62 protein-coding genes and 1 tRNA gene (2 of these 63 only partly in view) are annotated in these 53,315 nt (G+C 63.0%); 36 read left to right on the forward strand and 27 right to left on the reverse strand.

Translation table 11 applies throughout. The features are described from left to right. The 3 genes from ACQ66M_RS09605 to ACQ66M_RS09615 form a co-directional block, all read right to left on the reverse strand. On the reverse strand, positions 1-476 hold the 5' portion of the coding sequence (locus tag ACQ66M_RS09605; RefSeq protein WP_350174034.1) for a hypothetical protein. Its footprint begins 172 nt before the window's first position; 476 of the gene's 648 nt are visible here — the first part of the coding sequence; its start codon is at positions 474-476; its stop codon lies off the left edge, out of view. Between the two features lie 73 nt (positions 477-549). Beyond that, entirely contained in the window at positions 550-1,008 is a 459-nt protein-coding gene (locus tag ACQ66M_RS09610; protein ID WP_430403484.1) for a hypothetical protein, read from the reverse strand. Positions 1,009-1,136: 128 nt separating this feature from the next. Further along, positions 1,137-1,862, reverse strand: a complete 726-nt coding sequence (locus tag ACQ66M_RS09615; protein ID WP_430403486.1) for a glutathione S-transferase family protein — start codon at positions 1,860-1,862, stop codon at positions 1,137-1,139. A 92-nt stretch (positions 1,863-1,954) separates the two neighbouring features. Between ACQ66M_RS09615 and ACQ66M_RS09620 the strand changes: the two genes are divergently transcribed. Next, positions 1,955-2,647 carry a helix-turn-helix transcriptional regulator gene (locus ACQ66M_RS09620; protein ID WP_350174040.1) on the forward strand — a complete coding sequence of 231 codons (693 nt, stop codon included), beginning with the start codon at positions 1,955-1,957 and terminating at the stop codon, positions 2,645-2,647. A gap of 2 nt (positions 2,648-2,649) precedes the next feature. Here the strand turns inward: ACQ66M_RS09620 and ACQ66M_RS09625 are convergent, their stop codons facing one another. Beyond that, positions 2,650-3,228: a methylated-DNA--[protein]-cysteine S-methyltransferase gene (locus ACQ66M_RS09625; RefSeq protein WP_430403488.1), complete on the reverse strand. Its 579-nt coding sequence runs from the start codon at positions 3,226-3,228 to the stop codon at positions 2,650-2,652. A 131-nt stretch (positions 3,229-3,359) separates the two neighbouring features. Between ACQ66M_RS09625 and ACQ66M_RS09630 the strand changes: the two genes are divergently transcribed. Next, positions 3,360-4,130, forward strand: coding sequence for an SDR family oxidoreductase (locus tag ACQ66M_RS09630; protein WP_350174044.1), 771 nt, complete (start codon positions 3,360-3,362; stop codon positions 4,128-4,130). Between the two features lie 30 nt (positions 4,131-4,160). On the opposite strand, the gene ACQ66M_RS09635 is transcribed toward ACQ66M_RS09630, so the two are convergent. Next, positions 4,161-4,400 (reverse strand): hypothetical protein, encoded by a 240-nt coding sequence (locus tag ACQ66M_RS09635; protein WP_430403490.1) that lies wholly within the window; start codon positions 4,398-4,400, stop codon positions 4,161-4,163. Between the two features lie 148 nt (positions 4,401-4,548). On the opposite strand from ACQ66M_RS09635, the gene ACQ66M_RS09640 reads away from it, so the two are divergent. After that, positions 4,549-4,920, forward strand: coding sequence for a VOC family protein (locus ACQ66M_RS09640; RefSeq protein ID WP_430403492.1), 372 nt, complete (start codon positions 4,549-4,551; stop codon positions 4,918-4,920). Here the strand turns inward: ACQ66M_RS09640 and ACQ66M_RS09645 are convergent. Continuing rightward, complete coding sequence (locus ACQ66M_RS09645; RefSeq protein ID WP_350174050.1) at positions 4,910-6,151, reverse strand: MFS transporter; 1,242 nt, start codon at positions 6,149-6,151, stop codon at positions 4,910-4,912. The two genes, ACQ66M_RS09640 and ACQ66M_RS09645, sit on opposite strands and share 11 nt — an antisense overlap. Positions 6,152-6,307: 156 nt before the next feature. On the opposite strand from ACQ66M_RS09645, the gene ACQ66M_RS09650 reads away from it, so the two are divergent. The 4 genes from ACQ66M_RS09650 to ACQ66M_RS09665 are packed head-to-tail and all read left to right on the forward strand — an operon-like array spanning position 6,308 to position 8,015. Further along, entirely contained in the window at positions 6,308-6,601 is a 294-nt protein-coding gene (locus tag ACQ66M_RS09650; RefSeq protein WP_350174052.1) for a YggT family protein, read from the forward strand. Between the two features lie 3 nt (positions 6,602-6,604). Next, entirely contained in the window at positions 6,605-6,886 is a 282-nt protein-coding gene (locus tag ACQ66M_RS09655) for a DUF167 family protein (RefSeq protein ID WP_430403494.1), read from the forward strand. Beyond that, entirely contained in the window at positions 6,883-7,770 is an 888-nt protein-coding gene (gene folD, locus ACQ66M_RS09660; RefSeq protein WP_430403496.1) for a bifunctional methylenetetrahydrofolate dehydrogenase/methenyltetrahydrofolate cyclohydrolase FolD, read from the forward strand. Before ACQ66M_RS09655 ends, folD begins: the two co-directional genes overlap by 4 nt. Further along, positions 7,767-8,015: an HNH endonuclease gene (locus tag ACQ66M_RS09665; protein ID WP_350174058.1), complete on the forward strand. Its 249-nt coding sequence runs from the start codon at positions 7,767-7,769 to the stop codon at positions 8,013-8,015. The genes folD and ACQ66M_RS09665 overlap by 4 nt, the downstream gene beginning before the upstream one ends. Here ACQ66M_RS09665 and soxR read toward each other — a convergent pair. Continuing rightward, positions 8,012-8,482 (reverse strand): redox-sensitive transcriptional activator SoxR, encoded by a 471-nt coding sequence (gene soxR / locus ACQ66M_RS09670; RefSeq protein WP_350174060.1) that lies wholly within the window; start codon positions 8,480-8,482, stop codon positions 8,012-8,014. The genes ACQ66M_RS09665 and soxR overlap by 4 nt on opposite strands. 112 nt (positions 8,483-8,594) lie before the next feature. On the opposite strand from soxR, the gene ACQ66M_RS09675 reads away from it, so the two are divergent. After that, positions 8,595-8,978, forward strand: coding sequence for a VOC family protein (locus ACQ66M_RS09675; RefSeq protein WP_350174062.1), 384 nt, complete (start codon positions 8,595-8,597; stop codon positions 8,976-8,978). Positions 8,979-9,125: 147 nt separating this feature from the next. On the opposite strand, the gene ACQ66M_RS09680 is transcribed toward ACQ66M_RS09675, so the two are convergent. Next, a complete protein-coding gene (locus tag ACQ66M_RS09680; RefSeq protein ID WP_430403497.1) occupies positions 9,126-9,353 on the reverse strand; it encodes a hypothetical protein in 228 nt (75 codons plus the stop codon). 72 nt (positions 9,354-9,425) lie between these two features. Then, complete coding sequence (locus tag ACQ66M_RS09685; RefSeq protein ID WP_430403499.1) at positions 9,426-10,574, reverse strand: citrate/2-methylcitrate synthase; 1,149 nt, start codon at positions 10,572-10,574, stop codon at positions 9,426-9,428. 91 nt (positions 10,575-10,665) lie between these two features. Between ACQ66M_RS09685 and ACQ66M_RS09690 the strand changes: the two genes are divergently transcribed. Further along, positions 10,666-11,757, forward strand: a complete 1,092-nt coding sequence (locus ACQ66M_RS09690; RefSeq protein WP_430403501.1) for a citrate synthase/methylcitrate synthase — start codon at positions 10,666-10,668, stop codon at positions 11,755-11,757. A gap of 4 nt (positions 11,758-11,761) precedes the next feature. Here ACQ66M_RS09690 and secA read toward each other — a convergent pair whose 3' ends face one another. Then, positions 11,762-14,494, reverse strand: coding sequence for a preprotein translocase subunit SecA (gene secA / locus ACQ66M_RS09695; RefSeq protein WP_430403503.1), 2,733 nt, complete (start codon positions 14,492-14,494; stop codon positions 11,762-11,764). Positions 14,495-14,682: 188 nt separating this feature from the next. Between secA and ACQ66M_RS09700 the strand changes: the two genes are divergently transcribed. The 4 genes from ACQ66M_RS09700 to ACQ66M_RS09715 are packed head-to-tail and all read left to right on the forward strand — an operon-like array spanning position 14,683 to position 17,466. Next, on the forward strand, positions 14,683-15,633 hold the full coding sequence (locus ACQ66M_RS09700) for a peptidylprolyl isomerase (protein ID WP_350174072.1): 951 nt from the start codon (positions 14,683-14,685) through the stop codon (positions 15,631-15,633). After that, positions 15,630-16,880 carry a bifunctional glutamate N-acetyltransferase/amino-acid acetyltransferase ArgJ gene (argJ, locus tag ACQ66M_RS09705; RefSeq protein ID WP_430403505.1) on the forward strand — a complete coding sequence of 417 codons (1,251 nt, stop codon included), beginning with the start codon at positions 15,630-15,632 and terminating at the stop codon, positions 16,878-16,880. Before ACQ66M_RS09700 ends, argJ begins: the two co-directional genes overlap by 4 nt. After that, a complete protein-coding gene (gene mutT / locus ACQ66M_RS09710) occupies positions 16,877-17,278 on the forward strand; it encodes an 8-oxo-dGTP diphosphatase MutT (RefSeq protein ID WP_350174076.1) in 402 nt (133 codons plus the stop codon). Before argJ ends, mutT begins: the two co-directional genes overlap by 4 nt. Before the next feature lie 14 nt (positions 17,279-17,292). Next, entirely contained in the window at positions 17,293-17,466 is a 174-nt protein-coding gene (locus tag ACQ66M_RS09715; RefSeq protein WP_350174078.1) for a Flp family type IVb pilin, read from the forward strand. Positions 17,467-17,481: 15 nt separating this feature from the next. Here the strand turns inward: ACQ66M_RS09715 and ACQ66M_RS09720 are convergent, their stop codons facing one another. Then, on the reverse strand, positions 17,482-18,408 hold the full coding sequence (locus ACQ66M_RS09720; protein WP_430403507.1) for a methyltransferase domain-containing protein: 927 nt from the start codon (positions 18,406-18,408) through the stop codon (positions 17,482-17,484). Positions 18,409-18,574: 166 nt separating this feature from the next. Between ACQ66M_RS09720 and ACQ66M_RS09725 the strand changes: the two genes are divergently transcribed. The 4 genes from ACQ66M_RS09725 (at position 18,575) to ACQ66M_RS09740 (ending at position 20,184) form a co-directional block, all read left to right on the forward strand. Next, positions 18,575-19,045 carry a ComF family protein gene (locus ACQ66M_RS09725; protein ID WP_430403509.1) on the forward strand — a complete coding sequence of 157 codons (471 nt, stop codon included), beginning with the start codon at positions 18,575-18,577 and terminating at the stop codon, positions 19,043-19,045. Between the two features lie 35 nt (positions 19,046-19,080). Then, a complete protein-coding gene (gene grxC / locus ACQ66M_RS09730; RefSeq protein ID WP_350174084.1) occupies positions 19,081-19,338 on the forward strand; it encodes a glutaredoxin 3 in 258 nt (85 codons plus the stop codon). A 10-nt stretch (positions 19,339-19,348) separates the two neighbouring features. Then, positions 19,349-19,798, forward strand: a complete 450-nt coding sequence (locus tag ACQ66M_RS09735; protein WP_350174086.1) for a DUF1178 family protein — start codon at positions 19,349-19,351, stop codon at positions 19,796-19,798. An 83-nt stretch (positions 19,799-19,881) separates the two neighbouring features. Next, the gene (locus tag ACQ66M_RS09740; RefSeq protein WP_350174088.1) at positions 19,882-20,184 is read left to right on the forward strand and encodes an aa3-type cytochrome c oxidase subunit IV; all 303 of its coding nucleotides are present in this window, start codon (positions 19,882-19,884) and stop codon (positions 20,182-20,184) included. 13 nt (positions 20,185-20,197) lie between these two features. On the opposite strand, the gene ACQ66M_RS09745 is transcribed toward ACQ66M_RS09740, so the two are convergent. Then, on the reverse strand, positions 20,198-20,443 hold the full coding sequence (locus tag ACQ66M_RS09745; protein ID WP_350174090.1) for a TraR/DksA family transcriptional regulator: 246 nt from the start codon (positions 20,441-20,443) through the stop codon (positions 20,198-20,200). A 113-nt stretch (positions 20,444-20,556) separates the two neighbouring features. Between ACQ66M_RS09745 and ACQ66M_RS09750 the strand changes: the two genes are divergently transcribed. Together ACQ66M_RS09750 and ACQ66M_RS09755 are read left to right on the forward strand one after the other, a co-directional pair. Next, positions 20,557-21,519 carry an ABC transporter ATP-binding protein gene (locus tag ACQ66M_RS09750; protein ID WP_350174092.1) on the forward strand — a complete coding sequence of 321 codons (963 nt, stop codon included), beginning with the start codon at positions 20,557-20,559 and terminating at the stop codon, positions 21,517-21,519. Beyond that, the gene (locus ACQ66M_RS09755; protein WP_430403511.1) at positions 21,519-22,907 is read left to right on the forward strand and encodes an ABC transporter permease; all 1,389 of its coding nucleotides are present in this window, start codon (positions 21,519-21,521) and stop codon (positions 22,905-22,907) included. Before ACQ66M_RS09750 ends, ACQ66M_RS09755 begins: the two co-directional genes overlap by 1 nt. 33 nt (positions 22,908-22,940) lie before the next feature. On the opposite strand, the gene ACQ66M_RS09760 is transcribed toward ACQ66M_RS09755, so the two are convergent. Further along, on the reverse strand, positions 22,941-23,243 hold the full coding sequence (locus ACQ66M_RS09760; RefSeq protein ID WP_430403513.1) for a DUF6958 family protein: 303 nt from the start codon (positions 23,241-23,243) through the stop codon (positions 22,941-22,943). Next, positions 23,240-23,776 (reverse strand): GFA family protein, encoded by a 537-nt coding sequence (locus ACQ66M_RS09765; protein WP_430403515.1) that lies wholly within the window; start codon positions 23,774-23,776, stop codon positions 23,240-23,242. The genes ACQ66M_RS09760 and ACQ66M_RS09765 overlap by 4 nt, the downstream gene beginning before the upstream one ends. Positions 23,777-23,854: 78 nt before the next feature. On the opposite strand from ACQ66M_RS09765, the gene ACQ66M_RS09770 reads away from it, so the two are divergent. Together ACQ66M_RS09770 and ACQ66M_RS09775 are read left to right on the forward strand one after the other, a co-directional pair. Then, positions 23,855-24,169, forward strand: a complete 315-nt coding sequence (locus tag ACQ66M_RS09770; protein WP_430403517.1) for an ArsR/SmtB family transcription factor — start codon at positions 23,855-23,857, stop codon at positions 24,167-24,169. Next, on the forward strand, positions 24,166-24,648 hold the full coding sequence (locus ACQ66M_RS09775) for an SRPBCC family protein (RefSeq protein ID WP_430403519.1): 483 nt from the start codon (positions 24,166-24,168) through the stop codon (positions 24,646-24,648). Before ACQ66M_RS09770 ends, ACQ66M_RS09775 begins: the two co-directional genes overlap by 4 nt. A gap of 74 nt (positions 24,649-24,722) precedes the next feature. Here ACQ66M_RS09775 and rpsU read toward each other — a convergent pair whose 3' ends face one another. After that, positions 24,723-24,989 carry a 30S ribosomal protein S21 gene (gene rpsU, locus ACQ66M_RS09780; RefSeq protein ID WP_350174148.1) on the reverse strand — a complete coding sequence of 89 codons (267 nt, stop codon included), beginning with the start codon at positions 24,987-24,989 and terminating at the stop codon, positions 24,723-24,725. 70 nt (positions 24,990-25,059) lie between these two features. On the opposite strand from rpsU, the gene ACQ66M_RS09785 reads away from it, so the two are divergent. The 3 genes from ACQ66M_RS09785 to ACQ66M_RS09795 all read left to right on the forward strand — a co-directional run bounded on the left by ACQ66M_RS09785 (position 25,060) and on the right by ACQ66M_RS09795 (position 26,716). Next, positions 25,060-25,710 (forward strand): COQ9 family protein, encoded by a 651-nt coding sequence (locus tag ACQ66M_RS09785; RefSeq protein ID WP_430403521.1) that lies wholly within the window; start codon positions 25,060-25,062, stop codon positions 25,708-25,710. Positions 25,711-25,940: 230 nt separating this feature from the next. After that, a complete protein-coding gene (locus ACQ66M_RS09790; RefSeq protein WP_350174100.1) occupies positions 25,941-26,276 on the forward strand; it encodes a DUF2794 domain-containing protein in 336 nt (111 codons plus the stop codon). 104 nt (positions 26,277-26,380) lie between these two features. Beyond that, entirely contained in the window at positions 26,381-26,716 is a 336-nt protein-coding gene (locus ACQ66M_RS09795) for a hypothetical protein (RefSeq protein WP_045694662.1), read from the forward strand. Between the two features lie 3 nt (positions 26,717-26,719). Here ACQ66M_RS09795 and ACQ66M_RS09800 read toward each other — a convergent pair whose 3' ends face one another. Further along, positions 26,720-28,411, reverse strand: coding sequence for a vWA domain-containing protein (locus tag ACQ66M_RS09800; protein ID WP_430403523.1), 1,692 nt, complete (start codon positions 28,409-28,411; stop codon positions 26,720-26,722). Between the two features lie 95 nt (positions 28,412-28,506). Then, positions 28,507-30,393: a DUF885 domain-containing protein gene (locus ACQ66M_RS09805; RefSeq protein ID WP_430403525.1), complete on the reverse strand. Its 1,887-nt coding sequence runs from the start codon at positions 30,391-30,393 to the stop codon at positions 28,507-28,509. 104 nt (positions 30,394-30,497) lie between these two features. Between ACQ66M_RS09805 and ACQ66M_RS09810 the strand changes: the two genes are divergently transcribed. From ACQ66M_RS09810 to ACQ66M_RS09825, 4 genes are all read left to right on the forward strand, one after another. Beyond that, positions 30,498-31,292 (forward strand): SapC family protein, encoded by a 795-nt coding sequence (locus tag ACQ66M_RS09810; RefSeq protein WP_350174106.1) that lies wholly within the window; start codon positions 30,498-30,500, stop codon positions 31,290-31,292. 87 nt (positions 31,293-31,379) lie between these two features. Beyond that, positions 31,380-33,551 (forward strand): protein-disulfide reductase DsbD family protein, encoded by a 2,172-nt coding sequence (locus ACQ66M_RS09815; protein ID WP_430403527.1) that lies wholly within the window; start codon positions 31,380-31,382, stop codon positions 33,549-33,551. Between the two features lie 45 nt (positions 33,552-33,596). Beyond that, positions 33,597-34,241 carry a redoxin domain-containing protein gene (locus tag ACQ66M_RS09820; protein WP_350174110.1) on the forward strand — a complete coding sequence of 215 codons (645 nt, stop codon included), beginning with the start codon at positions 33,597-33,599 and terminating at the stop codon, positions 34,239-34,241. A gap of 75 nt (positions 34,242-34,316) precedes the next feature. Then, positions 34,317-35,297 carry an alpha/beta fold hydrolase gene (locus ACQ66M_RS09825; RefSeq protein ID WP_430403529.1) on the forward strand — a complete coding sequence of 327 codons (981 nt, stop codon included), beginning with the start codon at positions 34,317-34,319 and terminating at the stop codon, positions 35,295-35,297. A gap of 55 nt (positions 35,298-35,352) precedes the next feature. Here the strand turns inward: ACQ66M_RS09825 and ACQ66M_RS09830 are convergent, their stop codons facing one another. The 7 genes from ACQ66M_RS09830 to ACQ66M_RS09860 all read right to left on the reverse strand — a co-directional run bounded on the left by ACQ66M_RS09830 (position 35,353) and on the right by ACQ66M_RS09860 (position 42,074). Further along, positions 35,353-35,835: a hypothetical protein gene (locus ACQ66M_RS09830; protein WP_350170504.1), complete on the reverse strand. Its 483-nt coding sequence runs from the start codon at positions 35,833-35,835 to the stop codon at positions 35,353-35,355. Positions 35,836-36,061: 226 nt separating this feature from the next. Beyond that, entirely contained in the window at positions 36,062-36,778 is a 717-nt protein-coding gene (locus ACQ66M_RS09835; RefSeq protein WP_430403531.1) for a hypothetical protein, read from the reverse strand. A gap of 378 nt (positions 36,779-37,156) precedes the next feature. Continuing rightward, a complete protein-coding gene (locus ACQ66M_RS09840; protein WP_430403533.1) occupies positions 37,157-37,630 on the reverse strand; it encodes a hypothetical protein in 474 nt (157 codons plus the stop codon). A gap of 161 nt (positions 37,631-37,791) precedes the next feature. Beyond that, the gene (locus tag ACQ66M_RS09845; protein WP_350170501.1) at positions 37,792-39,072 is read right to left on the reverse strand and encodes an alanine racemase; all 1,281 of its coding nucleotides are present in this window, start codon (positions 39,070-39,072) and stop codon (positions 37,792-37,794) included. After that, on the reverse strand, positions 39,065-40,495 hold the full coding sequence (locus ACQ66M_RS09850; RefSeq protein ID WP_430403535.1) for a D-arabinono-1,4-lactone oxidase: 1,431 nt from the start codon (positions 40,493-40,495) through the stop codon (positions 39,065-39,067). The genes ACQ66M_RS09845 and ACQ66M_RS09850 overlap by 8 nt, the downstream gene beginning before the upstream one ends. A 105-nt stretch (positions 40,496-40,600) precedes the next feature. Continuing rightward, positions 40,601-41,425: a ferredoxin--NADP reductase gene (locus ACQ66M_RS09855; protein ID WP_350170499.1), complete on the reverse strand. Its 825-nt coding sequence runs from the start codon at positions 41,423-41,425 to the stop codon at positions 40,601-40,603. Between the two features lie 88 nt (positions 41,426-41,513). Next, a complete protein-coding gene (locus tag ACQ66M_RS09860; protein ID WP_430403537.1) occupies positions 41,514-42,074 on the reverse strand; it encodes a rhodanese-like domain-containing protein in 561 nt (186 codons plus the stop codon). A 307-nt stretch (positions 42,075-42,381) separates the two neighbouring features. Between ACQ66M_RS09860 and ACQ66M_RS09865 the strand changes: the two genes are divergently transcribed. Together ACQ66M_RS09865 and ACQ66M_RS09870 are read left to right on the forward strand one after the other, a co-directional pair. Further along, the gene (locus ACQ66M_RS09865; RefSeq protein WP_350170496.1) at positions 42,382-42,891 is read left to right on the forward strand and encodes an MgtC/SapB family protein; all 510 of its coding nucleotides are present in this window, start codon (positions 42,382-42,384) and stop codon (positions 42,889-42,891) included. After that, entirely contained in the window at positions 42,881-43,483 is a 603-nt protein-coding gene (locus tag ACQ66M_RS09870; protein WP_350170495.1) for a hypothetical protein, read from the forward strand. Before ACQ66M_RS09865 ends, ACQ66M_RS09870 begins: the two co-directional genes overlap by 11 nt. On the opposite strand, the gene ACQ66M_RS09875 is transcribed toward ACQ66M_RS09870, so the two are convergent. Then, positions 43,442-44,488 (reverse strand): phytase, encoded by a 1,047-nt coding sequence (locus ACQ66M_RS09875; RefSeq protein ID WP_430403539.1) that lies wholly within the window; start codon positions 44,486-44,488, stop codon positions 43,442-43,444. The genes ACQ66M_RS09870 and ACQ66M_RS09875 overlap by 42 nt on opposite strands. 179 nt (positions 44,489-44,667) lie before the next feature. On the opposite strand from ACQ66M_RS09875, the gene ACQ66M_RS09880 reads away from it, so the two are divergent. Next, the gene (locus tag ACQ66M_RS09880) at positions 44,668-47,118 is read left to right on the forward strand and encodes a TonB-dependent receptor plug domain-containing protein (RefSeq protein WP_430403541.1); all 2,451 of its coding nucleotides are present in this window, start codon (positions 44,668-44,670) and stop codon (positions 47,116-47,118) included. 60 nt (positions 47,119-47,178) lie between these two features. On the opposite strand, the gene ACQ66M_RS09885 is transcribed toward ACQ66M_RS09880, so the two are convergent. Next, complete coding sequence (locus ACQ66M_RS09885; protein WP_430403543.1) at positions 47,179-47,766, reverse strand: thymidine kinase; 588 nt, start codon at positions 47,764-47,766, stop codon at positions 47,179-47,181. A gap of 82 nt (positions 47,767-47,848) precedes the next feature. Next, entirely contained in the window at positions 47,849-49,678 is a 1,830-nt protein-coding gene (gene ggt, locus ACQ66M_RS09890; protein WP_430403545.1) for a gamma-glutamyltransferase, read from the reverse strand. A 78-nt stretch (positions 49,679-49,756) separates the two neighbouring features. On the opposite strand from ggt, the gene ACQ66M_RS09895 reads away from it, so the two are divergent. The 5 genes from ACQ66M_RS09895 to ACQ66M_RS09915 form a co-directional block, all read left to right on the forward strand. Next, positions 49,757-50,755 (forward strand): P1 family peptidase, encoded by a 999-nt coding sequence (locus tag ACQ66M_RS09895; protein WP_430405148.1) that lies wholly within the window; start codon positions 49,757-49,759, stop codon positions 50,753-50,755. Further along, positions 50,752-51,687: a S1 family peptidase gene (locus tag ACQ66M_RS09900; protein WP_430403547.1), complete on the forward strand. Its 936-nt coding sequence runs from the start codon at positions 50,752-50,754 to the stop codon at positions 51,685-51,687. The genes ACQ66M_RS09895 and ACQ66M_RS09900 overlap by 4 nt, the downstream gene beginning before the upstream one ends. A 68-nt stretch (positions 51,688-51,755) precedes the next feature. Next, the gene (locus tag ACQ66M_RS09905) at positions 51,756-52,724 is read left to right on the forward strand and encodes a S1 family peptidase (protein WP_430403549.1); all 969 of its coding nucleotides are present in this window, start codon (positions 51,756-51,758) and stop codon (positions 52,722-52,724) included. An 82-nt stretch (positions 52,725-52,806) separates the two neighbouring features. Continuing rightward, positions 52,807-52,883 (forward strand) — tRNA-Arg (locus tag ACQ66M_RS09910). Between the two features lie 208 nt (positions 52,884-53,091). Next, a protein-coding gene (locus tag ACQ66M_RS09915) for an AMP-binding protein (protein ID WP_430403551.1) crosses the window boundary here: on the forward strand, positions 53,092-53,315 show its 5' portion. The gene runs 1,246 nt beyond the window's last position; only the first 224 of its 1,470 coding nucleotides appear in the window; the start codon lies at positions 53,092-53,094; the stop codon falls past the right edge of the window.

Consider the following 53,315-nt stretch of genomic DNA (forward strand, 5'->3'; position numbering starts at 1 on the left):
GGGGTGGCAGCAGCGGGCTCGGGCTGGGCCATGTCTGCCACGGCCTCGACACGCACAGGCGGGCGCCGGCGCAGTTCATAGACGGCGCTCAGCAGCAACAGCCCGCCAATCGCGGCCCCTGCGACGGCACCTTCGGCGGCGCTCGGATCGTGCCACCAGCCATGTTCGAAGCTGACAAGGTACACGGTCGGAAATCCGGCACACAGGCCCATCACGTACCAGAGCACGCCGCCGGGACGGCGGCCTGAAATCATCGCGGCAGAGCAATAGAAACAGAGCGCCGCCAGGAGGTAGGGTGCGCCATAGGCAATTCCGAGTGCGCGCCAGTCGACCGCATCAAGACCGCCGGCCACATCGTCCTGCACCATCCAGCCGACGGCCATCATGATCGAGGGCCAGCGCACGGCGGTCAGCGCGCCAAACGCAAAGGCGATGGCGTAGATCGTGATCAGTGAGGCGATAAGCTTTCGGAGCATCCAGAATGCCTACCACGCGCACGGTATATGCTGGCTGAACGCGCTGTTGCAAATTTGATCAATTCCGCCGGGATCAGCCCTGCGAACTGATGATCAGCGCGGGCAGGGACATCACCGCCGACTGCAGCAGCCCGGTCATGATGAATGCGTCCATATCCGATTTCAGCTGCCAGGCCAGAAATGTCAGTGAATACAGGAAATAGGGCCAGACAAAGATCAGGCCGGTCTGCACGCCCGCGCCGAATGTGAACAGGGCGAAGAAGACCAGCGCCGACGCCCCGGCCGCGTGCCAGTAGGTGGGCGTCATGCGCTTCACCCCCGCCAGGACGGCCCAGATCACGACGGTCGACACGATTGGCCAGATCACGAGCAGGCCGGTGAGTGAAGGGGTTGCCGCGTCGTCTGCGGTCCCTTGCGACGTGTCGCGCGGCAGGATCAGGCTGACCAGCGTCGCAATCAGGATTGTGCCCAGCAGCGCCGCGCCGAATGCCCGGGCGAGATAAGCGATTCGCGGCCCGTCTGTTCGCGTCATGAATTGCAGGTATTTCAACGCGCTGCGCCCCTTTGCCACGATGCGCAGCAGCCTGCGCATTCCATCGAACACGCAGGCTACATTTGATCCGGCGCGACACAATCGGAAACTGCGCCGCGCCGGATGTATCAGGCCATTTCGGACACGGGCCACAGGTTCTTTGCAAAAAAGCGGGCCTTCATGCGGTCCATATAGCCCACGAGATTAGTATGCCCGCGCACCAGGGCGCTAAGCGGCGTGTCAAAATACTCGGTGGCGCAGCTGATCAGCACGGCGGACACGGCGGCATCAGCGACGGTCGGCGTATCGCCGAACAAATAGTCCTGCCCTGCGAGCTGGATGGCGATCGCCTGCAGGTCCCATTCGGCAAGTTGCATGCGCTCGGCGTCGGAATGCCGGCCCATGCCACGGGCCTGCTCGCTGGCGGCGATACCTGCGCGGACCTCCTGCATCACGCCTTCGCGCGCCGCGTCCGGCACGTTGCTGAAGAACAGGGCGGGCCCCTTGAAGAAATTACCGTCCTTCAGCCAGCGTTCCATCATCATGATCGTGGTGAGGTGATCCTCGGCCATGCGTTCCAGCGCCCAGCTTGTCACACTGTCTTCATCGCTGAGGCCGGCCGCCAGGTTCCGCCTGAGTTTCTTCTCGAAATGCGCCCGGATGAAGTTACTGTCCTCAATCAGCACGCCGCCATCAATGACATAGGGTGCCTTGCCCTTGGGCACCGCGTCGAGGTCGGCGATGGCGCGGTTATACTCAAGCCCCAGCATCTGCAGCTGGATGTCGGTCTTCATCACATAGGGGCTGGGCGAGGGACAGTCGAACAAGGGCCCCCATCCGTAAAGCGTGATCATACTCTGTCTCCGTATCAGGGTTGCGATAGGGACCTGATAAGGTACGGCTGCTGACAGCATGGTGTCAGCAGCATGGCAGCAGGATCAGAAAAATGAGACGCACCGAACGCCTGTTCCAGATCATCCAGGTCCTGCGCCGCCACCGTGCGCCGGTCACCGGGCAGGCATTGGCCGAAGAACTGGAAGTCTCCCTGCGCACGCTCTACCGTGACATGGCAGAGCTGATCGCACAGCGCGTGCCGATCCGTGGCGAGGCGGGAACAGGCTACGTTCTGGAGGATGGCTATGACATGCCGCCGCTGATGCTGACAGCAGACGAACTGGAGGCGGCCGTGCTCGGCGCGCAATGGGTGGCCGCGCGGGGTGACGATGCCCTTGCCCGGGGCGCGCGCGACCTGATCGCCAAGCTGACCGTCGCCGTGCCACGCGAATTGCAGCCGGTGATCGTCGATTCCGGCCTTGTGCCTGTCAGTTACCGCCATCGCCCGAAAGACAGGTTCGATGTCGCGCTGGTTCGCAGCGCGATCCGTGGGCAGACGAAAATTGCCATCGATTACGCTGATGAGGCGGGTAACGTGACGCGGCGCATCATCTGGCCATTCCTGCTGGCCTATTGGGACGAGGTGCGTCTCATCGGCGCCTGGTGCGAACTGCGCCAGGATTTCCGCCACTTCCGGACAGACAGGGTGCGCAGGGCCGAAACGCTCGGTCGTTTCCCGGATCGTGTCGCCACGCTGCGCCGCCGCTGGGAAGCGCAGCGGAAGGAACAGCGCGACAAGGCGTGAGCTCAGTCAAACAGGCCCGGCAGCATGGGCGCGGCACCATCGGCATCGGCCCGTTCCAGCTGCAGCATGTGCCGCTTGGTCGCCCGTCCGCCATAGGCTGAGAATCCGCCGATCTTTCCGGACGCCGCCAGCACGCGGTGGCACGGCACGATCAGTGGCCAGGGGTTCTTTCCCATGGCCGCGCCAACCGCCCGCGCGGCGCCGGGCTCGCCCAGCTTTTTCGCCAGCGCACCATAGGAAGTGGTCTGGCCCCAGCCCACTTTGCGAAGTTCCGCATAGACGCGCTTCGTAAATTCATTTGCCCGGCTCAGGTCGAGCGTGATGTCGGAAAAATCGGTTTCCACGCCGTCGAAATAGGCCCGCATGCGCGCTTCGCAATCGGAAATGTCCGGCGGCAGGGCATCGCTCCAGGATGCCGCAGCAATCCGGCCGAGGCGGGATTCGGTTGCCGCCTCGCTCGCCTCGGGCAGCTGCACCTGGACAAGACCCGCAGCGCTCCATGCCAGGCCGCACGGGCCGATGGCCGTATCGAACAGGTGGAAGCGGGCTTCTGCCCGGTCAGGATCAGCGCCCTGTGCCATGCCCGAAGGATCACTCCGAATGGCGCCCGCATCAAGCGGATTCCGGGCGGATTTCAAAAAGAATGCGATTGGCCGCCATCACGTTCGCCTGCTAGGGAGAAGGCCGCACAGAAAATCAGGAGAAAACAGGCATGGGCAGGGTTCAGGGAAAAATGGCATTCATCACCGGCGGCGCGCAGGGCCTCGGCGAGGCCATCGGCAAGATGCTCGCCAAAGAAGGTGCCAGGGTCACACTGACGGATGTGAATGGCGCAGGCGCAGAAAAGGTGGCCGCCGAAATCAACGCAGCCCACGGCGAGGGCACGGCCTTTGCGTTCCAGCATGATGTCACCGATGAAGCACGCTGGCAGGAAGTGCTCACCGCCGCGCATGACGCGATGGGTGGTCTCAACGTGCTGGTCAACAATGCAGGCATCGGATCGCTCGGCTCGGTCGAGGACGAGAATTACGATATGTTCAAGAAGGTCCAGACGGTGGATGTCGATTCCATCTTCCTCGGCTGCAAGTATGCGATCCCGCTGATGCGCGCCCATGGCCTCGGCTCGATCATCAATATCTCGTCCATCGCCGGCATCATCGCGAGCGCCAATTACGTGTCCTACAACACGGCCAAGGCGGCCGTGCGGCACATCTCGAAATCCATCGCGCTGCATTGTGCGAAAGGCGGCCAGATTCGCTGCAACTCGGTCCACCCTGTCTTCATCAACACGCCGATCCTTGACCGCACCAAGGAAATGTTCGGCGAGGAAGAGGCACTCGCCAAGCTTGGCCGCCAGATTCCCCTCGGCAAGGTGGGTGAGCCGGACGATATCGCCTATGCGGTGCTCTATCTCGCCTCGGACGAGAGCAAGCTGGTGACCGGCATCGAACTGAAGGTCGATGGCGGTATTTCCGCGATGTGATTTCCTGGGTCGCCGGGCGGCGTCTTCAGGTCAGGCATGGTTGAGGTCGTTCCGGCGTGCCATGCGGCGCTGGTGGGCGGCGCGCATGCGCGGCGCGATCTTCCACGCGAACGGAATGGCGAGTCCGGCACTGACAACGACGACAAGCGGCAGCAGGATGGCGGCCTGATCCTTCAGCGGCGTTGCCAGTACGGCAAGCGCCCCGGCACCGAACAGCACGGCCTGGACCATGCCATAGATGAGAAGTGTGATTGCCAAACGGTTGGACATGGGAGGGTTCCTTTTTATCTGCAGCCTCCCCGAAACAAGTCCCATGCCCGGGAGAAGTTCCGGTCCCGGGCCAGGCAGGGAAGGGAGGTGTCTTGCAATAGACAAATGTTCATGTAATGTTCCGGTATCTGGCAACTGGGAGGACGACATGATCGGATATGTGACTTTTGGGACTTCTGACCTCGCCCGCGCGGCGAATTTCTATGACGCCATCGCTAAGGAGATGGGCACCGGGCGGATGATGGAGTTTGAGACATTCATCGCCTGGGGCACGCCCGGCGGCGCGGCAGGCGTTGCGGCCACGCTGCCTTTCGACGGCAAACCGGCCAGCGTGGGCAATGGCACGATGGTGGCCCTGCAGGCGAAGGACAAGGACCAGGTCCACCGCCTGCATGAAATTGCCCTGGCCAATGGCGGTACGGATGAAGGCGCGCCCGGCCCGCGCGGTGACGACGGCTTCTACGCTGCCTATTTCCGCGATCCGGATGGCAACAAGCTGAATGCCTTCATCATGGGCTGAGCGGGTTGCGGGCCGTCACCGTGAAGGCGTAGATGGCCAGTATGCCGATAATGACTGCTGAGGCGACAAGCGGCAGGCTCGGCATGGCGGAATACAGCGTCGCGCCGATCAGCGGGCCGAAGATGAAACCTGCGGGCGGGGCCGCGGCCAGAAGGGCGGCGGCCGACCCCTGTTCCTCGCGCGATACCGACAGGCTGCCGAGCGCATTGGCTGCCGGCACGGCGAGGGCTGCGCCGACACCGACGACAAGGAAGCTCAGGCACATCGCCCAGAACGGGTGGAACGCGTCAGCGCAGATATAGCCAATGGTCACCAGGGTGAGCCCGATCGGCAGGATCCGGCGCGGGTCCGGCTTGCGCGGCTGGATATAGCCGAACTGGACGATGATCATGGAAAAGGCGAGGCATGAGAAAATGATGCCCGTGTAAAGGACTGCCAATTCGCCTGCGGTCCGTCTGGCCGTGTCGACGAAAGCGTAGCGGTCTTCGATGAACCAGCCCAGCGTCTGCTGGATCATGCCGATGGCGATGAAATAAATCAGCAGGAACAGCAGGTGCGGGCGCACGCGCGCGTCCGTGAAGGCCAGCGGCGAGGGGCGGCGGCTCTCGCGCACCCTGTCGCGGCTGCGGGGCAGGACGACGCCGAGGATGACCCCGACGATCAGGTTGAGGACGATCGAACCCCAGAGCGGCACCAGGGCGCCGAACGGTGCCAGTACGGCGGCCCCGGCCGGGCCGAGAATGGACCCGACGCTCATCGCTGCGCCCAGCATGCCGAGGCCGCCGGCGCGGGTCAGCGGGGTTGTGGCGTCCGTCATTGCGGCCATGGAGGCCGGTTGCAGGCCAGGTGACAGGAGGCCGAACCAGAGCCGGGTAAAGACCAGCAGCAGGAAGGTTGTCAGGCCGGTGACCACGCCAGCCAGTGCGGCGCTCAGCGCAAACAGGAAGGCCATATTGGTCAGGCCCATGGCGAACAGCGAGAACACCATCACGCGCTTTCGGCCCACCCGGTCGGCAATCCGGCCCCAGACCGGGATCATGATCGTGTAGATCACGGTCGACAGTGTCAGGATGCCGGCAACTTCGATTTCGGTGAGCCCTGCCTTGCGGGCGAGCGGCGCCACCACGACGAAATTGATGGTCATGCCCGCGCCCATCGCCGTCATGGCAAGGGCGATCATGGCCTGCTGCAGACCGGTCAAGGGACGCAGGGGCTTTTCCAACTCCGTCATGGCCGCTCATCCCCTGATTCCGATCCCCGGAGCTTATCCCGCCTGCGGCCCTTGCAAACCATGTCGCAGGGTAAACCGGCAGCGCCGACCTTGCACTGGGGCGCCAACACACCCTAAGTGACACTCTGAACTCACGCTGTTTCCGGAGTATTTTCAATGCGCGCGATCCTGGACGTCATCCTGTTCCTCCTGAACATCGCCACATGGATCATTATCATCCAGGCGGTGATGTCCTGGCTGGTGGCCTTCAACGTCCTGTCCATCACAAATCCCACCGTGCGCAGCATCTGGGGCGGGCTCGAGCGGATTACAGAGCCGGTCTACGCGCCGATCCGCCGGATCATCCCGCCGCTCGGCGGGCTGGATCTTACGCCCATGGCCGTGCTTCTGATCATCTTCTTCCTGCAGCGCCTGATCGTGCGCTACGGCTACACGGTTGCGCCCTTCTAGCGCATGCACCGGCTCACAGTTCGCGTGCAGCCAAACGCATCAGCCGACCGCATCGAAGGCCCTGAAACGGATGGCGCCGGGCGGCACTACCTCAAAGTACGCGTCCGCGCCGTGCCTGAAGATGGCAAGGCCAATGCCGCCGTGGAAAAGCTCATCGCGAAACACCTTGGCCTGCCGAAGTCTGCCGTCAGGGTGGTGACGGGCGGCAAGAACAGGTTAAAAGGCCTCGAGATTGACGGGCCGCCAGACCTGGCGGACGCGCTGGCAGGGATGATGCGGGAATGAGTGCAAAACGGATCGATGGCACCGCAGTTGCGGCCAGTGTGCGCGAGAGGGTGGCGGCTGCAGTGTCACAGCTGCCCGGCCAGCCAGCCCTTGCGGTTGTCCTCGTCGGCGAGGATCCAGCCAGCCAGGTCTATGTCCGCTCCAAGGTGCGTCTCACCGAAGAGGCCGGCATGGTCTCGGTTCACCACCAGTTGCCCGCCTCCGCGACACAGGCTGAGGTCGAAGGCCTGATTGCCCGTCTGAATGCCGATGCCGCGATTGACGGTATCCTGCTGCAGCTGCCTTTGCCCAAGGGCCTCGACGAGCACAGCGCCATTGAGTGTATCGACCCCGGCAAGGATGTTGACGGCCTGACGGAAGTGTCCGCCGGTCGCCTCACCCTCGGCAAGCCGGGCCTGCGCCCGTGCACGCCGGCAGGCTGCGTCATCCTCGCCAGGAGCGCGCTGGGCGAGGACCTTTCGGGCAAGCATGTTGTCGTGATCGGGCGCTCCATCCTAGTGGGCAAGCCCGCCGCGCTGCTTTTCCTTGCCGAGAACTGCACGGTCACCATTGCCCACAGCCGCACGGCTGACCTGCCCGCCATCTGCCGCACCGCCGACATTCTCGTTCCCGCCGTCGGCCGGCCGAACATGGTCAAGGCTGAATGGGTCAGGCCCGGTGCCACGATCGTGGATGTCGGTATCAACCGCGTTCCCGCGCCGGAAAAGGGTGAGGGCAAGACGCGCCTCGTTGGCGATGCAGACTTTGCCGATTGCGAAACTGTTGCCGGCCACATCACGCCCGTCCCCGGCGGTGTTGGCCCGATGACCATTGCCTGCCTGCTGCGCAACACGGTGCTGGCCGCCTGTGCCCGCCGCGGCTGGGCCGTGCCGGAGGGCCTGTGAGCCAGGAGTTCGCGCCCCCGACGACGAAGCTTTTCCAGCGCCTATGGCAGGCGCAGGGGGGCAAGTGCGCCCTCTGCGGCAAGCCCATGCCGTCAACCCGCTTCTCCGTCGGCCATGCCACGGTGTGGAAGAAACAACGCCCGACCTTTGACCATATCCATGCCCTCGCGCGCGGCGGGCCTGATAATGAGTCAAACCTCCAGCTCGCCCACGCGGTCTGCAACAAGCGCAAGGGGCGGGGCTAGGCGTCTGCCGCTTTCGCTGCGCCGTTGCGTTCCATCAGGTAGCGTGGGCCCGGGCCGAGGCGCGCCGCGCGGTCGTCCGGATTGTAGAGCGCGCAATTTGACAGAGACAGGCACCCGCAGCCGATGCAGACATCCAGCCGGTCGCGGGTCAGTTCCAGCGTCTCGATCTGCTGGTCCAGGCGCTTGCGGAACTGGGCGCTGATTTTCGACCAGTCCGCCTTGGTCGGCGTACGCTCCTGCGGCAGGCCGGACAAGAGGTCGACAATCTCCGAAATCGAGAACCCCAGCTGCTGCGCAATCATCACGAAGGACAGGCGCCGCACATCCGACCGCAGGAAGCGGCGCTGGCCGCCGGCGTTCCGCATCGCGCGGATCAGGCCCTTGTCCTCGTAAAAGCGGATGGCGGAGACCGACACGCCGGTGCGCGCCGAAAGCTGTCCGATGGCAATGAGATCGGTTGTCTTCATGGGTCGGCGTATAGCAAAAAAATAGCTTGATCTCAAGTTAGGTTGAGGAATTACAAGATAAGGCCCTCACCACTGGCAGGCCCGTATGCCTGCCGCAGACAGGACTAGGCACATGACTACTGGAACCCTTGAACACATCAACATCACTGTCAGCGACATTGATCGAACATCAGACATGCTGGAACGCATCTTCGGCTGGCACGTCCGCTGGAAAGGCCCGTCCAAGGCGAATGGAACAACCGCCCATGTCGGCACAGACTCCGCCTATATCGCACTCTACTCTCCCGGTGAGACGGATCAGCCCGAACAGGTCTCCTACAATACGCAAGGCGGCCTCAACCATGTCGGCGTGATCGTCGACGATCTCGCCGCCGCCGAACGCCGTGTGCTGGATGCCGGCTTCGTCACGCACTCGCACCAGACCTATGATCCCGGCAGCCGGTTCTATTTCCACGATTATGACAATGTCGAATATGAAGTACTGTCCTACGCCTGAACCGGCCCATGATCCGGGCTCGCCAGCCTGCCCTGTTTCGTGAATCGTTTCAGCGCGTTTGTACGCAACAAGGGGCTGCGGAATAATTGGCCAGCGCGTTTGCGAGCCGCGCCTGGCCATGCCTTCACAATCCTTTCGGCGAAGCCATCAGCGATTTTCGTCATCCGGGCCATCAGCAATGTCTTCGATCACCTCACTGGCTGAATCGGCCGTATCGCTGGCGGCGCGAGCGGTATCTTCCGGCAGGTCGGTCAGCACGCCATCCATGCGCGCGCCTGCTGCCTCGAACGAGCCTTCCTGGATATAGAAGAAGCCAAGCGTCACCAGGAAGACGAGACAGACCAGTGCCAGAATCGACGTGATGATTTTGCCCATGACCAGCGGCCTCCGATGGATGTCTTAACCCTACGCTGCAGCGTCTGGCCGGTTCCGCCTGCCCGTGCGGTCTCACGCAGTGCGGGCTGTGTCCGGCATGGGTCCGCCATAACGTGCACGGGGCCGGATCAGCGTACCGGTCTCGATCTGCTCCATCGCATGGCCGAGCCAGCCTATGCAGCGCCCGATGGCGAATAGTGTGAACGCGACATCCGCCGGCAGGGCAAAGCGCTGCATCATGGCGGCGATGGCAAAGTCGACATTCGCGACCTGCCCGGCCTCTTGCGCCGCTGCGGCCTCGACCGCCGAAATCGTGCCGGTCGGCTGGAAGCGTGACAGCAGTTCCTTCGCGCGCGGGTCGCCGCGCGGATAGAGCGGGTGGCCAAATCCGGGCGGGGCGCGGCCCTCGTCGAGGCGTGCCCTGACCGCCCCTTCAGCGCCTCGCGACCTCGCCTCGTCAAGGAAGGCCAGCACACCGGCCGCCGCCCCGCCATGCAGCGGCCCGGACAGGGTCGACAGCCCTGCCAGCGCGCAGGCAGCCAGCGATGCGCCGGTCGAGGCGGCGACCCGTGCAGAGAAGGTCGACGCATTGAGTTCATGGTCCATCAGCAGCACCAGCGCGCGCCTGATCAGGTCTGCGCCATCGCTGTCCAGCCCCCATGCCTTGCCCAGCCGTTCGTGGATCGGGCCGGTACCGGTCTCGCCCGTTGCCGCGTCGACCAGTGTTTCCAGCACGGTTGCCGCATCCACTGCCAGCACGCCAGGCGCCCGGCCGCGGGCATGCGGATCGGTTCCCGCCCGGGCGGCCAGCGCCAGGAACAGGCGCGCCTTGAGCGGTCCATCGGCGGCAGGGGCGATCGTCGCGCGCGGCGCATAGGGCGCAGCCCAGAACAGGGCGGCGGCCTCTTCCAGCGTTGCCGTATCTGACAGTGTGATGGCATCCACGCCGCGATAGCAGAGGCGTCCATCCGCAATCACGGTCAGGGCAGAGCTCAGCACTGGTTCGCCCCAGGCGATCGAGGCACGGGCAATCTCGGCGGCGCGTTTAGGGCCCGATTTCCTCGTGACCAGCCGTTCGACATCCTCCGCGCTGTAAAGCGAGCGGCGCGGATCGTCCGGGTCCGGCCGTGCCTCCAGCCGCCCGCGGCTGACATAGGCGTAAAGCGTCTGCGGCTGCACGCCGAGCATGCGTACCGCCTCGCCGGAACTGATCCATGCCATGGCTTTGGCCTTATATTGATTATATTGATCAAGATTGACGATGCATCCATATGCGCCGATCTCCCACCCGGAAACAAGAGGAGATCTGACCATGAGCATGGGTTTGGAAAATGTCGTCGCCGCCGAAACGCGCCTGTCATCAGTCGATGGCGCCAACGGCGTCCTGGTCATCAGGGGTTACGCGCTGGACCAGATCGCCGGCCACATGCCGTTCGAAGAGGTTGCCCGGCTGCTCTTCACCGGCCTGTTCGACGACCTGCCGGACTCAGGAGCCTTCGCCGCCCGGCTGGGCCGGGCACGCGAAGAGGCCTTCGCGCTTGGCCCATACATTGACGATGGCATCCTGGCCCTGCCGCCCATGGACGGCATGCGTGCACTGATCGCGCGGATCGGGGATGGCGAGGATATCGAAACGGCGCTGGGCCTGCTGGCCGCGCCAGCCGTTCTCCTGCCCGCGATCCTGCGCCGCCGCCGGGGACTGAGCCCCCTGCCGCCAACGCCCGGACAGGGCCATGCCGCCGACATGCTGCACATGCTGACTGGCAAGACGCCGTCACCCGAAGCGGCAGGTGCGCTCGACACTTATCTCGTCACGGTGGCCGATCATGGCCTGAACGCGTCCACTTTTGCGGCGCGCGTGGTGGCCTCGACATGGTCAGGCCTCACCTCGTCCGTCCTTGCCGGGCTTGCGGCGCTGAAGGGTCCGCTGCATGGCGGCGCGCCGGGTCCGATCATCGCCATGCTCGATGGCATCGGCCGGCCGGACAATGCCGGAGCCTGGATCGAGGCAGCGCTGGCACGCGGCGACCGCCTGATGGGCTTTGGCCACCGTATCTACAAGGTCCGCGATCCTCGCGCCGATGCGCTGAAGGCGGCCGTGAGGCGCATGTCGGAAGGCTCGAACGTCCTGCCGGGACGGCTGATGCTCGCCGAAGCCGTGGAAGCGGCGGCACTGAGGATCCTGCAGGCGCACAAGCCGGACCGGCCGCTGGACGTGAATGTGGAATTCTACACCGCGCTCCTGCTCGAAGCGCTGGGCTTTCCGCCAGATGCCTTCACCGCCGTGTTTGCAACAGGCCGCACGGCCGGCTGGCTGGCCCATGCCCGCGAGCAGCGCCTCACGGGGCGTCTCATCCGCCCGCAATCTGCCTATGTGGGACCAGCGCCCGCCGAAGCGGCCTGAAAGATCAGGCGCGCTGCGGCGTCAGGGCGCCGTGGCAATGCTTGTACTTCTTGCCGGAGCCGCATGGACAGGCCGAATTGCGCGGCGTGTTCGACCAGTCATCCTCAGCCTGGTGAAGCGCCGGGCCCGGGCCCGTATTGCCTGCCGGTTCGCCGGGCGACATCTCGTTGACGCCAGTATCGGGGTCGAGGTGCATTTCACGCATCGGCGGAAGGGGCGGCGGCGGGGCCGGGCGGCGCTGTTCAGGCGGCTGCACACGAATATGCATCAGTGACCTGGTCACAGTCGCGCGTAGTTCGTTCAGAAGGGCATAGAACAGGTTGAATGCCTCTTCCTTGAACTCGTTCAGCGGGTCGCGCTGGCCGTAGGAGCGCAGGTGGATCACCGAGCGCAGCTGGTCGATCTGCTGCAGGTGTTCGCGCCAGCGCAGGTCCAGCACCTGCAGCAGAACCTGTTTCTCGATCCGGTGCATCTGCTCAGCGCCGACCTGGTTTGCAAGGCCGTCATAGGCTTTGGCGACATGCTCGCGGATACGCGCGGCAATCTCCTGGTTGGCGACGCCTTCCTCAGCGGCCCATTCGGCGACCGGCAGGTCCAGCGCGAGATCGGTCTGGAGGGCCTCTTTCAGCCCGGCAATGTCCCATTGCTCGGCATAGGCCTTTTCCGGCATCGTGCGCAGCACCAGCGCGTCAATCACATGATCGCGCATTTCCGCGATCGTGTCGGACACGTCATCGGCGCGCAGGAATTCCATGCGCTGTTCGAACATGGCCTTGCGCTGGTCATTGATGACATCGTCATATTTCAGGACGTTCTTGCGGATCTCGAAATTGCGTTCCTCGATCTTGCGCTGTGAGGTCTCCATCGCCTTGTTCATCCAGGGATGGGTAATGCCCTCATCTTCCTTGATGCCGAGGCGGCGCATCACGGCGTCCATGCGCTCGGCGGCAAAAATCCGCATCAGGTCGTCTTCGATGGAGATATAGAATTTCGAACGACCCGGGTCGCCCTGACGGCCTGTCCGGCCGCGCAGCTGGTTGTCGATGCGGCGGCTTTCGTGGCGCTCGGTGCCGAGCACGTAGAGCCCGCCGGCATCCAGCGCGCGCTTCTTCTTCACTTCAATGTCGGCCTTGATCTGCGAGGTGAGCATCATCAGCTCGCTCTCTGTCATTTCGCGGCCCAGCTCTTTTTCCCTGGCGGTCTTTTCCTGCTCGATGCGCATTTCAAGGTTGCCGCCAAGCTGAATGTCGGTGCCGCGGCCAGCCATGTTCGTCGCCACCGTGATGGCGCCCGGCACACCGGCATTGGCGACGATGAAGGCTTCCTGCTCGTGGTGACGCGCGTTCAGAACCTTGTGCGGGATCTTCGCTGCGGTCAGCAGGCTGGACAGGATTTCCGATTTCTCGATCGACGCGGTGCCGAGAAGGATCGGCTGGCCCTTGGCCTGGCATTCCTTCACTTCCTTGACGATCTCGGCATATTTCGCCGAGGCGGTCCGGTAGACGACATCGTCATCGTCAATCCGCTGGATTTCCTTGTTGGTCGGCAGGTCGACCACTTCAAGCTTGTAGATGTCGTGGAATTCCGACGCCTCGGTCAGCGCCGTGCCGGTCATGCCGGCGAGCTTCTTGTAGAGGCGGAAATAATTCTGGAACGTGATCGAGGCGAGCGTCTGGTTCTCGGGCTTGATATCGACGCGTTCCTTGGCTTCGATGGCCTGGTGCAGGCCTTCTGACAGGCGGCGGCCTTCCATCATGCGGCCGGTGAACTCGTCGACCAGCATGACCTGGCCGTCCTTGACCAGATAATCCTTGTCCTTGTTGTACAGCTTGTGTGCGCGCAGGGCCTGGTTGGCGTGGTGCACGAACGAGATGTTCGTCGGCTCCCACATCGAGCCTTCCAGCAGGCCGGCTTCAACCAGCCAGGTCTCGATCTTCTCTGTGCCGGTCTCGGTATAGGTGACCGACCGCTGCTTCTCGTCGAGTTCGTAGTCGCCCTCCTCGAGGCGCGGCATCAGATTGTCGAGCGCGATGTAGAGTTCCGAACGGTCGTCGGTCGGGCCGGATATGATCAGCGGCGTGCGGGCCTCATCGATCAGGATCGAGTCGACTTCATCCACGATCGCATAATGGTGCCCGCGCTGGGCCATCTGCTCCAGCGAGTATTTCATGTTGTCGCGCAGGTAGTCGAACCCGAACTCATTGTTCGTTCCGTAGGTAATGTCTGCAGCATACGCCGCCTTGCGTTCCTCGTCGGTGACGCCGTGCACGATGATGCCGGTTGTCATGCCGAGGAAGCCGTAAATCCCGCTCATCCATTCGGCGTCGCGCCGGGCGAGATAGTCGTTCACCGTAATGACGTGCACGCCCTTGCCTTCAAGCGCATTGAGATAGACCGCCAGCGTCGCCACAAGCGTCTTGCCTTCACCCGTGCGCATTTCGGCAATGGCACCCGAATGCAGGATCATGCCGCCCATCATCTGGACGTCGAAATGGCGCATGCCCAGCGCGCGGCGCGAGGCTTCGCGGACAACCGCAAAGGCTTCTTCCAGAAGGCTGTCCAGCGAAGCACCGTCTGCCAGTCGCTTGCGGAATTCGGCTGTCTTGCCCTTCAGCGCCTGATCGGACAGCGCTTCCATCATGGGCTCGAGGGCGTTGATACGGTTGACCCGGGCGCGAAGGGGTTTCAACTTGCGGTCGTTGGCGGAACCAAAAATCTTGCGGGCAACGGAAAGCATATCAGGCGGCACCAATCGATCTGGGCAAACTAAACTCTTAATCCCGACAGCGACTTGTGACAGGACATTTGCGGGTTCTTCCGCAGCGCTTACACTGGTCGGGAGGTCTCGACCAGAGTGAGGGTCAGACTTAAGAAGCCGACCAAGGGGTGTCAATGCGACGCCCTCAGCGATCATGGGAGATAACCGTGCTGTTTTTCAAGGTAAATACGGCCAGATTCAGCAGGCTTGCCTGCGGCGCGGCCCTGCTTGTTCTGTGCGCCTGCGGCAATGGCGACGAGGCCGAGATTCCGGTCCGGGTCGAAGGCGCAGCGGCGACCACGGTCAATGGCGAGAAAATCTATATAAGTGACGTGGAACTGGAGGCCGTTGCGCGCGGCCTCATTCCCGCCGGCCAGCCGCTCGATCACAAAAGCCAGGAATACAAGATGGTTCTCGACCAGCTGATTGACCAGAAGCTGATGGCCCAGGAGGCGATCCGCCGCAAGATTGACCAGGAAGCTGCCGCCCAGCGCCGCCTGCAGATCGCCCGCGAGCGAATTCTCGGCAATTTGCTGGTTGAAGACCTGGTCGCCCGCGAGGTGACCGACGCCCGCATCGACAGGATGTATGCCGAACAGGTGGCCCTTCAGCAGTCGAATGATGAAGTCGCAATCGCCCACATCCTGTTCGATACGCAGGAAGAGGCTGAGGCCGTCTACGCAGACATCCAGGCCGGGGAGAGCTTCGAGAGCATGGCGCGGGCCCATTCCAAGGATACGGCGACCCGGATGGAGAATGGCAATCGTGGCTATGTCTCGCCGAATGATGAACCCGAGCCGTTCCCGGTCATGATTGCCGATACGCAGGAGGGCGAAGTGTCAAAGCCATTCCAGAGCGCCGATGGCTGGCATATTCTGAAGGTCAAGGATCGCCGGACGCGCGCACCCAAGACGCGTGACGAGATGCGGCCCGAAATCGTCACCTTCCTGACCCTGAACGAGATCAGCAAGATCCTGCGCGAATTGCGCACCAAGGCCACGATCCAGGAAGGCGGCCCCGGCGCGCCGGGCGCCATTCCGGCGCCGCTGTCACTGGATGAAGAGGCGGCGCCCCGGCCTGAAGACTCATCGACCGTTCCTGAAGGAAATGAACTGTGAACCTGAAACCATCCCCGTTTGCGCCTGCGCGCTTTCCCGTCCTGCCGGAGGTGAAGGGCGTGCGCGCGGCCACCGGCTCGCGTGGCTTCTATGCCCGCCGGGGCATCACACGGGACGATGTGTTCCTGTTCGCATTCGATGAAGGCACCACGTGCGCTGGTGTCTATACCGTGTCGCACACGGCGTCGGCCGATGTACGCTGGTGCCGGGAGGCGCTGGGCGAGGGCGGCGGTGCTGCCCGGGCCCTGATCGCCAATTCAGGCAATTCCAATGCGTTTACCGGACCAAAGGGCGTGGAGAAGAATGAGGCAACGCTCAAGGCGCTCACCGGCACGCTCGGCATTGACCGCCATACCTGTTTCATCGCAGCCACCGGCGTGATCGGCGAGCCGCTGCCGGACCCGAATTATGTCGGCGCCTTCGTGCCTGATCTCGCCGCAAAGCTGGCAGCGCCTGACTGGCAGGCCTGCGCGCGTGCCTTCATGACCACTGACACCTATCCGAAGGCGTCCGGCCGCACGATCAGTCTCGCAGGCGTGCCAACAGCCTTTGCAGGTATTGCAAAAGGCTCCGGCATGATCGCACCCAACATGGCGACCATGCTGTCCTACGTCTTCACCGATGCTGCAATCGACGCAGACCTGCTGCAGGACCTGCTGGAAGACATTACCGACGAGACGTTCAACGCGATCACGGTCGATGGCGATACGTCCACGTCTGACACGCTCATGGTATTTGCGACCGGGGCCACGGGCGGGGCCCCGATTGAAACCCGCCAGGATGAACGCTTCCCCGCTTTCGCCGCCGCGCTCCTCGCCACCTGCCTCGATCTGGCCCTGCAAGTCGTCAAGGATGGCGAAGGCGCCAGCAAGTTCGTCACTGTCCGCGTTGAAGGCGCTGTCTCGCAGCTGTCGGCCAGGATCGTCGCCTGCGAGATTGCCAACTCCCCGCTGATCAAGACCGCAATGGCGGCCGGCGACGCCAATTGGGGCCGGGTCGTGATGGCGGTCGGCAAGTCGCTCGAACCCATCGTGATGGACAGGCTGGCCATCTGGTTTGATGACGTCCAGGTGGCCAGCGGCGGTGCCCGCGCGCCGGACTATGACGAAGCGGCTGCCAGCGCCGTATTCGCCAAGCCGGAATTCACCATCCGGGTGGATCTCGGCGTCGATGCATTTTCGACAACTGTCTGGACCTGTGACCTGACGCACGGCTATGTCGATATCAATGGTGCCTACCGGACATGACCCGGTCGCTCGTGCTGGTTGTTGCCGCAGCGCTGTACAATGCGAAAGGCGAGATCCTGCTGGCCCGAAGGCCGGAAGGCAAGGCCATGGCTGGCCTGTGGGAGTTCCCGGGTGGAAAGGTCGAGCCGGGCGAGACGCCGGAACAGGCCCTTGTGCGCGAACTGCACGAGGAATTGTCCATATTGGTTGACGAAACCGACCTCGAACCGCTCAGTTTTGCCAGTCACAATTATCCGAATTTTCACCTACTTATGCCACTTTACCGGTGTCTTGTATGGACCGGTGACGTGAACCCGCGGGAAGGCCAATCCTTCGCATGGGTCATGCCATCAGCCCTGCATGCGTATCCGGCGCCGGCGGCAGATATTCCTCTGTTCAACCTGCTCTCCGGGAAGTGACCTGGGAGGGTCGAATGACACTGAAGAGACGACTTGAGCAGTTCGCTGCTGATGAGCGCGGCGCCACAGCTATCGAGTACGGGCTGATTGCAGGCCTTATTGCCGTCGCCATTGTCGGCGGACTGACCGTGCTCGGAACCTCGACCGGGGATTCCCTTCAGAACACGGCTGACCAGTTCCCGAGCTAGAGCGCCCGGCGTTCGTCAGGCACCCTCATTGCTGCGGCCTGCCTGCCGGCGCACGGCATCGGCAAGGCTGGCCGTCGCGCTGCCCGGTTTCAATGGCTTTGGCTGGCTTGGTGCAGGTGACCAGCCTGACAGATAGATGATTTCAAACGTCGCCCGGACACGGCCGTCCGGATCGCTGAATTTCTGCGCATAAAGCTCTGCAGCCCGCATCAGCACGCGCCGGGGCAGGGGCTGGCCCATGCCGGGTGCAAAGGCGGCGCGCTCGCCCATGCCCTTCAGGTCAGCCAGCAGGCCGAACAGGGAATCATAGCGCACCGTCACGCTGTCCCGGTCCACCACCGGCAGGGCAAAGCCTGCCCGCTGCATCAGTGCCGCCATGTCCGACAGCGCCGGCAGCGGTGACAGGCGGGGCGACAGGCCGCCCATGATCTCCGTTTCCGCCTCCACCAGGCAGGTGCGCAATTCGCCCAGTGTGCCAGCGCCAGGCAGCGCGCCGACAAACAGGCCGTCCGGTTCGAGGACCCTGCGCACCTGCACCAGCGTGCCGGGCAGGTCATTGACCCAGTGCAGCGACAGGGCTGACACGACAAGGTCGAAACTGGCGGGCGCATAGGGAAGGGCCTCTTCGTCGACGGGTTCAGCGTTGAGGCCACGGGCTGCTGCCTGCGCCACCATGCCAGGCGAGGCATCGGTCAAAAGCATGTCCCTCACCTTACTGCTGCCCTCCAGCATCCCTGTAACCCCTCCGTCATGCCCGCCCAGCTCAAGACCCGACCGGAACGTGCGTGTCGTGTCGTCCAGACGGTCGACAAGGTCTCTCGACACACGGGCCTTGAGGAAGGCAAACTCCTGGAAATGCTGTGCCGCCCGGTCGCGGCGGCGGACCACCAGGTCGCGGTTGAACAGGCGAGGCGGGGCTTTGGGATCGGCAGGAGGGGTCATGCAGGGCGATATGGACCGGCATCAGGCCCGCGCAAAGGGCTTTCTGCGGGACATGGCAGACAGGTTATGGCCGCCCCGTTCGCCTGTATCGGGCCAGAGTGGCATCGCAAAAAAGGCCACTTGCACCTGAAGAATTCGGCCAGATCCACATTCTCACCGGGGCCGTATGCGCGGCCCTGTATCGACCGCCCGCCGCGACGGGCTTGGCACACTGGCCAGCCGGATGCTGCAGTCGGGTCGCAGGCTGGTCGATGAAGCGGACCTGATCGTGCCCGTGCCCCTGCATTGCGCCCGGCGCGTGCGGCGCGGATCCGGCCAGTCCGGCTGGCTGGCGCAGGACATTTCCCGCCTGTCCGGCACGCCTGTCATGGTCGATTCGATAAAGCGTACGCGGCGTACATCCACGCAGGGCAGCCTGTCGGCCCGTGCCCGCCCCCGCGACGTCGCGGGCGCATTTACCATCACCAGACGCGCCGCAACGCGGATTTCAGGCCGCCGCGTCCTGCTTGTCGACGATGTGTTAACCACCGGCGCAACAGTCTCTGCCCGTACACGCGCCCTGAAACAGGCCGGTGCGGCAAATGTGGATGTGCTTGTGCTCGCGCGCGTTGTTCGAGAGACGGATGTTACCATATAAGCTAGGGAACTCATTGCTTTAAGGAGCCTGCCTCAATGCCCAAGGTCACAATCTATACACGCGCATTCTGCCCGTATTGCAGCCGCGCGCTTGCCCTTTTGAAGGGCAAGAAGGTCGACCTGACGGAAATCAACGCCGGAATGGATGCCGCCAAGAAGGCCGAGATGATCGAACGGTCCAATGGTGGGCGCACATTCCCGCAAATCTTCATCGGCGATACGCATATTGGCGGCTGTGACGAGATGATGGCCCTGGATCGCTCTGGCGAGCTCGACGCGCTACTGGCGGCCTGAGGCGCGGTCCATGATCCGTTATGCGCTCATCTGCGGTGACTGCGAACACGCTTTCGAGGCCTGGTTTGCCTCCTCTTCGGCGTTTGACACACAGGCAGACAAGCGCCTTGTAACATGCCCTGACTGCACTGGCGCCAATGTGTCCAAGCAGATCATGGCGCCCTCCGTGAAATCGCCACGGAAGGCGGCCGACCGGGCGACCACGGAGCGGCTGGCAGAGGAATTTGCCGCCAAAGCCCGCGATCATATCGCGAAGAATTTTGACTATGTCGGTGATGACTTTGCCAGCGAGGCGCGCGCCATGTTCTATGGCGAAACCGCTGACCGCCCGATCTGGGGGGCGACCACGCCCGAAGAATCGGCTGCACTGGCAGAAGAGGGGGTGCCGGCAGCGCCCCTGCCGAGGGCTTTCACGCCAAAACCCCCGAAACAGGCGAGATCGAAACGCAAGCTCAATTGAACGGCCCCGCGCGCTTTGCCGCGCTTGACCCGTGCGGTGCCTTCGCTAATACGACCTGCAGATACGAGTCACGGAGAGGCCTCATGGCGACCAGCGAATATCATCACGGCGAAATGGACATTCAGGCACAGCAATCGACGTGGGACGGTTTCATCACCGGCAGCGTCTGGGGAGGCCTGATGATTATCCTTTCGGTCGGTTATGCCGTGCTGGCTGTGGCCATCGGCATGAACTGGATGGTGTCGCTTGGCCTGATGGCGATTGTCGGTTTCGGTGCGGGCCTCTTCCTCAACCTCGGCGCCCGCTGGATGGCAACCATGGTCCTGCTCATCCTGCTCGCGCTCCTGGTGCAGGGCTTCATCTGGCTGTTCAGCGTCCTCCTCTAGGACACTCAGCGAACTAGCAAACGTTCCGGCAATCAGGACACCGCGCCAGCGCCGGGTCGGCTTCCAGGATTTGCATTGGAATCGGACCGTGGCATTGCGTACACACGCCGAACCGGCCGTGTTCCATACGTGCCAGCGCCGCTTCGATCCGCGCCAGCAGGCGGTTGCGCTCCAGCAGGTCATGCCGCCGTGTGCTGACGACATCCGCCTGCGTCAGGAGAAGGCAGTCCGGAGCTGAAGGAGCAATATCCGTCTTCATGACAATATGCTGCGTCGGCTTTAAGGGCTTGGCAAGGCGTTCCGGGCGAAGAACCAGGTTCTTTATCGGGAATCGCTACGCAATGCCCGATTTCAGTTGCCGAGGAGGCTTCCATGAGCATGCCGCCCCTTGTCATGACACACGCGACGAAGCGCTTTGGCGGTTTCACCGCCGTCAGCGACCTGTCGCTCACTGTCCCCGAAGGCGCGATTATCGGTTTCCTCGGGCCCAACGGTGCCGGCAAATCGACCAGCCTGCGCATGGCGCTTGGCGTGATGCAGCCCGACACTGGCAGCGTCAGCCTGTTCGGCAAGTCGCCTGACATCGCCACTCTGAAACGCGTCGGCTTCCTGCCGGAAGAGCGCGGGCTCTACAAGAAGATGACCACGCGCGCGACGATCGAACATTTCGCCCGCCTCAAAGGCCTGTCTGCCCGCGACGCCCGCGCGCGCGCCAGCGAACTGCTCGACATGTCCGGCCTCGGCGAGTTCAGAACCACACGCATCTCCAAATTGTCCAAGGGCATGGCGCAAAAGGTCCAGATCCTGTCGACACTGGCCCATCGCCCGGAATTCCTGATCCTTGACGAGCCTTTCTCCGGCCTCGACCCGGTCAACCAGCAGGTTCTCGAAGACCTGATCCGCGCCGAGCATGATCGCGGCGCGACGATCCTGTTCTCCACCCATGTCATGGAACATGCCGAACGCCTGTGTGACCGCATCATCATGATGGCGCGTGGGCGAAAGGTCTTTGACGGCACGCTGGACGACGCGTTCGCCTCGCTCGGCCGCGGAGCGCGCATTGCCGTGGCTGAAGGCTTTGACCTTGCCGCCGCACTGGCATCTGGGGGCTTCGAAGCGCACCGCGCACCTGAAAACGGCCCCGGCGATGCCTGGCGCATCAGCCTGCCGCGCGGCACAGGCGCGCAGGACGCGCTGCGGGCTGCGATTGATGCAGGGGCGCCGATTGTCGGCTTCGCGCCTGAGGAGGCCCGCCTGCGCGATGTCTTCGTGTCGCTGGTCGGCGAGGCCGATGCCGCCGCCCTGCGGGAATCCGAAACGGGGGAGGCGGCCTGATGCGCAATGTCTATCTTATCTTTCGCCGCGACTATCTCGGATACGTCAAGGCCTGGGGCTTCTGGCTCAGCCTCGCCGCCGTGCCGCTCTTCATGCTCATCGGCGGGACATTCGCCATCTTTGCGGCCAAGTCATCGCCGGTGCGCTATTATGCCGTGGTCGAACCGGCCGGCATCTATGCCTCGGCCATCGAGGCTGAGTTCGCCCAGGATGATGAGGCCACCAGCCAGCAGGCGCGCGATCTCGCCGCCTCAATGGATCTGCCGCCCGAACACCAGGCAGCGCTTGAATCCGGCAATGCCGTGTCCCAGCGCAAATTCATTCTCGTGCCCGCGCCTGCCGTTTCCATCGACGCGCTACGCCCCTACCTGATGGGCGAACGCCTCGTCTCCGGCCCGCTCGGTGACAAGCCGCTCTTCGCCGTCTTCATTCCGTCTGCCGATGGTACAAGCCTCGAATACTGGAGCGACGACGTCAATGTCGGCGCGCTGCGGGCCGTGGCCGCCAATGCCATGCGCCGCCTTGCGCGCCAGGACGCGCTCAGCGAGGCAGGTCTCGGCGCGGATTTCCTGGCCAAGGTCGATGCCGGGGCCCTGCAGGTTCCCGCCTACCGTATCCGCACTGTCGTCGACCAGGTAACCACCGGATCGGAAGTCACCATGGCAGACCGGGCGCCCGTCTATGTCGCGGGCGGCCTTGCCTATTTCCTCTGGCTCATGATCTTCTCGATCATCCAGTACCTGCTGATGGGCACCATTGAGGAACGCTCGAACAAGATTTTCGACACGCTGCTCACATCCGTCAGGTTGCCGGAACTGCTCGCAGGCAAGCTGCTCGCTGTGTTCGCCGTCACCTCCACGATGATGCTCTCATGGGGCCTCTTCGCCTTCGGCGCGTCCCTGTTCGCCACCAGCCAGATCCCTGGCGGCGCGAGCCTGCTCTCGCCCTTCCTCGCCGCCTTCGCCAATCCGGCCATAATCCTGCCAGGCCTGATCAGCTTCCTCCTCGGCTATGTCATGTACGGCATGATCTTCATGGCGCTGGGCTCGCTCTGCGACACGATCCAGGAAGCGCAAACCCTGCTCAGCCCGATGATGATCCTGCTCATGCTGCCCATGTTCGCCATCTTCATCGCCTTCCAGGACCCCGGCTCCCCGATTGTCGACATCGCCTCCTGGATCCCGGTCTTCACGCCCTTCCTGCTGATCCTGCGCATGCCGCACAATCCGCCGCTCTGGGAGGTCATCGCCCAGATGGGCATCATGGCCCTCACCGCCCTCGCCATTCTCTGGTTCGCCACCAAGATCTACCGTGCAGGCGCCGTCCACGGCGCCGGCATCGGCGACCTCGGCGGCGTCTTCAAACGCATGCTCGGCCGCAAGGGCTGAGCACCAGGGGGGGCGTGCCCCGCGTGGCCAGAGCTAGACCACCCGAAAGAACCGCAGCGGCTTTGTTGCCTCGCGCCGGATTACGCCTTTGGCTTCCTGGTCCAGCTGGGCCGCCTTCATCCACCACCCGGCTTTTTCGCCATTCGGGAACAGGTCCTGCGGCAGAAGGGGCAACAGCCGCTGCTTGGCTTCAGCGGCCGTCAGGCCCGGTGACTGTGCCGGCAGTACCTGCAGCAGTGCGTCCTTCATGGCGCTGAACTTCGCTCTGTCGACTCTCCGGACCTGTCCTGGCGACGTGAAGTTCTCAATCTCGATCCTGTCATCTGTCCGTGTCACTGGAGGGGGCTCCTGCCGAGAGCTGACTTTGGCGCTTTGAATCCCATGGCGGCCCACGCCGCCATCAGCTTCCACATGAAGCTTAGTGTGTGCCTGTGCGGGCTTGGTATGTCGTCATTGAACGGGCGGTCGCCCGTCATTGTGCGTTGCTCGATGGAGGGACGCTCAGCGGGATCGAGCCGGTTGGCATAGACAGACAGCCAGTGACCTGAGTCGAACTCAAGAAACATAGCCGCGTTGCAGCATGTCGCCACGACGCGCCGCGTCTTGCTATCGCCAGTCAGGCGATGCTCGCGCAGAATTGCATCGCCTCTGGTGCACCGGACGCGATCCTTTCGCTGTATGACGAAGTGTGTTGCGCCATCATCCTCCGTCATCGGAGGCGCGTTCATGCGGTCGCCCAGGACCTCGGCCGCCTCGCGGCAGCTATCGCAATAACAGCCGACCGTCATGATGGGGGCACCGATCAGTTCCAGCGCGGCGCTTCCGCACACGCAGGTTGCAACGACTGTCCGATGACCTGTGCCTGCCATTCCGCTTTCCTTTCGCACTTGATGTATTCCATGCCCGGAGATATATCACTTAAACGATATATGCTGTAAAGGTGATATATGCTGGACACAACATTCGCAGCCCTTGCCGATCCGACACGTCGGAGCATTCTGGGACTGCTGGCCGAACGCGAACGATCCGTCGGCGAAGTGGTGGACCAGTTCGCCATTGCGCAATCGGCCATCTCACGCCATCTGAGCGTGCTGGAGAGTGCCCGTCTGATCGCGCGCCGCCGCGAGGGGCAGCGCCGCATTTGCACACTGCGCCCTGAAGCACTCTCCGAAGTCGATGACTGGATCCAGCTTTATCGTGAGCAGTGGCAACAGGCCCTGTCCCGGCTGGACCGCACCGTCGCGAGAAAGCCGCAACCATGAGCGGGCCAGTCGCAGGCATGCCAAAGGCAGACCGGCAGTCGGTTGAGCAATTTATAGATGCTGCGCCGGAAGACGTGTTCTCAGCCTGGATCAGGCCGGATATGCTGGAAAAATGGTGGGGGCCTGATGGCTTTAAGACCCGCGTGCTCGAAATCAACGCCGTCGAGGGCGGGCGGTTCGTCTTCGAGATGACCGCCCCCGACGGATCAAGCTGCAACATGACCGGTCGTTACAGGACGATCAACCCGCCCGGCCTTCTGGTGTTTGAGGTAATCGATCACTGCAATATCGGCCTGCCGGACCATGTGCAGCCGCAATTGCTGCCGTCGCGCGTTACCGTGAGGATCACGCCATATGGCACGGCCGCGCGCGTGAGCGTGACTCACGCCCTGCTGGGACCAGGCTATGAATGGCTGGCCCTGACCAGCTGGACGAGCGTCCTCGCCCGGCTGGAAGCCAGCTGCGGACCGCGCGGCTGATCATCACCCGCCAAAGAAAAAGCCCCGCCAGATCGCTCTGGCGGGGCTTTTTTCAAGTCGCGAGACGCAAACGCCTACACGATGCCTTCGCGCTGGGCGCGTTTACGGGCCAGTTTGCGCGCACGACGCACGGCTTCGGCGCGCTGGCGGGCCTTTTTCTCGGATGGCTTTTCGAAAGCCTGACGGGCTTTCATTTCGCGGAAGAGGCCTTCGCGCTGCATCTTTTTCTTCAGTGCGCGCAGGGCCTGCTCGACATTGTTATCGCGGACGACGATCTGTACGATGGGTCTTCTCCATTGGGTTGGGGGCGTCGCCCCGACGAATTTGTGCGGCTTTGTCAGCCATGAAGGGGCGCCTATATCACGCAAGAAGCAATTTGGCCAAGCCCCTTAAATGATGCAAAGATGTATTATGACACATACGCCGACCGATGTCTTGCGTTCCAGGTGGCTGGACGCGCTCTTGCCCCACATCGCCTTTGATGGCTGGACCGATGCCGCCGCAGCGCTCGCGGCGCGCGAGGCCGGGCTCAGCGCGGGTGAGCAGGCCCTCGCCGCCCCTCACGGCGTGATCGACCTGATCGAGGCCTTTTTTGCCGCCGCAGAGGCCGAAGCAGCCGCTGCGCTCGCCGCGCAGGACCTTTCGGCCCTCCGGGTGCCGGACAAGGTCAAACGCGGCGTGCTGGCCTGGCTGGCGGCGCTGGAGCCGAATCGCGAGGCGGTCCGGCGTGCAGCGGCCCGCGGCTTCCTGCCCTGGGGCGCAGGGCCGGCTGTCCAGCGCACCTGGTCGGTTGCCGACATGGTGTGGACAGCCGCAGGCGACACTGCGACCGATTACAACCGCTATTCCAAGCGTGGCCTGCTCGCCGCCACGATTCCCGGCATCGTCATGTACTGGCTGGATGGGCCCACCCCGGATGATCTCGACGCCTATATTTCCCGGCGGCTGCGGCAGGCCTCCGGCGCAGGCAGAACGGCCGGAAAAGTGGTGTCGCCCGTGCTCGATGCGCTCAAGGCAGTCCGGCGCGGCGCAAAACCGTCCGAACGCGGACAGGGGCAATGATTTGAAGGGGGAAGGTGTCGGGCGAAAGTTGATCAAGCGCCCCAGGGGGCTGGGGGGGCTGATGGGTCCGGGGTGCTTGGTATACACCTCCGCCCGACACCTAGAAGATGGCGGGCGCCGGTGTTCCACGCAAGGCCAAAAAGCGGCAATTTCGCCCCATTTCAATTACAATGCGTTTAGGCGACTACAGATTTGCCCACTCGCTCCACACGCGAACAAAAAAGGATGACATGAGCGATACATTTTCGCGCAAGATCGCGCCGGATCCGAAGGTGGCTTTCCAGAAAGCCGAGATGCAGCCGATCCTCGATGTCTATGGCCGGCTCGTGGTGGCGGGCGAAGCGCGCGACTATGCCATCGGCATGGAGCGGGATGTCGCCATCTTCGCCATCTTCCGGCGCCATGCGGAAAACCCGACCTGGCGTATCGAAAAGGAACCGGCGCTCGCCAACCGCCAGGGCCAGTATGCCGTGTATGGGTCGGCGGGCCAGATCCTGCGCCGGGGCCGCGAACTCAAACAGGTTCTGCGCGTTTTCGACACCCGTCGTTTCACAGTAATTAAATAGACCCGCTCAATTCACGCCAATTGGTTAACCCCCTGTTAACCAAAAAATTCTTGCGCGCTGTTCTGGAACATATTAGGAACAAGAGAACAGAACGGAGCAGGAACATGGGTATTGCAGTCAGCTTTCGGGGACGGTCAGGCAAGGCCTGGGAATTCAATCGCATGGCGCCGGACGGGCCATGGGCACGCTGCCCCGGCGTGGCTATCTTCGCCGCCCCGGATGCCTATGGATGGCGCCTCATCCGGGTGATTGAACTGACGGGACGCCCGCACGACCTCCAGCCCATCTGGGCCCTGGCAGAGGCCGAGCGTTACGGCGCGAACGCCGTCTTCCTCGCCCACGAATTCGACGGCGCGGCGCGCAAGCTGATGGTGAACGATATTGAAGAAGGCTTCAGCACTGTCTGCTTCACCGACCATTCCCGCCGGATCGCGGCTTAAACCCTAATCACCTTTGCCTGGCCGGTTCAGGGCGGCCTGTGCATCGGCTGTCTCGGCCAGTCGGGTCAGCTCGATAAACTCGGCGCGATAGCCGAACTCATCCTTGCCCTTGGCGCCCGCCCCCAGCGTTCGGATTGCCTCCCAGCCGAAACCGGTGCCAAGGGCCTCTCCCCCCTTCAGCATTTCGCCAAAGCCTGCGACGGCCGTGGCAAAGCGTGCCCATTCAGGTGCCTCGTCCACGCTGGCGACACGGTCCTTTTCGGTCAGGGGATAGGTCAGCAGTTTCGACGTGTCGGCGCCCGGCGCCTTGTAGCGCAGCTTCACGAAGGCATATTCGCCCTGCGTGCTGCCGGCTTTGGCCGCCTCGCCATAGCGCAGCGGATCGATCTGCGCCGCGTCCGAACCGGTCGGTGTGACCTCATAGATCGCTGTCACGCTGGTGCCTGCGCCAATGTCGCCGGCATCCACCTTGTCATTGTTGAAGTCGGCGCGCTCCAGCATCCGCGTCTCGTAGCCGATCAGGCGGTATTCGGCGATGCGGGCCGGATTGAATTCGACCTGGATCTTCACGTCATCCGCAATCGGGAAAATATTGCCCGACAGGTCATCGGCCAGCACTTTTCGCGCCTCGCTCAGCGTGTCGATATAGGCCGCTGTGCCATTCCCGGTCTGGGCAATCTTCTGCATCATCGCATCATTGTAATTGCCGCGTCCAAAACCCAGCACGGACAGGTAGATGCCGGTTTCCCGCTTGCGCGAGACGAAATCCTCCAGCTGTTCCGGGTCGGAAATGCCGACATTGAAATCGCCATCGGTCAGCAGCATCACGCGATTGACCGCGTCTTTCTTCAGTTCCTGTTCGGCCAGGGCATAGGCCAGGCGAAGGCCCTCACCGCCGGCCGTCGACCCGCCGGCCTGCAGGTCTTCCAGCGCGGCCACGATCTTGCGCTTGTCGCTCACCGGCGTCGGCGCCAGGATTTCCCCTGCCGCGCCCGCGTAAACAACGATTGCCACCGTATCGGTCGGCGCCATCTCTTCCAGCATCAGCCTGATCGCCTGTTTGGCCAGCGGCAGCTTGTCCTCGGAAAACATGGACCCTGACACATCCACCAGCAGCGTCAGGTTGATCGGCGGGCGAGCCTCGCGATCAATGTCGCGCCCCTGAATGCCGATCTGGATGAGGTCGCGCCCCGCATTGAAGGGCGACGGCATCATGGTCACCTGCGTTGCAAACGGGTCGCTGCCCGCCTCCGGCTGTGGATAGGCATAGTCGAAATAATTGATCAGTTCCTCGATCCGCACGGCATCCTTTGGCGGCAGGCTGCCGCTCTTCAGGAACCGGCGCACGTTCGCATAGGCGGCCGTGTCGACATCAATCGAGAAGGTCGAGACCGGCTCTTCACTGGTCAGCCTGACCGGGTTGGCGTCGACATCCTCGTATTCGTCCCGGAATTCCGGTTCGGGCTGAACCTGCTGTATCGGCATGCTGCGCACCATGGGCCCGCCCGCAGCGCGCCCTGTCACGATGACACTGCTCATCTCGGCTGCAGGCGCGGGGGGCGGCGGTGGCGGCGCTGGCGGTGCAGCAGGCGTCTCTGCCACGACGTTTCCGTCTGCCGCGCCACTGTCTGTTGTACATCCAGCCAGCAGGGCTGTTGCGGCCACGCTGGCCAGTATCAATCCGCGAAGTCTCATGGTCGTCCCTCCATCATGCGTCCTTGCCGTCAGAATGGCGCAGCGGAGGTGGCGGGAATAGGGCAGACTTCGGATTGTTTGGAGATTTCTTCAGATTATTCCGACCGGTCAACCTGCGCGCCATACCAGTCCTCGACATCCTGTTGGAGAATATCGAGCGGTCGTGGCCCCCCTGCCAGGATGACTTCGTGAAAGGCTGCCCGGTCGAATTTCGGGCCAAGCACGCGCTCGGCCCGTTCGCGCAGGTCGAGGATACGCTGGCGCCCGACCCAATAGGCCGCTGCCTGTCCGGGCCAGACGGTATAGCGGTCAACCTCCTGCGTCATGGACGTTGCCGGCTGGCCGGTGACCTGCGTCATGTAGTCCACCGCCTGCTGGCGGCTCCACCGCATGCGGTGTATCCCGGTATCGGCCACCAGCCGCGCTGCACGGAACAGCATGGATTGCAGATAGCCGATCCGCCCCAGCGGATCATCCTCATACAGACCCATGTCATCCGCCAGCGTCTCGGCGTACACGCCCCAGCCTTCGCCATAGGCCACATTCCAGATCATCTGCCGGGCCAGCGGCAGGTTCGCCCGCTCGGCGGCGACAGCGCTTTCCAGGTGATGGCCGGGCACGGTCTCATGGTAGACTAGCGTCGCGAGCGCAAAGTCCGGCCAGTCAGCCATATTGGCCAGGTTGATCTCGAACAGGCCGGGCGCAGACCCGTTGGCGGGCGCGGCGCTGTAGAAGGCCGCCGGCGATGCGCTCTCCAGGAAATCGGGCACATCCCGGATTGCCACCCGTGTTTTCGGCAGGGACGGGATCTCGCCGGCAAGATCGGCTTCCGCTTTCGTTTCCAGCTGGCGCAGGCGGTCCAGCAGGGCGGCGCGGCCCTCGTCGCTGTCCTCGTAGATTTGCTCCGGCATCGCCGCCAGGGCCTGCAGGCGCTCGGCGACGGTGCCCTCGACAAAGCCAGCCTCTGTCAGTGCGGCATTCAGCTCATCGGTCAGCGCCACGACTTCGCGCTGGCCCAGCGCGTGCAGCTCGACCGCTTTGATGCCATCATGGGTAAAGGCGATGAGCGCGGCATCGTAATAGGCGTTGCCGCCGGGTAGTTGCCACACGCCCGGATCGGACGGCGCCCTTGCAGACAGGGCAATCAGGTCGTCGGCAAAACGGGCATAGGCGGGCAGGATGCCGGTCTCGACCAGTTGCCGTGCCCGCGCCGCCAGTTTTGTGCGTTCATCCTCGGTCAGGTCTTCCGGGCCGCCCAGCAGGCTGTCGAGCGTGACCACAAGGATATGATCCTCCGCTTCTCCGGCGCCCATTTCCGTGGCCAGAACGGCCATGCGCCGCAGGACGAAGTCCGGGGGAATGACACCGGATGCAGCGTCCGCATTCAGCCTGCGGCGTTCATCATCAATTGCGTCCGGCAGCGCGCTCAGGCGCAGAACGTAATTGCGCGCATCCTGCGCTGTCAGCACGGGGTGCGAGCGCGTCATCAGCTCCGGCACGTCGATATAGGCGCCGCGCATATGGTCGGCGACATAGGGATAGGCCACGCCCAGCCCGGTCTGGCCATGCCCGCCCACGAACAGGCTCTCGGCGGTCTCGTAAGCCTTGATCAGGGTTTCCAGATGGCGCGCCTGCGCGCTGCCCCGTGCCGGCTTGGGCGCCTCAGCCAGTGCCTGCAGCATTTCCAGCCGCGTGACGCGGACCCGCTCATAGGCCGCCTGCGACCTGTCGGTCAGGTAGCGGTTGAATTCATATCCCACGGCCTTTTCGGTCAGGCCCAGCCGCGTCGCCATTTCCGGATCGCGGGCCAGTTCCGTCTGCGCCAGCGTGGTCATCAGCTGGTCCACCTGGCGGGCGATCCGGCGCGGCGTTCCGGCATCATCCACGGACGGCGAACAGGCGGTCACCCACAGGGCCAGAGACAGGCCCGAAAGCCCGGCTTTCACCCACGAATCGGATCGGATCAGCGCTTTGACGAACATGACTTTTTTTTTACCTTGTCTTCGCTGTAGTTCATGCTGGTTCGGGTGTTGTGGCCAGCCTCTATTTCCGGTAACGCTCCGCGCAACAATTCAGGAGCTCCCACGTGAACACCACACAGCAAACTGGTGGCCAGTCGCCGCTGACAGGCCAGGTCCTCTTTTATCAGCAGCCCCAGCCCTTGTCGCCGGAAGATCATGGCGGCCTCGGCGTCAAGCAGATTCCGGAACCTTTCGGCTTCCTGCGCCAGGCGCACGCCGTGCCCGTCACGGTGACCGAATTCGGTCTCGCGGCCTCGTCCTACCCGATCATTTTCGTCGGCAATGACCGCACGCCCGTCGCCGTCATGGGTGTCCGCCAGGGCCAGAACCTGTTCGTCGACGAGCAGGGCCGCGTCGGCGAGGACCATTATGTACCGGCTTTCGTGCGCCGCTATCCGTTCGTGTTCGCGGCCGACGACGCCTCCGACCGCCTTGTCCTGTGTGTAGACCGCGCTGCGCCCATGGTCTCGAACCAGCCGGAAGTGCCCTTCTTCGAAAATGGCCAGCCGTCCAAGTTCACCAACGATGCCATCGAATTCTGCAAGGAATTCGAACGCCAGCGCCGCGCCACGGCTGATTTCGTCAAGATGCTGGTGGAACTCGACCTGATGGAACAGAAAACCGTCGCCTTCCAGCCGCGCGACAATCAGGGCAACCCGGTCGGCGACCAGCAGAAGATTGCCGACTATTACGCCATTTCCGAAGAGCGCCTGAACGCCCTTCCGGAGGCCAAGTATCTTGAGCTGCGCAACAATGGCGCCGTCGGGGCCTGCTATGCCCACCTCGTCTCGCTGCTCAACTGGCCGAAAGTCATCCAGCGCGCGGTTCGCCTCTCGCCGCCGGCACCGCTGAACGCCTGATCCGTTCAGATGAACAGTTTAAAGGGCGGCTCCTCGCGGGGCCGCCCTTTTTCCTTGTGGTGCAGGCCGCTCGCAGCGCGTTCACGAATGAGCGAGGTACTTCATTCCTGCGCCATTCGCAGGCATATGGTCGGCTGTCCCGATGAAAGCCTCCTGATGATCCGTCTTATTGCCAGCCTATTTATGACCGTTTTGCTCGGCGCGCTTGCGCCTGCCGCTGCTGCGCCTGTCGATGGCGGCCATGCCCGCGTCGAGCTGATTGCCGAGCGCAGCGCCGTCATGCCGGGCGAGACCATCATGGCCGCCCTGAAAATGGACATGGACCCGGGCTGGCATGTCTATTGGCGCAATGCCGGCGATGCCGGCCTGCCGCCGCAGCTCATCCATCGCGGCACCAGCACCATACCTGGCGGCGCCATTGGCGACTTCATCTGGCCCATCCCGCACCTCCTGCCCGTGGTCGAGGGTGAGATCATGGACTATGGCTACAGCGACCAGGTTATCCTGCCATTCCGGCTGATGATTCCGGCTGACGCCTCCGGCCAGCTCCGGCTGGATGTCCTGGCTGACTACCTGATCTGCGAAGACATCTGCATTCCCGAATCCGCCGAGGTCTCCCTCACGCTCGATGTCGGCGAACCGGTACCAAACCCAATGCACGGCACGATGATTTCCGACTGGATCGCCAGGGCGCCCACCGCCTTTGCAGGCGAAGCCCGCCTCGACACATCGGCCACGCCCTGGAAACTCAGCCTGCGCGCACCAGGCCTCACCCGCGATGCTGCGCTGCGCTTCTTCCCCTTCGCCCACGAAATCAGCCACCCGGCCGATCAGCCCGCCAGTTTCGGCGCGGATGGCGCAACCCTCTCCCTCGCACCGGCCAGCCCCGGCATGCCCGACGGCCCGCTTGAAGGCGTGCTTGTCGTCGAACAGCCCGGCGGCACACGCACAGGCTACGAACTGTCCGCCGCCCAGGGCGCGGTTTTCGACAATACAGCTGGCCTCGCTGCCAGCCGCTCCGGCGTATCCGGGGCAGGGAGCGGCGCCGCAGGCCTGCTGACGCTCGCCTTCTTCGCGCTGCTCGGCGGCCTCATCCTCAACCTCATGCCATGCGTCCTGCCTGTCCTCTCGATCAAGGCCATGGGCATGGTCTCGGCTGCCGCCAGCGGCCATGCCAGCCAACTGCGCAGCCACGGCCTCTGGTACACGGGCGGCGTGCTCGTCTCCTTCGCTGTCCTCGCGGGCGCCATCATCGCGGTGCGCGCAGCAACCGGTTCGGCCACGCTGGGATTCCAGCTCCAGAATGCGCCGACCGTCGCCATTCTCGCCCTCATCATGTTCGCCATCGGTCTTTGGCTGATGGGCCTGTTCGAACTCGGCACATCGATCCAGAACACCGGCAGTGGCCTTGCCAGCCGCCAGGGCGCCGCCGGAGCGTTCTTCACGGGCGTGCTGGCCGCTGTCGTTGGTGCGCCCTGCGTCGGGCCCTTCCTCGGCGCGGCGCTGGGCGCGGTGATGGGCCAGTCCGCCGCTGCCATACTGGTCGTCTTCCTCGCCATGGGTCTCGGCCTCGCGCTGCCTTTCCTCCTGCTCAGCTTCGTGCCCGGCCTGCAGCGCCTCCTGCCGCGGCCCGGCAAGTGGATGGAAACCCTGAAACAGGTCTTCGCCTTCCCGATGTTCCTGACCGCTGCCTGGCTGCTCTCGGTGCTCGGCGCGCTCGCTGGCCATGGCGCGGTCGCCTGGACGGTCGCGGGCGCCACCGCCATTACCTTCGCCATCTGGCTCACGCGCCACCGCACCGACCTGCCTGCGCGCGCCATCGCCGCCGCCGTCTTCGTCGCCGGCTTTGCCTATCCGGCCGTGCGCGCAGCCGCGCCCGGTGCCATGGACGGCACACCTACGGCCTATGCGGCCCGGTTCGACACCGAAGCCTGGAGCCCGGAACGTGTTGCAGAACTCACCGCTGAAGGCCGCCCGGTCTTTGTCGATTTCACCGCCACATGGTGCGCCACCTGCCAGCTCAACAAGCTCACCACGCTGAAGACAAATGCCGTGCAAGAGGCCTTTGCCGACGCCAAGGTTGCCTTCCTCGTCGCTGACTTCACGCACAAGGACCCGGTCATCGCCGCAGAACTGAAACTGCGCGATCGGGCCGGTGTGCCCATGTATCTCTGGTATCCGGCGGGTTCGGCCGAGCCGGACATCCTGCCGGAAATCCTGTCTAAAGATCTTGTGATTGGACTTCTCGACCCGCGTTGAGCCAGACTGCCATCGGAGGGGAAACCGCAATAAAGGAGACTGTTCATGTTCAGCCGCCGCAATGTTTCTCTCGCCGCCGGCATGGCCGCCGCTGTTGCCCTGACAGCCGGCGCCTTGATAGCCTCGACCGCCGATGCCAGTCCGCTTGTCACGCCCGGTGATGCAGCGCCCGGCTTCACGGCCACCGACACGAATGGCGAGCCGGTCTCGCTGGCAGATTTTTCCGGCAGGACAATCGTTCTTGAATGGACCAATGACGGCTGCCCCTTCGTCCAGAAGCATTATGCGACGCCGCCGGCCAACATGCAGACGCTGCAGGCCGATGCCGTCGCCGATGATGTCGTCTGGCTCTCAGTCATCTCCTCGGCCCCCGGCAAACAGGGCCATGTCACCGGCGATGAGGCGAACGCCCTGACCGCCATGCGCGATGCCATGCCGCGCCATGTCCTGCTCGATACAGGCGGAGACGTCGGCCGCCTCTATGGTGCCAAGACCACGCCGCACATGTACGTTATCGGCCCCGATGGCACGCTCGCCTATGAAGGCGCCATCGACAGCAAGGCATCTGCCCGCGTCGACGATATTGCCGACGCCACCAATTACGTCCGCGCCGCGCTCGACAGCCTCGCCGCCGGAGAGCCTGTCGCGGTTGCCAGGTCCAAGCCCTATGGCTGCTCTGTGAAATACTGACAGTCTCCCCCGCGTCAGGCTTGTCTTCACCCCCCTCCCATTTATGACAGGTGTGTCAGGTTGAGAGGATGGGCCATGAGTTCAGGTGCCGAAGGAATCGTGCGCGACCAGCCAGCGGAAATGCCGTCCGAGGGTGGCCCGCTGCTGGAATACAAAGGCGCTGTGCCGCCAGCGCCTGACTGGTTCCAGCAGGCCGTCGCCACCCCCTACGAGACCCATTCTGTCGACGTGAAGGGTGCGCATGTCCATTACCAGCGCTGGGGCCAGCGCGGCCGTCCGGGCCTGTTGCTCGTCCACGGCAATGGCGCACACGCCCATTGGTGGGATTTCGTGGCGCCGTATTTTGCCGAACACTACAATGTCGCTGCGATCACGTTTTCCGGCATGGGCGAAAGCGACTGGCGCGATGCCTATGACATGGCGACATTCAGCGCCGAACAGATCGCCGTTGCCGAACATGCCGGCCTCTTCGACTCAGATGTGAAACCTATCATCGTCGCCCATTCCTTTGGCGGTTTCGTCACGCTGGTCACGGGCGCAGAGCATGGTGACCGTTTCACCGGCATGGTCATCGTCGACAGCCCCGTGAACCCGCCCGAACGCCCCCATCGGGGCCCGCCACGTTCCGGCCGGCCCAACCGCGTCTATGACGATCTCGCCAGCGCGCTTGGCCGTTTCCGCCTCGCGCCGCCCCAGTTGTGCGAGAATCATTATGCAATGGACTATATCGCCCGGTGGAGCCTCAAGAAGACTGATGGCGGTTTCACCTGGAAATTCGACCCGTCAATCTGGACCCATTTCCAGCCGAACAGGGATCCCGCTGACCTGCTGAAAGCTGCGGCCTGCCGCATCGCCATCATTCGCGGCGAGGAAAGCGAACTGATGCCCGATGACGTCGGCGACTACATGCGCAAGCTGCTCGGTCACCAGGTGCCGTTCATCTCCATCCCGCATGCCCGCCACCATGTCATGCTCGACCAGCCGCTCGCCTTCGTCTCGGCCCTGCGCACCCTGCTGGCCGAGTGGGACCATTCTGAGCCCCACCGCAGCATCTGAAACAGTGAAAGCCGCCGGGCAGACCGGCGGCTTTCAGTCTCGATCCGGATGATGCCTAGTCTTTGAAGTTCAGCTCCTGCATCAGGCTTGTACCCATGATTTCGCGAAATTCCGCGCGGTCCAGATTCTCTGATACAAGCTGTGCCGTCGATGCTTCAGCCCATGCGCGGAATTCTTCGCCCTGGGCCTCACCCTCGGGACCGTTGGGAAGGCTTTCCATGACAGTGATCAGGTAAAGGTCCGGCTCACCTGAGCGATTGTGATAGTTCGACAGAACCTTGTAGTCCTTGATCCAGCCTTTCGACTTGGCAAATTCCTGCGAGGCTCTCCATTTGTCAGCCAGGTGGTTTGCGTAGTACAGGCCGCCACCAGGTTTGATGTCAATTCCGGTAACTTCCCAGAAATCTCCGCTTGTGAGCGGGTATCCATCGTCCTGTGCGGCCGCTGGAGTGGCAGGCTCCTGTGCCATTGCCGATGTCGCGCACCCAGCCAGCGCGATTGATGCCGCAATTGCAGCGATCTTCAGTGAACTCATCATATGCATCTCGTCCTCCCATTTCTTCTTGTGTGCGGAATAATTAACACAAGTTTACCATTTCACCTAACGGGTATCAGGGGACGAAGAATTTCCCGCAACGCGCGCATTCTCATGACGTAGAGCCAGGCGTTCGGCTCGCGCACTCGCGCACCGCAGCGACTGCCAGACCAAAGAAGACGGGCCCGAAGGCCCGCCTCTTTGCGACATGTCTGCGGTCAGTGAACGATCAGCCCTTGTTGAGCGTCACGATACTGGTCGCATCGATCTCGTCGTCCGTGAAGGCTTCCTTGTCGAGCATGCCTGTGATGCGCACACGGTCACCATTGGCGATTTCCTGAAAGCCGATTTCATCCAGCGGATTATAGCCGAGATCCTCAATACTCACGTCATAGGAGCTACCACCGGCGACCAGCGAAAATTCGCCTTTCTTGACATCGACATCCTTCACCTTGCCCTCCAGCACGACATTGCTGAGATCAGGCAAGTGGTAGAAGGCGATCTCGCCAAGGCTCTCTTCGTCGGCAGAACTGGCTGAAAAGCTTGTATTCAGTCCGGCCACATACACGGTCGAGGCCTCGATCGAGGTCAGTTCGAACAGGTCATCGTCAATCTTGCCGACAACCCCGACATTCTGTCCATCGGCCAGCAAATAGGCCTCTGGCCAGGCATCATAGTCGTCCATCTCGACGGGGACGATGCCTGCGCCATAGTCGAGGTCAAACCCGTGAGCTGTGGCATTGGTCACAGTGCCGGAGAGTGATACCCAGCTTCCATCTGCCATCCGATAGGGATTTGTCTGCACATCTGGCACAATGGCAGTCTCTGTTTCTGCCTGCGCAGTGGTGTCCGCCTGCATGTCTTCATCCTGTGCCGTCGCGGCGCCGGGCGCCAGCGCCAGGCCAAATGCGGCAGCGGCGAGGAGGTTCATCTTGAAGGTTCTCATGGATTACTCCTTTCCTTGCTTTATCGGGAATGGAGCGTGCACTGACAGTTCGAATTACGCGCCATCAGGCCCGCTGCATCATTCCCCCAATCAACGGCATTCCACCATTATCGTTCCAGAAAAATGCCGGAAATCGGCGCGGGTTTCCGATCGGAGTGTAACCTGCGCGAGCCTGGGCAAATGACCCTGATGCCTTCTTCGCACCTCCAGTCTGTCATCATCGTTGCCCGGCCTGGCACCGACCAACGAACACAACACGAAAACTGCAACCTGTCGGCCCGGTCTGTAACGTGACCCATGGTCCCGCTTGCAAAGGCGCTCCACATCTGGAATGCAGGTCAGCGGCCAATGGCAGGCGCGACCTTGCCCATCGATGCGCTATGATGCCCCGTCGCAGGTCTGCGTGCTGCGCTGGATGCCGATCTGCCCGACCTTGCCCGTCGCATTGTCGACTTCGAAATAGATGTCACCATAATCATAGACGGTGACGCTGGCGCGGGTCACCACGCATTTCGGCTTCCCGTACGTTCCCCGTGCAAATATCTGCTCCGATCCCATGGACACGCCCCGGTCCGTGAAGAAGCGGGGGTCATGCGCGATGATCCAGTAGACCTTGTCATCTGCGGCGACGGTCAGCCCGTCAAATGTGTAGGATGTGGCGTTCGTATGCGCGATCGGAATGGTGCGGCGGGGCTTTCCCTGTAGTGATAGCAGGCTGGACAATGACATGCCCAGTTCCACATTGCTGACACGCTGGCCGGGAACGATCTGGTTGTCCTTGAGATCGGGCGGCCCACTGGCGCACGCGCCAAGCGCCAGGAAAATGCCTGCTGAAAATACTCTACGCGCCACATTCATGGAGAGGCCTCCCGGCTTAATTCGAACTGTACAATGACGATCAGCTCACCCCATCCCCACCTATTTGTCGAGGCGACGAACGCAGGAAACAGCCGCCAGCCGCCACAATTTTTTGTAATGTAAGCAGAGGCGAAGCGTCGCCATGAGGTTTCAGATCAAGCGGAATAGTCAAATACCGGCCACCGCTCGGTGATCGCGCCGTCCTCGTAAACGGCAATATCTCCGAATTGCAGGAACACCGCTTCGCTCTGGTGTGGGCGTAGAAACACGAATTCGTCCGCGCTGATCTCCAGGTCGGGCCCGCCATTCAGCATTTCCTGGTTCGACGACCGCCCGAACGTCTTGTTGTATTGCAGGCCCGGCGGGTCGACCGGGTCGGCCAGCCAGTTACCGCCATAGATGAAGACGGTTTTTGAGGCATTCGGGTTCCACGCCCTGGTTGCGCCGTCAGCAAATTCCAGTCCGGGCATCTGCGTCACCGGCAGCGACTTGATCACCGGCGTTGCGATGAAGCTCGCCGGCACATGCGGTTCCAGCAGCTCGGTGTCGAAATGCGTTGGCTTGACGAGGCAGGATCCGGCCGACACTTCACTGGCGATCTCTGTGTCCTGATAATTGCGGTAGGTCGGGCTTCCGGCGGCATTGCGGGTGATGCCCGCCAATGCGTCCGCGCCGAACACTTCGCCCGCCTGCGCCAGCGCCGCTGCATAACCCGTGCGCACCCCCCTGATCGCCCGGTCCCGCCAGCCCATGGCCGTCGGTAGCGACGCAATGTGCGGATCATATCCCATGAAACCGGCAAAGCTGAGGCGCGGGTTCGCCTTGATCGCCTCCATCATGGCTTTGAGGTCTGCTCCTGCCACCATGCCGCCCCGGTGCAGGCCCACGTCCAGCTCCACATTCACCGCCATGTCGCGGCCCATGTCATCCGCCAGCGACGCATATTGCGCCAGTCGCTCCGGCGTATCGACCAGCCATTGTATGTTCTCCGCTGCGCCGGAAGCCTCCAGCGGCAATCGCTCGAAATAGTGCCGCGCCGCCACCACGGGCAGGGGCTTGCCCAGGAGCTGGCTCGCCTCCGGCATGGCCTGCGAAATCTCCAGCAGCATCGGCAGGTTGAACGTCATCAGCCGGTCCGTACCCGTCCGTTTGCGGACATGATCGATCAGGCCAAGCGAGGGCAGGGACTTTGCCACGATGCGATAGCCCATGCCCGGCGGCAGGAAGCCTTTCAGCGTGTCGATATTTGCATTCAGCCGGGCCTTGTCCACAACCATGGTCGGGACCGCAATGCCCGCCGAAATCAGCGCCTTCTGCACGTCCAGGAAATACGCGTCGCGCGGCCCGCTCTTGTCTCCGGGTTTCATCATCAGCACGGTCACTCCAGCAAGGGCGGCGCCGCCCAGGATTACATTGCGGCGGGAAAGCTCAATCATCGAAATCTTCCCCGAACAGGTGGGCAAGATGCGGGTTCAGGAGCTTGCCCGCCGGGTCCAGCTCGCGGCGCAGGGCCAGGAAGTCCCCGAATTTCGGATACAGCGCCGTCAGGTCCGCGTGTCCCAGCGAATGATGCTTGCCCCAGTGCGGCCGCCCGCCATTGGCCCGGTGGATCGGCTCGATGTCCGAGAAGAAATAGTCATAAGGCTCGTCCACGGCGGCATGGATTGCAATCGACAGGCGCGGCCCGTCACGGAACGGGCTCAGCCAGGCATCGTCCGACGCGATAAAACGCACTTCCATCGGGAAGAATACGTCCTTGCGCTTTTCAAGCCTGGCGATCACCTCGCGCAGGCCTTTCAGACCGTTTGCGCGCGGCAGGTGATATTCCATCTCGTTGAACTTGATCGGCCGTGTTGTCGCCAGCAGTTTGTAGGAACTGTCGCTGACATCCTCGACCACGCCGCGGGGCAGGGCGGCGCCGATGATCTTGCGGCGCAGCCAGGGTGACCAGCCCATGGAATCGCGCAGGGCTTTGAGGTCCTCCAGCGTGGAATCATCCTCACTCTCGCCCTTACCCGTCACCGGCCCCTCGTGCAGGTCATGGCTGATTCCGGCGGCCAGCCCCGTATGCGGGAAATAGTAGAATTCGAAATTGCGGTGCTGGCTGGCCAGCGCCTCGGCCTGTTCCATCAGCGTCTCGATCCGCTCAACCCAGACCTTCCGGCGCAGGTTGAACATGGGCACCGTGCGCAGCGTATATTGCGTGATCACACCCAGCGCGCCCAGCGACACGCGCCCCGCCGCGAAAAGGTCCGGATGGTTGCCACGCGACACGTCCAGAATGTCGCCATTCGCGGTCACGATGCGGAATGCCTCGATATGGTCATGCAGCGCGGTCAGTGTTTCGCCCGTGCCATGTGTGGCCGTCGAGAAGCTCCCCGCCAGCGTCTGCACGTCGACATCCGGCAGGTTCGGCAAGGCCCGGCCCGCACTGGCCAGTTCGGTTGCCATCTGGAACAGGCGCGTGCCCGCGCCAAACGTGGCAAGGCCGGTCGCAGAATCGAGCGATTTCAGGCCGGCCAGACGGCTCACATCCACCATCATGTCCTCGCTGGGCGCAAGGCCAGTAAACGAGTGGCCGCTGCCATAGGGGCGCACGCGTCCGTTGGTGCCGGCCATCAGTTGGCTGAGTTCATCCTCGCTGGCAGGCAGGCGCATCGCCTGCGGCGTCGCCCGCTCCACCCCGGACCAGTTCATCCAGCTTTCCTCACCCGCAGGCGCTTCGGGATAATCCGGGTCATAATCCGGCCGGACAAAGTCCCGCCCGCCCCATGACAGGTGGCGTGCTGTGGGAATGGCTGCGCCGCCGGCAATCACGGCGCCGCCCGCCACCATCATCGTTCGTCGTGAAACCGCCATGTCGACTCCCCTCATTTTTAAAGGGAGTGGACACGGGGTGCGTGGGACATGTCAATACATGACGTTGGCGTCAGATTTTCTGTCGTGGCTGCAACAGGCGGCCCGTCAGCCCGCGAAGGCTTTCTCGATCACGAATTCGGCCGGGGCGGCGTTTGACCCCTCGGTCAGGCCATTGGCGATCATCAGGGCCTTCACGTCCTGGATCATCTCCATCGACCCGCAGATCATCGCCCGGTCGGTCGCCGGATCCAGCTTCGGCACGCCAAGATCCTCGAACAGCTTGCCTGTCTCGATCAGCGTCGTGATCCGGCCCATGGTCGGGTGGGGCGTGCGGGTACAGCTCGTATAGAGCCGAAGCTTGCCCTCGGACATCTCGCCGACCAGTGGATCGTTGGCGATGTCGCGCACCAGGTTGGTTGAATAGGCCAGTTCGCCATTGTCGCGGCACGTATGCGTGACGATCACCTCGTCATAGCGCTCATAGGTGTCCGGGTCGCGGATCAGGCTGGCGAAAGGCGCAAAGCCGGTGCCGGTGGAAAACATGTAGAGGCGCTTGCCTGGGGTCAGCGCGTCCAGCACCAGCGTGCCGGTCGGCTTCTTGCCCAGCAGAACCTTGTCGCCAGGCTGGATCGATTGCAGGCGTGAGGTCAGCGGACCGTCAGGCACCTTGATCGAATAGAATTCCAGTTCCTCATCCCAGGCCGGCGAGGCGATGGAATAGGCGCGCAGCAGCGGCTTGCCGTCTTCCCTGGGCAGGCCGATCATCACGAACTCGCCGGTGCGGAATCGGAAGCTCTGCGGTCGCGTGATGCGGAAGCGGAACAGCCGGTCGGTATAATGCTCGACGCTGAGGACCGTTTCCTCGGTCGGAGCGTTAGGGTTCACTTTCGGTGCGGGCACTGCAGCGGCGGCGGATGCATCAGCGGACATGGGCGGGCCTCTTTGCGGGGACGGCTATTCAGGTTCAGCCCGCAAATGACCCCTCGCGCCTGCAAAAGCAAGGCGTCAGATTGGCACTTTAGTTTTGCTGAACAGTCGCGGCCTCGACCATTTCGGGCCAGTCGGACACCCAATGGATATCGGCATCCCTGATCGAATGGGCACCCTTCAGCTCATAGATGTTCTCGTATCCATAGCCATAGAGATTGATGAAGGTCGGCACATTCAGCGCCAGCTCCACGCGTTTCAGCATGACCGGCGCGACATTGTCGCTGAAATTGTTGTTGCAGTAGATCAGGATACGAGTGGACGTGTCGCCCACAACCCCGGCCAGTTTCTCGTCAGTGAAATCGGAAAAGTTCAGGTTCACCGCGCCGTCAATATGGCCCATGTGGAAGGCCTCGGAACTGCGTGTATCCAGAAGGATTGTTCCGGGCTCGGCTTTCATTGCGTTGAAGGTCTCAAGGTCGACCAGACGTGACTGGCGATAGGCGGCGATCTCCCCGCTCAGGCCCAGAAAGCCATCATAGTCGATCTGCGCCTCGGATGTTTCCTGCGCCTCGGCACTCGCCAGCAGGCCACAGCCGACAAAGGCCGCAATTGTCAAAAGTCCGAGTATCGCATTCCGCTTAACGCCCACGGGAATTCTCCTCCTTTTCCCCAGCAGTGTGAATCATCGCTCGCAATTAAGGCAGGATTAGGGAGGACCCGTGAAGCCTGATGACATCGGAAACCGGCGTGTCCCTCCGCGCGAGGCGATTTCCGGCTATCTCCGCGAAACCGGATCACCGAAACAATTTTTGTGACACTGATAAAACAGCAGGCGTGAACGCGTCTCGAAAACCGGCTCTGGCATTAAGCTTCCGGCCTTCATCTGCCGCATTGAAACGCCGGAAACCCCAGCGCTCCTGGCGCGTTGCACAGAGTGCCCGCATGGAGGGCGCACAATGCATGAGATTCTTGCCACGTCCTTTGATACACACCTCCCGCTTGCGGTGATCCTGCTGCGCTTACTGGTGGCCTGCAGCCTTGGCCTTGTCATCGGTATAGACCGGGAGGCCCGTGACCGCCCGGCCGGGCTGCGCACCCACATGCTGACGGCGCTGGCGGCCGCGGTCTTCACGATCATTGCGATTGAAATGATCGAGACCTTCGGGGCTGGTGACCGTCAGACCCAGCTTGACCCGATCCGCGTCGTGGAGGCTGTGACCGCCGGTGTCGCCTTCCTCGCGGCCGGAACCATCCTGCAGTCCCGCGGCTCGGTGAAAGGCCTGACAACCGGGGCGGGGATGTGGCTTGCCGGCGCCGTCGGACTGGCCAGCGGTGCAGGCTACCTGACCGTCGCCATCCTTGGTGCCCTGCTCGCCGTCATCGTCCTGCTGCCTGTACGTCTTCTCGAAAGCCGATTTTTCGGAAAGCCGTCGATTGGAAATGAAGGGAAAGAGGATGACAGCTAAGCCGCCGCGCTTCGAATTCCGCTGCTGGCCGGATGCCGTTGACGCGCATGTCGGTCGCCTCGAAAGGCGGCTGGCATTCGGGGATACCGAGGCGCGGACAGACATCTATCTCCTCGCTCCCGGCCGCACCGACCTTATGCCCAAGCTGCGAGGCGGCACGGTGCTGGAACTGAAAGCGCGACTGGGGACATGGGGCCTGCTGGAACGCTGGCATCCGGTTGTCAGTGATCCGTTTCCCCTGTCGGCGCCGTCCCTGACCCTGCTCGCAGGGCTGTTTCCCGACGTTGACACGTCGGCCTGCGCCAGCCCCGATTGCCTGCGCGAGGCCCTGGCTGGGGCAGCTGATATCCGCCATGTCAGAAAGACCCGGCGCAAGCATACAAAAAACGGCCTGCGCGCTGAAAATACCCGGGCCGAATGTGACGGACGCGTCCATGCTTCGCTCGCGTTCGAATGTGAGGATGCCGGCCAGCTTGACGGGGAGATTCATGCCCTCGGTCTCGCTGGCATGGCCAATTGCAATTACGCGGCGGCGCTCCGCGATCCGTCCCTATTCGGCTTCGAGCACAGGCAGGCCGAGCGCCGTTTCTAACATGGCCCAGTCAACCAGCTTGAAATTCTGGTCCTGTTCCGGATTCGGATTGCCATCGTCCTGCACCACCAGAATGCCGCGCGGATAGCCGGGCAGGGCGCCCGAAAACACGTCCAGGCCGTCCGTGTGCGTAACCTTGTCGATCCCGGCTTGCGTATTGGCGACCAGCGTGAACACGCCCATCACGGCATGCGGAGCCTGACGCTCGTAAACGACATAGCGATCAGCAGCCTGCGCGGAGGCAACGATCCAGCCCTTGCCATCCTGTCCGCGCCAGATCGAGACACCTTCGACGTCGGCGACCAGTCCATTATTGGCCGCGACCGTATCGATCTCGACAGGAACCGAAGCGGCATCCATGTAGGCAAGGCTCCAGACGCCATGGGCCTCTTCGCCGATCACCAGCGTGCCGTTGACCTCATCGAACACGCACCCTTCCAGCTGCGTGGCCAGTTTCACACTGCGCGCCAGTGTGCCCGTGACGCCATCCGCCTCACCGTCCAGCTCCCACAGCTCGATCGTTCCATCCTTGTAGGTGACACCCGCAACCCCTGCATTGCCACTCTTGCCGAGGCAGATTCCATAGGGTTCGGTCTTGCCCGTCGGCACGTCGTTGACGTGCTTCACTTCGCCTGTGGTGCGGTCAATCGAAAAGACTGAGATGCCCTGCGTGTCATTGCTGGCAACGGCAATGTCATAGGCCGAACCGAGATCCTGACGCACATCGACATTGTTGATCGGCCCGATCGGCAGGCGTTGACGTTCAGACCCGTCGAGGGCGTAGACGACCAGGCCTTCCTGTTTGTTCGTACCGAGAATAAGAGATTGCGCCGCGTCCGTGGGGTGGCGCCACACAGCCGGATCGTCAGCTGCGTCGCCCGTTGCGCCGGCCGGAGCGGTCTCCGCAGTCACCATGACGGGCACGGTTGGCACGGGCGCAACAGTGGCGCACGCGGCAAGGGTGATGGCGGAAGCGCCAGCGAGGACGAGGCGGGCAAAACGCATGTCAGTCTCCATCAGGGGTCGGAATTTGGACCTGCCTATAGCTCTACTCGCACTGTGTCGCCACCCCTTCTTTTCGCCAGTGTTGCTACAAAGCCGCTGTCATAAAAATCGTAAAAATGTGTCGCCAATCCGTGACGATGCCTTGCTATCGCGGCGTGAAAACCAGGGGAATTTTTTGCATGTCAGACAAACACACGCTCCTGCGTGGCATAAGCCTCGCAGCCTTCTGCCTCGGCTCCGGCATCACGGCTCATGCCCAGGTTGCAGAGCCTGCCGAAACCGTCGAGCCAGCCGCGCCGATTGATGCCGAAGGCGATCCGATCATGCGCGCCGAAACCGTTGTCGTGCAGGGTTATATCGGCTATCGCGACCGTACCGATGATACGGTGCAGACCCTGACCTACGGCCAGGACTATTTCCAGCGCTTCGAGCCGCTGACCGCCGGTGATGCGCTCAAGCGTGTGCCGTCCGTCACCTTCCTGTCCGACGTGATCGAAAGCGATGGCGCCCGTCTGCGCGGCCTTGATCCGGGCTATACACAAATCCTCATCAATGGCGAGAAAGTGCCAGGCTCCAATGCCGACCGCTCCTTCTTCATGGACCGTATCCCGGCTGAGCTGATCGACCGTGTCGAGATTGTTCGCGGTGCCACGGCCCGCCGGTCGGGTGACGCGGTTGCAGGCACACTGAACATCGTCCTGCGTGACGGATATGAACTGGATGGCGGCTATATTCGTGCCGGTGCGCTGCGTTTCGATGATGGCGAAGTGAAGCCGAGCTTCGGCGGCGTCTATGGTGGCGCGTTCGGCCCGGGCCGTATCCTGCTCGGTGCCAACGTGCAGGGCCGCTACAACCCGAAACTCAAATCGTCGCTGCGCTATGGCGACAGCCCGGAAAATGACCCGGACTACCGCACCAGCGAGTTTGACAATCGCGAAGACCAGACCGACACGCGCGACGGCACTGATTATTCGTTCAACTCGAACTACCAGTTCGACCGGGACGGCACCAGGGTGGAGCTGGACGGGTTCTTCGTCTACACGGACCGGACCGAAGACGAGCGCTCGTTCGAGTATGACATTCCAACAGGCGTGTCGGGCCCGCTGCCGGATGGCAACCTGCTGACCGACAACGCCAACGTCGCGAATATCGAGCAGACCAATTACAGCGTGAAAGGCAAGTTCGCGCAGAAATGGTCGGCCGGTGAGACCAAATTCAAGCTCGCTTTCGCCAGCTTTGACGAGCAGGTACGCGAGTTCGAGGAAGAGCTCGACTTCGACGTTGACTATGATGATGGCGAAGTGCCTGTCATTGAAGGCGAGTCGGTACGCGCCGACATCACGGACGAGGAATTCTCTGCCGAGCTGGCCCACGAATTCGAATTTTCCGATACACTGAAATTCGAAGCAGGCATCTTCTTCCAGACCAAGCAGCGCGACACCGATATCAGCGCCGCGGAAGACGAGCTGGATCTCGACACGCTCACTGGCTACGACCAGTTCAGCGAGACGCCGACCCAGTTTGGTCTCGTCTATGCCGACTTTGAAGCCGAAGATGGCGGGCTCAGTTCGATCGAGGAAGACCGGATCGACATCTTCGCGGTCCTGAACGGCGAAGTCGGCAATCTCGACTGGGAAGCCGGCCTGCGTTACGAGACAACCGACGTCTCGATCAATGACCGGACCGTCGACGCAGACCTCCAGAACCAGAGCAATGACTACGCGACCCTGCTGCCGTCTGCGCATATCAAGTATGACGCCACCAGCCTTGATCGCTTCACCGCCTCGGTGGCGCGCACCGTGCGTCGTCCGAACTTCAACTTCGTCTCGCCCGTCCTGCTGACCGGCGAGTATGGTGACAGCGACCTGCTCGGCAATCCCCAGCTCGATCCTGAAAATGCATGGGGCCTCGACGTGGGTTATGAGCGCCGCATCGGCAAGACCGGCGTGTTTGGCGTCAACGTCTTCTACCGCGATGTCAAAGACCTGATCGAAGTCGTCAATACCGGCGCACCGTCGGATGACTATTGCGACGAGTTCGAGGACGATGAAGGCTTCACCTGTGACCAGGCGCTGGCCGGTGATCCTGCGGCCCTCGCCGTGTACGACCCGAACTCCTTCGTCCTGACGCCGGAGAATGTCGGCGACGGCCAGGTCTACGGCATCGAGTTCGACCTCTCGACCTCGCTCGTTGCCTTCGGCATGGAAAACACCGGAGTCTTCGCCAACCTCTCGCTGCTCGACAGCAAGATCGATGACTTCATCGGTGAGCGCCGTTTCAACAGCCAGTCGGAATATGTGTACAATTTCGGCTTCATCCAGGAATTGCCTGTCTATGCCGCAGCCTTCGGCGTCACCTATCGCAAACAGGGCGACGCCTACGAGCGCATCAATTCCGAAGAAGTCACCACGTCTTATGGCGCCGACCTCGAAATCTTCGTGGAGAAGAGCATTGGTGACAGCTTCACCATCCGCGCTGTCGGCTCGAACCTGCTGAACGCATCGAAGGATGAGGTCTTCAACAAGTTCGACAACGAGATCGACCAGATGGATCGCGATTTCGACGAGTACGAGCTTGAAACCGAAGAAGCCGGCCCGGTCTTCCAGATCATGGCGCGCTACGCGTTCTGATCCGGCCTTACCGGCAGACACTTTCCAGAGCCCCCGGGAGACCGGGGGCTTTTTACAGACTCAGGCGGGAGGGAAGCGACCCATGCGCTCTTCCCAGTGGCGCCGACAGAGTGAGAGATAGGTCGTCTTCTCGATTGACACCTGGTCGCCCTCGGTCAACGCCTTGCCATCCGGCCCGAGGCGCACGACCATGGTGGCCTTGCTGCCGCAGTCACAGATCGTGCGGATTTCACGCAGGCTGTCTGCAATCGCGAGCAGGGCGGCAGACCCCTCGAACAGCTCGCCCCGGAAGTCTGTGCGCAGGCCATAGGCCAGCACCGGCACACGCAGATGGTCGCTCACGCGGGCCAGCTGCCAGACCTGTTCCTTGGTGAGGAATTGCGCCTCGTCCACGAAGATCGCATCGAGGCGGCCCCGGGCCATCGCCGCCTGCACCAGGGCGAACAGGTCCACATCGCGCGAATAGAGCACGGCCTCTGAACTGATGCCGATGCGCGACGAGATATGCCCGTCTTTCGTCCCGCCATAGAGTTCTGACGTCAGCAACAGCACATCCATGCCCCGCTCACGATAATTGTGCGCTGCCTGCAACAGGATCGTCGACTTGCCGGCATTCATCGCCGCATAGGAAAAATAGAGCTTGGCCATTCTTTACCGCTTCATGGCTTGCCCGGAGCGCTCACCCTGGGCGGAGTCAAAATGTGGGCGCCCGGGAAATAGCTTCAGTTGCCTATTCCAGCTTCTTCGCAATGCCTTCGCGGCGCGGGTCAGCGGCGCCTTCAAGGCCGGTGTCACGCACGACAATCACGTGCAGGCCCGAATTCTCGCCCGTGCGCTCTTCAACCGTATAGCCCATATTGCGCAGCGTCTCGGCATCTTCCGGTCCACCTTCTCGGTCCACTTCAACGCCAACCGTGTCGCCGCGCGCGATGATGTTCGGCAGGTCGACCGCCTCCTGCGCCGTCAGGCCCCATTCGAGGACACCGACAAGCGTCTTGGCAACATAGGCGACGATCGAATTGCCGCCCGGCGAGCCGGTCACCATGAACAGGTCACCCTGCGCATCGAAAACCAGTGTCGGCGACATGGAGCTGCGCGGACGCTTGCGGGAAGCCGGTGCGTTGGCCACAGGCAGGCCACCGGCGGTGGGCGCGCGGGAGAAGTCGGTCAACTGGTTGTTCAGCAGGAAGCCGTGGGTCATGCGTGACGAGCCGAATGCGGCCTCAACCGTCGCAGTCATCGCCACCGCATTGCCGTCCGTGTCGATGATCGAGAGATGCGTCGTGCCCGGGGCGTGCTCGGTCTTGTCCTGTCCCCACATGCCGATCATCGGGTCACGGCCCAGCGCCACGCCGGGATCGCCCGGTGTTGCATGGGCGTCCGGGGCAAAGGCCTCGGTCGCGCGCACTTTCAGATAGTCAGGGTTGATCAGGTCGGCTGCCGGTACAGTGACATGGTCCGCATCGGCAACATAATAGTCGCGGTCGGCATAGGCGAGGCGCTGCGCGTCGACGAAGATCTTCAGATAATAGTCTTCCGACACGCGCATGTTCGGGCCAGGCTTCATCTGGTCGTAGAGTCCCATGATCGCGTTCTGTGTCACGCCGCCCGAACTTGGCGGCGGGGCCGAACAGATCCTGTAGCCGGTCGGCAGCGTGCCGCAGAGGGCAGGCCGCGTCTGGACGGTGTAATTGGAAAGGTCCTCCAGCGTCATGTCGCCGCCTTCGGGGCCCTCATTGGTGGCCGCAACGATACCGGCGGCGATATCGCCCTTGTAGAAGGCGCTGGGGCCTTCAGCGGCAATGGCTTTCAGGGTGGCGGCATAATCCGGGTTGTCGCGCACAAAGCCGACTGGCAGCGGATTGCCGTCCGGATAGAAATAGGCGGCCGTGACGGGATTTTCGTCCAGCCGGATGAAGCTGCGCAACCGTTCCGATGCCAGCGTCTCGGCCAGTTTCGGCGAAACGGCAAAGCCGTCTTCAGCCAGCTTGATCGCGGGCGCGAAATTGGCCGCCCAGTCACCGGTTCCGGCCGCGTCATGGGCCGCCTTGTACAGCGCCACCTGTCCCGGCACGCCGACAGCGCGGCCCGATTGCCAGGCATCGATGAAGCCCATCACCTCGCCATCCTTGATGAAATGCTCAGGCGTCGTGGAGGCCGGGGCCATTTCGCGGCCGTCAAAAACGGTCAGCTCGTCGCGGGCGCGGTCATAATAGACCATGAAGGCGCCGCCCCCGAGGCCGGAGCTTTCCGGTTCGACAAGGCCCAGAACCGCATGAACGGCGATGGCCGCATCAATCGCATTACCGCCATTGCGCATCACTTCGAGGCCCGCCTCAACTGCCAGCGGGTTGGCCGCAGCCACCATCGCGCCCCTGGTCCAGCTCAGATCGCCCAGTGGCGGGCTCAGCGCCTCGGCCTCTGCGGCGGCTTCGCGCGCGGCGTCACCGGTCGGGGCGGTATTGTCCTTGGCAGGCGCACAGGCGGCCAGCGCAATCCCTGCCAGGGCCAGGAAAGGCAGCGTCACGGGGCGGGAAGATAGGGAGAAGTGGCGAAACATGAAAAACCCTTTGCTTGGCGCAGTGTCCGGCTGACCTTATGAGACTGGTAGGCGAATGGAAAGACAAGGGCAGACATGATGGCCAGACCGGGTGCGAAGAACCTGATTACAGACGTCTCCGGCATCAGGGTCGGACAGGCCGAAGACATTGCGGTGCGCACCGGCACAACGGTGATTCTCGCCGACAAGCCGCTGGTGGCGGCCGTCTGCGTCGCGGGCGGCGGGCCCGGCACGCGCGAGACGGACCTGCTGGCCGGCGGCACGCTGGTCGACGCGGTGGATGCGATTGTCCTGTCGGGCGGTAGCGCCTTTGGACTTGCCGCGGCTGATGGTGTGGCGGCTGGTCTCAAACAGGCAGGGCGCGGGTTCGGCCTGATCGACCTGCCCACGGTGCCCAAATCACCCATCGTGCCGTCGGCCATCCTCTATGACCTCGCCAATGGAGGCAACAAGGACTGGGGCGATGTCTCGCCCTATGCGGCTTTGGGACGCAAGGCCTATGATACAGTCTCTGACACGTTCAGGCTGGGCCGGGCCGGGGCAGGGTTCGGCGCAGCAGCCGGGGCGCACCTTGGCGGCACAGGCTCGGCCAGTGTCGTCACAAAGGACAAGTTCACGATTGGCGCCATCGCGGCGGTCAATTGCTATGGCTCGGTCTACATGCCCGGCACGGAGGCTTTCTGGGCCTGGCCATACGAGATTGACGGCGAGTATGGCGCCAAGCGCCCGCCTGCCGATTTTGCGATGGACCCGGAAGACTGGGGCGCAGCCAAGATGAATCCGGCCCTCGGCCAGAACACGACCATTGCCTGTATTGCCACAGACGCGATCCTGACGCCCGATCAGGCCAAGCGCGTTGCGCAGATGGCGCTGTCGGGTTTTTCCCGCGCCATCCGGCCGGTCTTTGCCCCTTTTGACGGCGATGCCGTCTTCGTGCTGGCCACAGGCAAGCGGCCCCTGCCGGACGCGGCGCCAGCAGCGGTCGCGCGTATCGGCGAGCTGGCTGCCTCCACTTTGGCGCGCGCGATTGCGCGGGGCGTGTATACTGCGGGCAAGGCCAAGGGGGAAACCGCATGAGATCACTCATAAAATGGGGCTTTGCACTGGGCACGCTGGCGCTGGCCACGGCCTGTGTCGTCGAAGGCCGCGATGCCGACCCGGCAGACTGGCCGGGCATGGCGTCGATGCAGTCGGTGCAGGGGCGCGCGATCTATCATGAGTGCGGCGCCACGATGATTGCCGAAAGCTGGGCAATCACCGCCGCCCATTGCGTCGAGACCGCCCGCATCGAGGGTGGCCGCCGTGCCATACAATACGTGCCGGATGAAGACGGCCGGCTTGTGCGCTTCGGTCCGATCACCGTCACTGTCGGCGCAGGCGACTTGCGCCGTGTGGCAAAGGATTCCGTCTTTCTCGTCCGGGGCATCACCGTCCATCCGGGATATACGCGCGGCTATCCTGAACGGGGCCACGACCTTGCACTCCTGAACATTGACGGCAGCTGGAAAGGCCCGGTCGCGAGGCTGGACGGCCTGACGGGTGAGGCCGCCGGACTGGTAGAGCCCTGGTCGTCATTGCTGGTCGCCGGCTATGGCAAGTCCGGCGAGCAGGCGACAGGGCAGGAAGCGGTCAGCCGCAGCGGGCGTCACCTCAGCGCGCCGATGATGGTGCTGCAGGAAGGCGACGTGCCCGAGGTCGACCCTGAAACCTGCAGGACCCAGATCGAAACCCTCATCGACCGCAACGATTTCGGCCCGGAATATGACGGCGTGACGGTTTCGCCGGAATGGCAGCTGTGCGCGGGGACAGGCTATTCGGACTCATGCCAGGGCGACAGCGGCGGCCCGCTGGTGCAGCGCGGCGCGGAGGGGCCACCGGTCCAGGTGGGTGTGGTCAGCTGGGGCCTCGGGTGTGGCCGGGAAGAGAGCCCGGGCGTCTACATGCGCGTCGCCGCCTATGCCGACTGGATATCCGCCACCACCGGCATACCGCCCCTCACCACCCCCTGACGCCGCCTTCAGACCCGCATTGGAACAGGGCCAAAGTGGGCGTATGGTAAGGGCGTGAGGGACGAAGCATGATGAGACAGGCCGGCGAGCGTACTTTCCTGATCCTGAAAACCGCCATGCTGATGGCGTGTGCCGCCGGGCTGTCCGCCATGCCTGCCACGGCCAGGCAGATCATCGGCGGCAATGATGCCAGTGCCGATAACTGGCCCGGCATCGCCTCCCTGCAGTCAATACAGGGCAGCGCGCTGTTCCATGAGTGCGGGGCAACGATGATCAGCGAAAACTGGGCGCTGACGGCGGCCCATTGCGTTGAAGCCGCCCGTGTCGATTCGGCCGGCCGGGCTGTGCAGTACATCCCTGATGCGGACGGCAACCTCGTGCGCTTCGGGCCGCTCATTCTGGTGATCGGCAACAGCGACCTGCGCCGTGTGGCCGCCGGATCGGTGTTTCCGGTCAACCGGATCGAAGTGCATCCTGACTACCAGGCCGGACGCCCGGAGGCCGGTTCCGACATCGCGCTCCTGCGCATCTCCGGACACTGGCAGGGACCCGTCTCGACCCTGCAGGCCATTCCCGGCGCCGATGAAGAAGAGTCCGAATTCCATGTCGCCGGCTATGGCAACCGGGAAGAGGAGAGCAAGGGCGAGCGCGCCGTCAGCCGCAGTGGCCGCCACCTCAGCGCTCCTTCGATGCGTCTCGCTGAGGGCAGGGTACCGCCGGTCAGCGGCGCGTCATGCAAGGCGCAGATCGAGAACCTGATCCGCGAATACGGGCTGGAAGAATCCCTTGCCGATGTCACCGTGAATACGGCCTCCCAGATATGCGCCGGCGACGGTTTCATCGATTCCTGTCAGGGTGACAGCGGCGGCCCGCTCGTGCGCTATGGCCGCACAGGCCAGCCCGTGCAGGTTGGCATTGTCAGCTGGGGCCTCGGGTGCGGGCGGGTCGAAAGCCCCGGAATCTATACGAGAATCAGCGCTTTTGCGGACTGGATCGGAACCATTATCGATCAACCGGCCGGGCCTGAGCTGCCCTGAGAGCAGTTTTACCCAAAAACCCGTGTCACACAGACTTGCAAGCGCGGAAACCTGCCTGTATGTGTCCGCCTTCTTTGGGTAGGCACCCGTAGCTCAGCTGGATAGAGCACCAGACTACGAATCTGGGGGTCGGGCGTTCGAATCGCTCCGGGTGCACCATTTTCTTCAGATAATACAGATTGCTTCAGATTCGGGATGCCAGGTGCCGTCTGCTGCGCACTGACGAGATAATTCCGCTGCGTCAGCTGCTTCAGGTTCCTGATGACGTACCATCGTGCCTATGGCAGGTTCGGCCAGACGGCGCCGTTCGAGCGACGGCATGAAGAACAATGCGAAACGTCAAGTTTCCAAATCCGGGCAGGAAAACATGGCGGCAATTTCCCTTTCACGCATCGTCTCGCACTGGACGGCCATCCAGCCGGACCGCGTGGCCCTCGACCATCTTGGTGACCGTCGCACGTGGGCGGAGCTGGAGGCCCGCACCAACCGGCTGGCGCGCGCCTACGCGGCGCTGGGCGTCAAGGCGGATGATTTCGTGACGATTGCGCTTCCGAATGGTTGCGAGTTCATCGAGGCCTGTCTTGCCGTCTG

This window comes from Hyphomonas sp., from assembly GCF_965284475.1.
Classification (GTDB): domain Bacteria; phylum Pseudomonadota; class Alphaproteobacteria; order Caulobacterales; family Hyphomonadaceae; genus Hyphomonas.

Coding starts and splice junctions, on each gene's coding strand:
- ACQ66M_RS09820 (WP_350174110.1), top strand. CDS start 33,597: ATGTTCAGCCGCCGCAATGTTTCTCTCGCCGCCGGCATGGCCGCCGCT.
- ACQ66M_RS09720 (WP_430403507.1), bottom strand. CDS start 18,408: ATGACCCCTCCTGCCGATCCCAAAGCCCCGCCTCGCCTGTTCAACCGC.
- ACQ66M_RS09740 (WP_350174088.1), top strand. CDS start 19,882: ATGGCGACCAGCGAATATCATCACGGCGAAATGGACATTCAGGCACAG.
- ACQ66M_RS09790 (WP_350174100.1), top strand. CDS start 25,941: ATGAGCGATACATTTTCGCGCAAGATCGCGCCGGATCCGAAGGTGGCT.
- ACQ66M_RS09615 (WP_430403486.1), bottom strand. CDS start 1,862: ATGATCACGCTTTACGGATGGGGGCCCTTGTTCGACTGTCCCTCGCCC.
- ACQ66M_RS09765 (WP_430403515.1), bottom strand. CDS start 23,776: ATGGCAGGCACAGGTCATCGGACAGTCGTTGCAACCTGCGTGTGCGGA.
- ACQ66M_RS09680 (WP_430403497.1), bottom strand. CDS start 9,353: ATGGGCAAAATCATCACGTCGATTCTGGCACTGGTCTGTCTCGTCTTC.
- ACQ66M_RS09650 (WP_350174052.1), top strand. CDS start 6,308: ATGCGCGCGATCCTGGACGTCATCCTGTTCCTCCTGAACATCGCCACA.
- ACQ66M_RS09865 (WP_350170496.1), top strand. CDS start 42,382: ATGCATGAGATTCTTGCCACGTCCTTTGATACACACCTCCCGCTTGCG.
- ACQ66M_RS09855 (WP_350170499.1), bottom strand. CDS start 41,425: ATGTCCGCTGATGCATCCGCCGCCGCTGCAGTGCCCGCACCGAAAGTG.
- ACQ66M_RS09655 (WP_430403494.1), top strand. CDS start 6,605: ATGCACCGGCTCACAGTTCGCGTGCAGCCAAACGCATCAGCCGACCGC.
- ACQ66M_RS09770 (WP_430403517.1), top strand. CDS start 23,855: ATGCTGGACACAACATTCGCAGCCCTTGCCGATCCGACACGTCGGAGC.
- ACQ66M_RS09620 (WP_350174040.1), top strand. CDS start 1,955: ATGAGACGCACCGAACGCCTGTTCCAGATCATCCAGGTCCTGCGCCGC.
- ACQ66M_RS09845 (WP_350170501.1), bottom strand. CDS start 39,072: ATGATTGAGCTTTCCCGCCGCAATGTAATCCTGGGCGGCGCCGCCCTT.
- ACQ66M_RS09645 (WP_350174050.1), bottom strand. CDS start 6,151: ATGACGGAGTTGGAAAAGCCCCTGCGTCCCTTGACCGGTCTGCAGCAG.
- ACQ66M_RS09675 (WP_350174062.1), top strand. CDS start 8,595: ATGACTACTGGAACCCTTGAACACATCAACATCACTGTCAGCGACATT.
- soxR (WP_350174060.1), bottom strand. CDS start 8,482: ATGAAGACAACCGATCTCATTGCCATCGGACAGCTTTCGGCGCGCACC.
- ACQ66M_RS09800 (WP_430403523.1), bottom strand. CDS start 28,411: ATGAGACTTCGCGGATTGATACTGGCCAGCGTGGCCGCAACAGCCCTG.
- ACQ66M_RS09870 (WP_350170495.1), top strand. CDS start 42,881: ATGACAGCTAAGCCGCCGCGCTTCGAATTCCGCTGCTGGCCGGATGCC.
- ACQ66M_RS09745 (WP_350174090.1), bottom strand. CDS start 20,443: ATGAAGACGGATATTGCTCCTTCAGCTCCGGACTGCCTTCTCCTGACG.
- ACQ66M_RS09610 (WP_430403484.1), bottom strand. CDS start 1,008: ATGACGCGAACAGACGGGCCGCGAATCGCTTATCTCGCCCGGGCATTC.
- ACQ66M_RS09625 (WP_430403488.1), bottom strand. CDS start 3,228: ATGGCACAGGGCGCTGATCCTGACCGGGCAGAAGCCCGCTTCCACCTG.
- ACQ66M_RS09900 (WP_430403547.1), top strand. CDS start 50,752: ATGAGATCACTCATAAAATGGGGCTTTGCACTGGGCACGCTGGCGCTG.
- folD (WP_430403496.1), top strand. CDS start 6,883: ATGAGTGCAAAACGGATCGATGGCACCGCAGTTGCGGCCAGTGTGCGC.
- ACQ66M_RS09885 (WP_430403543.1), bottom strand. CDS start 47,766: ATGGCCAAGCTCTATTTTTCCTATGCGGCGATGAATGCCGGCAAGTCG.
- ACQ66M_RS09735 (WP_350174086.1), top strand. CDS start 19,349: ATGATCCGTTATGCGCTCATCTGCGGTGACTGCGAACACGCTTTCGAG.
- ACQ66M_RS09640 (WP_430403492.1), top strand. CDS start 4,549: ATGATCGGATATGTGACTTTTGGGACTTCTGACCTCGCCCGCGCGGCG.
- ACQ66M_RS09725 (WP_430403509.1), top strand. CDS start 18,575: ATGCGCGGCCCTGTATCGACCGCCCGCCGCGACGGGCTTGGCACACTG.
- mutT (WP_350174076.1), top strand. CDS start 16,877: ATGACCCGGTCGCTCGTGCTGGTTGTTGCCGCAGCGCTGTACAATGCG.
- ACQ66M_RS09825 (WP_430403529.1), top strand. CDS start 34,317: ATGAGTTCAGGTGCCGAAGGAATCGTGCGCGACCAGCCAGCGGAAATG.
- ACQ66M_RS09905 (WP_430403549.1), top strand. CDS start 51,756: ATGATGAGACAGGCCGGCGAGCGTACTTTCCTGATCCTGAAAACCGCC.
- ACQ66M_RS09850 (WP_430403535.1), bottom strand. CDS start 40,495: ATGGCGGTTTCACGACGAACGATGATGGTGGCGGGCGGCGCCGTGATT.
- secA (WP_430403503.1), bottom strand. CDS start 14,494: ATGCTTTCCGTTGCCCGCAAGATTTTTGGTTCCGCCAACGACCGCAAG.
- grxC (WP_350174084.1), top strand. CDS start 19,081: ATGCCCAAGGTCACAATCTATACACGCGCATTCTGCCCGTATTGCAGC.
- ggt (WP_430403545.1), bottom strand. CDS start 49,678: ATGTTTCGCCACTTCTCCCTATCTTCCCGCCCCGTGACGCTGCCTTTC.
- ACQ66M_RS09815 (WP_430403527.1), top strand. CDS start 31,380: ATGAGCGAGGTACTTCATTCCTGCGCCATTCGCAGGCATATGGTCGGC.
- ACQ66M_RS09895 (WP_430405148.1), top strand. CDS start 49,757: ATGGCCAGACCGGGTGCGAAGAACCTGATTACAGACGTCTCCGGCATC.
- ACQ66M_RS09635 (WP_430403490.1), bottom strand. CDS start 4,400: ATGTCCAACCGTTTGGCAATCACACTTCTCATCTATGGCATGGTCCAG.
- ACQ66M_RS09785 (WP_430403521.1), top strand. CDS start 25,060: ATGACACATACGCCGACCGATGTCTTGCGTTCCAGGTGGCTGGACGCG.
- ACQ66M_RS09835 (WP_430403531.1), bottom strand. CDS start 36,778: ATGAGAACCTTCAAGATGAACCTCCTCGCCGCTGCCGCATTTGGCCTG.
- ACQ66M_RS09750 (WP_350174092.1), top strand. CDS start 20,557: ATGAGCATGCCGCCCCTTGTCATGACACACGCGACGAAGCGCTTTGGC.
- ACQ66M_RS09630 (WP_350174044.1), top strand. CDS start 3,360: ATGGGCAGGGTTCAGGGAAAAATGGCATTCATCACCGGCGGCGCGCAG.
- ACQ66M_RS09715 (WP_350174078.1), top strand. CDS start 17,293: ATGACACTGAAGAGACGACTTGAGCAGTTCGCTGCTGATGAGCGCGGC.
- ACQ66M_RS09775 (WP_430403519.1), top strand. CDS start 24,166: ATGAGCGGGCCAGTCGCAGGCATGCCAAAGGCAGACCGGCAGTCGGTT.
- ACQ66M_RS09685 (WP_430403499.1), bottom strand. CDS start 10,574: ATGGCATGGATCAGTTCCGGCGAGGCGGTACGCATGCTCGGCGTGCAG.
- ACQ66M_RS09830 (WP_350170504.1), bottom strand. CDS start 35,835: ATGATGAGTTCACTGAAGATCGCTGCAATTGCGGCATCAATCGCGCTG.
- ACQ66M_RS09875 (WP_430403539.1), bottom strand. CDS start 44,488: ATGCGTTTTGCCCGCCTCGTCCTCGCTGGCGCTTCCGCCATCACCCTT.
- ACQ66M_RS09805 (WP_430403525.1), bottom strand. CDS start 30,393: ATGTTCGTCAAAGCGCTGATCCGATCCGATTCGTGGGTGAAAGCCGGG.
- ACQ66M_RS09755 (WP_430403511.1), top strand. CDS start 21,519: ATGCGCAATGTCTATCTTATCTTTCGCCGCGACTATCTCGGATACGTC.
- ACQ66M_RS09690 (WP_430403501.1), top strand. CDS start 10,666: ATGAGCATGGGTTTGGAAAATGTCGTCGCCGCCGAAACGCGCCTGTCA.
- ACQ66M_RS09795 (WP_045694662.1), top strand. CDS start 26,381: ATGGGTATTGCAGTCAGCTTTCGGGGACGGTCAGGCAAGGCCTGGGAA.
- ACQ66M_RS09880 (WP_430403541.1), top strand. CDS start 44,668: ATGTCAGACAAACACACGCTCCTGCGTGGCATAAGCCTCGCAGCCTTC.